Source organism: Streptomyces sp. NBC_01294 (assembly GCF_035917235.1).
Taxonomy (GTDB): domain Bacteria; phylum Actinomycetota; class Actinomycetes; order Streptomycetales; family Streptomycetaceae; genus Streptomyces; species Streptomyces caledonius.
The window spans coordinates 7041123-7098164 of sequence record NZ_CP108423.1 but is presented as its reverse complement, the minus strand read 5'-3'; the positions used below and the strand labels follow the sequence as shown (position 1 = coordinate 7098164).

Genomic DNA, 57042 nt, shown 5'->3' with positions numbered 1-57042 from the left:
GAAGGCGAGGACGTCGAGCAGGCGGGCCGGCCCAACAAGCGCACCTACAGGCTGACGGACGCGGGGCGCGAGGCCGTACTGGCCTGGTTCGAGGACACCGCGGAGGAGCCCCGGGTACGGGACGAGTTCTTCATGAAAATCGCGCTCGCACCGCGGTCGGGCCTGGCCGACCCCGTCGCGCTGATCAACAAGCAGCGGCGCCAGTACCTCAACACCATGCGGGACCTGTCGAAGCTGGCCGCGGCCGAGGACCGCGACAACAAGATCTCCCAACTGCTGATCGAGGGCGCCATGCTGCACCTGCAGGCCGACCTCGACTGGCTGGAACGCTGTCAGGAGGAGCTGGAATGAGCGACGACGCCACCACCACCGCTCCTGCCGTGCCCATCGTGCGCGCCGAGGGCCTGACCAAGACGCACCACGGCGAGGGCGCTCCGGTGCACGCCGTGCGCGGGGTGGACCTGTCCGTCCAGCCGGGCGAGTTCGTCGCGGTCACCGGGCCGTCGGGGGCCGGCAAGTCCACGCTGCTGCATCTGATCGGCGGCCTCCAGCGGCCCGACAGCGGGAAGCTGTGGCTCGGCGGGGAGCGGGTGGACGCGTACCGCGAGGCCCGCTGGGCGGTCCTGCGGCGCCGCAGCATCGGCGTCGTCTTCCAGTTCTTCAACCTGGTCTCCAACCTGACCGTCGCCGACAACGTCGAGCTGCCCGCCCTGCTCGCCGGCGCCTCCCCCAAGGCCGCCCGCGACTCCCGCGCCGAACTGCTCGCCGAACTCGGCCTGGAAGGCCGCGAGCGGTCGATGCCCGGCGAGCTGTCGGGCGGCGAGCAGCAGCGGGTCGCGCTCGCCCGCGCGCTGGTCAACCACCCCACCCTGCTGCTCGCCGACGAACCGGCCGGCAGCCTCGACAGCAAGGGCACCCGCGAGGTGCTGCGGCTGCTCACCCGGTTCCACCAGCGCGGCCAGACGATCATGATGGTCACCCATGACGCCCGGATGGCCAGTGCCGCCGACCGCGTCATCAGCTTCTTCGACGGGCGCATAGCCGACGACGCGCAGCTCGGCGGCGGGCGCCGCGGTCCGGGCGGCGGCGTCTCCGGCGTACTCGAACTCAAGGAGTGACGGTGCGGGCCACTCTGCGCTGGGCGCAGGCCGACCTCCGCGCACACCGCGGCGAAGCCCTCTTCGTCGTGCTGGCCAGCGCCGGCGTCATCGCCTCGCTCCTGCTGGCCGGCGCGCTGTTCAGCTACGCAGCCAACCCCTGGCAGCGGGTCTTCAACCAGTCCCAGGGCGCGCACATCTGGCTGCACACCCGTGGCGGGGCGGACATGGACGCCCTGTCCGGCGTGGACGGCGTCGCGGCCCTCTCCGGTCCCTACCGCACGGCGGCGACGACGGTCGAGTCGCGTGGCGCGCGGGTCGGGGTGACGCTGCGCGCGGCCGGGGCGGCGCCCCCGGAGACGGGGCGGCCGCTCGTCACCACGGGCGGCTGGCTCGACCGGGCGGACGACGGCGACCGGGACGGCACCGTCGTACTGGAGGACTCGGTCGCGCGGGCGCTCTGGGCGGAGCCGGGTGACACGGTGCGCGTCACCGGACCGGATGGCACCGCGCACATGCTGCGGGTGGGCGGGATCGCCGAGGTGGCCGAGCCCCGCTACCGGCCGGGCGACGGACCCGGGATCGGCTGGGTGCTCCCCGGCACGCTCGACGGGATCGCCCGGGGGGACACCGGGCAGAGCGTCGGGCTGCGCCTGGAGGATCCGGACGACACCGACTTCATCGTCCAGCGCGCGGTGACCCTGCTCGGCGCCGACCGGGTGGCACAGGTCACCAAGTGGCAGCAGGCACGGGCCGAGGCGGGCGGCGACGACCGGCTCCTGGGACAGATGTTCGCCGTCTTCGGGCTCGGTGCGCTGCTCGCGGCGGCGCTGGCCGCGTCGGGAGCGATCGGCGCGCGGGTCCGCGGCCAGCTGAGGGACATCGCCATCCTCAAGGCCGTCGGTTTCACCCCCGGCCAGGTGACCCGCGGCTTCCTCGTACAGCACCTGGCCTTCGCGTTCCTCGGCGTGGCCCTCGGCACGGCGGCGATCGCCCTGCTGGGTGCCCGGATACCGGGGCGGATCGGCGAGGCGGCGGCGGTGTGGCAGGACCTCCCCGGCCATACGGCGCTGATGATCGGCATTCCCTGCGGCGCGGTGCTGCTGATCGCGGCCGCCACCGGGCTCTCGGCCTGGCGGGCCGGACGGGTGCCACCGGTCCCGGTGGCCCGGGCCGCGCTGCCGTCCGCCGCGCCGATGACCGCACTCGGCCGGCGGGCCCTGGGGATGCGGGTTCCTCCGGCCCTGGTCCTGGGGTGGCGTGCGGCCTTCGCGCGACGCGGCCGGACGCTCGTACCGGTGGCCCGGCTCGCCCTGCCGCTGGTGCTCATCACGGTCGCGCTCGTCGCCTGGTCGACGCTGGACCAGTTCCGCAGCCGGCCCGCGCAGATGGGACGGCCCGCGGCTCTGACCGTACGGGCCGAACAGCCCGCCGGGCCGTCGGACGCGGAGCTGGAGCAGACCCTCGCGACGATCCCGGACGTCGCCGCGGTCCATCCGGGCGCGGAGATGGCGGCGCTCGTGCCGGGGCAGACCGGCACCATCACCCTGCGCGGGCTGGGCACGGCCGCCCACCCGTACCCCTCCGCGGTGGTGGAGGGGCGCGCGGTCGGCGGTCCGGACGAGGCGGTCGCCGGGCAGGGGCTGCTGGACCTCCTCGGGGTCCGCGTCGGCGACTGGGTACGGATGACCGTCGGGGGACGACCGCAGATCCTGCACCTCGTCGGCCGCACCATCGAACCCGAATCCGGCGGCCGGGTGATCACGACGACCATCGACGCCCTGCGGGAGCGCGATCCGCAGCTGCGGCCCGCCTTCCACGCCCTGGTGCTGCGCGAGGGGGCCGACCCGCGGGCGGTGAGCGGCACGCTCGCCGTGGCCGCCGGTGGAACGCTGGAGATCCGGGAGACGCCCAATCCGGCCGACCGGCTGGAACCGGCACGCGGAGTGATCGCCGCCCTGATCGCGGTGCTGGCGCTGATCGGGCTGACCGAACTCCTGACGCTGATCAGCACGGGCGTGCGCGACCGGGGCCGGGACCTGCTCGCGCTGAAGGCGATCGGGCTGACGCCCCGGCAGATCGGGGCGATGATCGTGACGGCCGCCGGTCTGACCGCGCTCGTCTCCTCGGTGGTGGGGACGACGGTGGGTGCGGTGGCCGGCAGCTGGCTGGTGGACACCCAGGGCGCGTCGAGCGGGATCGGTGCGGGGATCGCCCGGCTGCCCTCGCTGCCCGTGTTGTCGGCGGTGGTCGTCGGCGCGGTGCTGGGTGCGGTGGCGGCGGCCGCGCTGCCGGCGACCCGGGCGGCGCGGCGGCGCCTGGCGGACTCGCTGAGCGAGACGCTCTGACCGCGGGGAGAGGGGCGGCCTCCGGGGACAGGAGGCCGGCCCCGGGGACACGGGGGTCGGCGGCCCGGCCGGGACGACCCCGCGCGGTGCTCACGGGATCGTCCGGCAGCCCTTCTCAGCCGACGGCGTCGAGCAGGAGTTTCGCGGCCACCGTCGCCCCGTCGGTGCGGATCGTGCCGGCCACGTCGGTGGCGCGTGCCCGGGTCCCGGGGTCCAGGGCCACGTCGAGCGCGGCCGACAGAGAGTCGACGGTCGGGGCCGGACCGTCGTGTGCCGCGCCGATGCCCAGGCCGGCCACCCGGCCCGCCCAGTACGGCTGGTCCGCCGCGCCCTGGGGCACCACCACCTGAGGCGCGCCGGCCCCGGCGGCGGTCGTCGTCGTACCCGCGCTGCCGTGGTGCACGACCGCGGCCACCCGGCGGAACAGTGCCTGGTGGTTGACCTCGCCGACGACGAAGCAGTCGTCGTGGTCGTCGATCAGGTCCAGGTCGGCCCAGCCGCGGAAGACGACCGCGCGGCGGCCCTGCGCGCGGATCGCCTCGATGGTCACGCGGGCGATCTCCTGCGGGGCGCCCATGGGCGTGCTGCCGAAGCCCACGTACACCGGTGCGGTGCCGGCGTCCAGGAACGCCGCCAACGCGTCGGGGAGCGGACGTTCGTCGGCCACGGCCCACGCGCCGGTCTGCACGACGCCGAGGTCCGTCGGCTGCCACGGGGACAGGACCGGGTCGGTGGCCAGCCACGGCCGGTCGGAGAACGCGTAGTCGCGGATGTTGTCCACCGGCGGCAGGCCGGCCGACGCCCGGTGGGTGTTGAGCGCCTCGCCGAACATCGTGTGCGCGATCCGGGCGTCCTCGTCCCACAGCGTCCGGTTGTCGACCGTCTCCGGCGGCACCGGTTGGCCTCGGCGCACCGGCGGCCGGCGGTACGGCGACGGCAGGCTGACCGGCTGGTGGCTCGCGTGCACGGAGCGGATGCCCAGCTTCTCGGCGACCGACCGCGCGCCGGCGGCGACCGGCAGCGGGCCGGTCACCACCAGCGCGTCACATCCCGCGGCCGCCGCGGCGACCGTTTCGAACTGCTCGGTCATCAACTCGGCCGCCCGCTGCGCCAGGCCAACCGCCGACCCCGGCGTCACCGAGCTCACCAGCGCGCGCACCGGCCGGCCCATCCCCACCGTCTCCACGCCGACCTCGGCCAGCCTCTTCGCGAACTCCTCGTCCGGCGGCGCGCACACCCGCACCTGCGCACCCAACTCCTGCAGCCGCACCGCGAGTCCGGCCATCGGTTCGACGCTCCCGCGCGACCCGTACGTCGACAACAGCACACGCATTCCGTACGCCCCCACTTCCGCTGATCACGGCTCAGGTCGGTGATTCTGCGGCATGCCCCGGGTCTTGCCACAAGCCCCCTGCGCGCGCCACGCCCTCTCGGGGCTCAGGACTCCGGGCTCTCGGCTCGGTTCCTGCGGCCGCGGAGACGGGCGAGGAGCGACCGGGGCTTGCGGCCGCTCCCCCCGTCGCCCTGCGATGCGGGCGCCGCCGCCGGGGAGCCGGCCTGGCGCGCGTCCATCGCGGCGGTCATCTCCGAGCGGCGCAGTTCGTCGTCGTCCGGGGTCCGCGCGTCGAACTCGACCACCGCCGTCAGCAGCTTCGCTGCCACGGCCAGGAAGGTGGGCTCCAGCCAGGGGCAGGCCAGTACGAGGCGGCACAGCGAGGCGAGGATCGTCGCGTCGCGCTGCTGCCAGGCCTTGCTCACCGCGATCATGCGGTCGGCGAGGCGGAGCCCGACGTCCTCGCGGACGGCGGGGTCCACCCAGGCGGTGGCGAGGAGCGCGAAGCCCGCGGCCTCGTTGGTCCAGTCCTCGGGGCCGAAGAGCAGGTCGAGCAGCAGGGCCCTGCGCCGGGAGCCTTCCCAGGGTTCGTCCGTACGGTGGTGGGCCAGTCCGAGGCAGGCGAAGGTCTGTACCGCCCGGACCCACATCTCGGGCTGCCTGCCCAGGAGGTACGCGCCCTGGTCGCCCTCGCGCGGCAGCGGCGGATGCACGCAGACGGCCAGCAGGTCCTCGGCGCTCAGATCGGCCAGGCGCACGGCGTGGTCGTACGCGGCCCCCGGCGCGGCCCAGCTCAACGCGGCGACCTGGCGTACGCGTTCGGCGGCCTCGGGCGACGGCGGCGCGACGGCGGGGCGGGCGTCGAGCCCCTCCGCGCCACCGAACTCCCACAGCAGGACGTCGACCTGGTACTGCGGCTCCCGGGGGTCGGGGGCGGCCACGGACTGGTAGCCGATCCGCGAACGCGGGAAGCCCATGCGTACGGCGAGCCGTGTGCTGGGGGCTTCCAGGTTCGAGGAGAGCAGCTCGATCTCGTGGTCGCGGGCGGCGGTGGGGTTGGCGAGCATCTGGTGCAGCACGTTGACGCTCGCCTCGGAGGCGGGGTGCACGTGGCCGAGCCACGGCTCGTCCTGGCAGAACTCGTCCAGGAGTTGGGCCGCGTAGCCGTGGTCGGGGTGGGTGCGCAGGTGGTCGCCGAGCGCCAGCAGGTGCGCCGTGCCGCCGTCGACGGCGTGGCGCAGGGCGAACGCGGCCGGGCCGGCCTTGGGGTGGTCCGGTTCGGCGGCGAGGACGCGTTCGAGCCAGGCGAGGCCGGCGGCGGGCCGGCCGGTCTGCCGGTACAGCTCGGCGACGTCGACGTACAGCTCCCGGTCGGAGGGGTCGCGGGCGATCTCCGCCTCCCACACGGCGAGGGCCTCGTCGGTCCGCCCGGCGGCGCGCAGTGCAGCGCCCAGCACGACGGCCTGCCAGTGGCCCGCTTCGGCGCGCTGGGCCCGCTCGGCCCACGCGACGGCTTCGGCGACGTCGCCGAAGCGGCGGGCCAGCGTGGAGGCCATGGTGTTCAGCAGTACGTGCTCCGGACGGGCGGCGACGCAGGCTCTGACCAGTGCGTAGAAGGGCTGGACGCCGTCGCGCAGCGGGGCCGGCAGGGGTTCGGGCAGGCTGCGGGAGATCCGGGCGATGGCCTGGGCCACGGCGGACGGTGAGAGCCGGCCGGGCAGGGCGGGGTCGGCCAGCCAGGCGACCTCGGCCCAGGGGCGGGCGGGGTCGGCCCCGATCACCGAGGCGAGGAAGCCGACGGCGGGGTCCCACTCGCCTGCGGCGGCGTGGAGTTGGGCGACGCAGGCGACCGCACCGATGGAGCGCTCGTCGTCGGCGAACAGCGCCAGCGCGGCGGTGTGCCCGCCGGCGGCCGCGACGAGTTCGGCGAGCGCCTCGTAGGCGTCGGGGTGCCGGGGGTCCGCGGTGAGCGCGTCGCCCAGGTGCACCGCAGCGTGCGACAGGTCGCCACTGTCGATGGCGAGGCGGGCCACCGCCACTTCGCCTTCGGCTTCGAGCCGCTCGTCCACAGGTCCCTCTCCCCCACGCCGGTCGTGGCTACGAAAATAGCCCGTGCCCCGACGTGTCCCCGCTCCCACCCCCCTGGGCCCTGGGTTGTGCCGTCAAAGTCCGTCTGGCCGGCGGCTGCTTCGACGACACTTCCTAGGTCGCCGGGTGTGCTCCGACGGCCTGCCGGTACGCCACGTGGCCGCCGAGGGCCCCGGTCAGGGCGACCGCCGTCAGCCCTCCCCACGACCACAGCCGGCCTTTCAGCGGGCGTCCGCGCAGGCGCGCCGTGAGGGAGAGCGCGTAGCAGCCGACCGCGACCCCGTTCGAGACGGCGTGCGCCAGGCCGACGCGGGCCTGCTCGGGTGGCAGGTCGGCCCAGTCGGCCCAGCCCGCGATCGCGGCCGGAGCCACACCCACCAGGCCGACGGCCGTCAGGGTCGTGGCCGCGTGCTGCGCCCCCGGGACGACGTCCAGGACCGCGGCCGAGAGCCAGCATCCGATCGGTACCTGCACCAGCACGGGGTGGAGGGGATGGCCCAGCGGCCTGCCCCGGAGCAGATCGCGTACGTCGCCCAGCGGGAGCGACCGGATGCCCCGCTGGAGGACCCGGATCGCCGGGTCGGCCAGCGTGGTCCGTTCGATCCGGTCCAGGGCCGTCAGCCACCGCGCCGATGCGGCCTCCAGCGCGGAGGTGCCCTGCGGGGGTGCGTCGGCGTCGAGAGAGAGTGCGTTCATGCAGGGCGCCTACCCGGCTTCGGGCCTCCGTCCCACGCTGGTGTCGGCCGAATGGGCGGCCGCGCCCGCGCAGCCGCCCGGCCGCGCTGCGCCGACCGCGCCCGGCGGGGTGGAGGAATCCGCATTCCGCTCTGGCGAAACCGGAATCGCAAATCGTATGATGTGAGACATGGAACCGGCCGAGTCCCGTACCAGCTGGACGTTCGTCACCCACCACGCCCGGATCCTCGCCATGATCGTGCGCGACCCGGAGATGCGGCTGCGGGACATGGCCACGGCGTGCGGGCTGACCGAGCGCGCGGCCCAGGCCATCGTGGCCGACCTGGAGAGCGCCGGGTACCTGACCCGGACCCGCCACGGCCGCCGCAACCACTACCGGGTCACACCCGGCACCCTCTTCCGCCACCCCGCCGAGGGACGGCACGAGATCGCCGACCTCCTGAGGCTGCTGGTCGACCTCGGCCCGGACGACGGAGACGGCCGCCCGCCCCGGCCGGAGGGGCGGGAGCACGACCAGGATCAGACACGGCCCTGAAGGGAGAGAGGCCATGATCGCCCCCTTCGACCGCACACCCGCCGCCGCGGGTGCCGACGGCGCCACCGTGCACCGCTCCACCGTCGCCGTGGAGGTCGCGTCCGGAACACACCGGACGCCGGCCCGGGTACGCGGCGAGATCGACCTGGACCACGTGGGCGCCCTGCGTCGGGACCTCGTCGCGGCACTGGACGCCGCCGGGACGGGGCTCGACCTCGACCTGTCCGCCGTCACCTTCTGCGACAGCTCGGGCGTGCACCTCCTCCTGGCCCTGAACACCCTGGCCGCCGATGCCGGCAAGACCCTCGTGGTGACCGCCGTCAGCCGCCGCGTCGCCCGCGTTCTGGAGATCACCGAAGCCGAGCGGCTGCTCACCTTCCGCGAGCCGCCCCCGCGGCGAGCCGGCCCGGACCCCGCAGCGCACGGCGCGACGCCACCCCCGTCCCCCGAACGGAGCAGTGCGGACCCTCGATGACCGTCGGCCGCACCCCTGCGCACCGGGGGCCGGAGGCGGGGGCAGGTTCCCGGTGCGTCCGGGCCCCGGGGTGCGGAGCGGCCGCCGTCCGCCAACCATGGACGACGTACCCATCCGACCCGCTGCCACCAGGAGCACGCCCATGCTGAAGCGCACGCTGCGCAAGGACCGCACCGAGGTCACCTTCGTCCTCCCCGCCGACATCCCGCCCGGTCCGGTCAGCGTGGTGGGCGACTTCAACGACTGGCAGCCCGGCGCCCACCCCCTGAAGCCGCGCAAGGGCGGCGAGCGCTCCGTCACCGTCGAGCTGGCCGGCGAGCGCACCTACTCCTTCCGCTACCTGGCCGCCGGGGACTACTGGTTCAACGACGACACGGCAGGCGACCAGGACGGCCCCAACAGCCGGCTCCACACCTGACCCCTCCCGACACCGCCGAGAGCCCGTCCCGTGGGCCGCTCCCCCGCCGGCGAGGCGGTTGCCATGGCCGAGCCCGGGTAGCCGGTGGGTGAGACGGAGGCTCCGTCGACCGCGGCGGACACCCGGCCGTGACGGCGCCTCCGCCCCCGCAGACAGGGAGGCTTCCATGATCTCGGTGTCCATTTCCCTCATCCCGACAGCGGACGGGCAATTGCTCATACCCGCCACAGAGGTCACCTCCCTGCTGCGCTGCCTGGCGGCCGACTGGCTGGGGTCACCACCCTCCGGGGAGGAGCCGGACATCCCTGCGGCAGTCGACGAGGCGGCGGGCGCGATGAACCAGCTCGCCGATCAGATCGACGCCGAGTGCATCGCCTGCGCGAGCGAACCCGGCGCAGGCAGGCCCGAGTGACCGAGGTGACACCCGTAACACCGCTTGAGGCCGTGGAGGTGGTGAAGGTCGCGCCCTCGCAGGTCTCGTAGGTCTCGTAGGTCTCGCCAGGGCTTGTAGGTGTCGTACGTCTCACAGGTGTCGGCACCCTTCTGGTCGAAGGCGTCGGAACGGCCCGCCGGTTCTCTGCCGGCGGGCCGTTCCGCGTTCCCGCCCCCATGTCTCCGCGAGGGGCCGCGACTCCACTGGAGACGTCTGTCACATCTGCCGGTACCGGCCGTTGGGCCGGCGTCGTGGGCCGACCTCAGCCGACCTCGACTGACCTCGGCCGACCGCACCGTCTCCGAGTTTTCGTGCCTGCCGGCCAAGGCGAACAAATCGGTACAAGTCGCTCATATGTCGCATTCAACTGGTTTGCCTTTATATACCACTTGATGGTGTGTCAGGCACAAACGTGCGAGGCATAATCGGGCCCGGTCGTCTCCGGGAGTGGTGGAGCCATCGGGGCACCGACTCCCCTCGGCGGAATTCCGCACCGGACCGACCCTCAAGGCGTTGCAGATGTCCCTGGCCAGCCGCCGCACCCGCCTCGCGGCCCTGCTCGCCGCGCTCACCGTCGGCGCCGCCGGAGTGACGACCTGGGCCTACGGGTACGGAAGCGCGCAGGAGCCGGCGGCCCCCGGGGCGGTTCTCCGCCCGAGTGTGACCGAGGGCACCGTCCTCCAGGTCGTCGCGCATCCCGACGACGACCTCTTCTTCATGAACCCCGACGTGAGCCGCTCCATATCCAAGGGCGTCAGGGTCGCCACCGTCTACCTGACCGCCGGTGAGTCCGACGGCAGGAACGAGGCCCACAGCCCGCACCTGACGGACCCCGAGCAGCCCGCCGACCACGCCGCCTACGCGGAGGCCCGGCAGAACGGCATACGGGCCGCCTACGCGCAGATGGCCACCGGCGACCGCACCAGCGCCTGGCAGCGCAAGTCCATACCCACCGTCGGCGGGGGGAGCGCCGAGGTGGACGTCCTCGTCGCCAGGCCCGAGGTCAACCTGGTGTGGATGCAGCTGCGCGAGGCCCGCAGCATCTCCGGCGACAATCCGGACAGCCTCCGCGGCCTGTGGGACGGCAGGGTGTCCTCCCTGGGTGCCCAGCTGGCCTCCGGGACTCCGGTCAAGCCCTGGTTCTCGTACACCAAGGAACAGGCCGTGGACGCCATCGCGGAGGTCTTCGCGATGTACCGGCCGACCACGATCCGGACGCAGGACCCGACGCCCGGCCGGTCGCACGGCGGCGGTGGCTTCCTCGACCACCAGGACCACATGTACGGCGCCCGCTTCGTGCAGGCGGCGGCCGAACGCTACGCGAAGTCCGCGGACCGGCCGCACTTCTCGATCCAGAACTACGTGAGCTACCCCAACAGCTCCCTGCCCCCGACGCTCGACCCGCAGGCGGCCGAGGAGAAGCTCGGGTACCTCAAGACCTACGCCTGGCTCGACCACCAGGACTGGTGCGGCAGCCCCGCCGGCTGCGGCGACCGCAAGACCGCGACCCGGCCCGCGGGCGCCGGATGGAGCCAGACCATCCGCTACAGCCGGGGCGACGGCACCTCGTGGCTGGCCGAGGGCGCCTCCGGCCGGCTGTCGGCCTTCGCCGTCCTGGACGGCCGGATGGCGTACTGGTCGCGCAGCGGCCCCAAGGCCCCGTGGCAGGGACCCCGGCTCCTCCCCGGCGCCGGGTTCGACACGGGTGCGACGGCGGTCCGGCTCCCCGACGGCAGGATCGCGGTCTTCGGCACCCGCACCACCCTGGGCTCCGCGCCCCAGGAGTACGGACGCGACCTCGCGTACGCCGTCCAGGCCGCACCCGACGGCGCCTTCGGCCCGTGGCAGTCGCTGGGCACCCCGGACACGGACGACGTATCCGGCACCTCGGCGATCAGTGCACCGTCCGTCGCCGTGGACGGCACGGGCCGGATGACCGTGTACGTACGCGATTCCGCGCGCACCCTGCGCGCCCGCGCACAGGCGGCTCCGGACGGCGCCTTCGGCGCGTGGCAGTCCCTGGGCGGCGCCGGTCTGCTGGGCGAGCCGGTCACCGCGACCGACGGTGCCGGGCGGCGCCACGTGTACGCGGCCACGGCCCGGACCGTGCTGGCGTGGGTCCAGCCGGCACCGGGCGCCCCGCTCGGCGGCCCCTTCCCGACCGGGCTGCCGGCCACCACCGGCCCGCTCTCCGCGAGCCCGCAGGACGACGGCGTCCGCCTGTACTTCCGCCGCCCCGGCACGGGCACCGTCCGTACGAGCCTGGCCACCGCGGGCGGGGCCTCGCCGGTGTTCTCCCCGGTCACGGAGGCGGGTGGCGACGGCGGTTACGGCGCCGTCGGCGTCGCGGGCCGGCTGCTCGCGGGTCGCGCGGGCGCGGGCACGATCGGTGTGTCGGGCCCGGACAGCGGGCCGTCCTGGTACGAGTCCCAGATGCTCTTCACGGGCGCGCCGGCCGCCGTGGCCGAGCCCGACGGCACGGCCGTCGCCGCGGCCCTCGGCCTGGACGCCGGTCTGCACGTCACGACGGCTCCCCCGGCCGGATCCGAGCCGCTCGGCAGCCGCCCGCCCTCCTCCCCGTGGCACCTGGCGATCCCGCCCTCGACGACCGCACAGGCCGGCCGCGCCGGCTCCGGGTGGCAGCGCTGACCTGTGCGGGTGACGATGGCGGCCGGACCGCGTCGGTGCCCGGCCGAGGCCGGCTCCCGACCACCTGACCGCCGGCGATCGGGGCTCCCATGACCGCTTGCACCACCCGGCGCGGGGGCGCGGGACGGGGAACGGTCCGCGCCGCGGCCTGCGTGGCCGTGCTGATGACCGTCGCCACCGGGTGCAGGAACGACACCGCACCGGCCTGGGGGTACCCGGAGCTCGGAGCGACCCTGGGATCGCTGTCCCGGACCCTCGAAGAAGGCTGTGCCGGGGCGGCTCCCGAGCACTGCGCCGGCCACCTCGACCGGCTCGACGCCCTCGCGGCGCGGGCCTTCGCCGAGGTCCTCGACCACCGGCTGCTGGACGACGCGTACGTCCGGGCCAGGACCGGGGTGCACCGCGCAAGGGAGCTCCGCCTCGCCGCCTCGGCCCGGGCCCGGTCGCTCCGTGATCCGCACCACCCGCCGCTCGCGCGGGCGGTCGCGGCCGAACGGCTCGCCTACCGGCACCTCCTCACCGCGCTGGAGCGGGTCCGCACCGCTCCCCCGCCGGGTGACGGGACGCGGGCGGTCTGAGACCTGGAGACCTGGAGATCTGGGGACGTTCAGATCTGCGGACCTTCGGACCTGCCCGGGCCCACGGAACGGACCCTCACGGCATCAGGGGCGGGGTGGGGAGCTCCGTGCCGTCGAGTGCCACGAGGGACAGGACGGCGATCGAGCCCGTCCACGCGAGGGGAGCGACCGAGGAGGGCCGGCCGGCCTTGTCCACCTTCTCCGGCAGCTCGCCGAGCGAGTTCCGCTTGGCGAGGACCCAGTCCATGACCTTGCCGGCCTTGGCCTGCTGCCCCGTGGCGGCCCAGGCGAGCGCGAAGAACGTCGTACTGGGCGTCCACGCGGTCGCGCCCCAGGGCGCCGCGGAGTCGTTCCCGGGGGTCAGCCCCCCGTTGGGCAGGAGCAGCGCCCGGTAGGTGGAGTCCAGTGCCTCGGGCAGGCCGGCGGGGGCCGCGTTGAAGGGGGGCGCCATGAAGGCCACCGCGCTGTCGCGCCCGTGCCGCCCGTCGACGGTGCGCTGGTAGCCCAGGGGATCGAACCGCGCGGAGATCCCGGCGGAGAGCCGCCGCGCGGCCCGCGCCCAGCGCGCCGCGTCGTGCGGCCGGTTCGTCTCCCGGGCAAGGTCCGCGGAGGCGTTGAGTCCGGCGAGCAGCGGCGCGGCCGTACCGATGTTCGAGGTGGACGTCATCAGCTCCCAGTAGTCGGGGGAGGCCGGGGGCAGCCCGTCTGCCCGCAGGGTGCGGGCCGCGTGGTCGGCCGCCTTGCGGATCATCGGGTAGAGGGGGACCAGCCGGGCCCGGCGGGTGGACGCGGGGGCCGCCTGGTACCACTGCCAGGTGGCCCAGGGGACCCAGCCGTTGGCGTCGAGCTGCCAGCGCCTGCCGTCGGGCGGGCTGGATCCGTCGAGCTCCGTCCGCGCCTCCCAGGTGCCGTCCTTGCGCTGGGTCGCGGCGCTGTAGCGCAGGATCCGGTAGGCCTCGGCGTCATGGCCGGTGTGCGCGAACGCGGCGGAGGCGAAGCTGGAGTCGCGCGGCCAGGAGTACTTCCAGCCGGTGCTCCACCCCGCCGCCATGGCGCCGTTGGGCCGCAGCAGGGCCCGCATGGCCAGCAGGGCCCGCTCGGCCGCCGCGCGCTGGGCCGGCGACCTGCCGGGGATGCGTCCGGAGGCCAGCCAGGCGCGGCTCTGCGCGATCTGCCTCCGCGCCGGCGGATGGTCGGGGGCGACCACGGCCGCCGCGGTCCCGGCGGCGGGCAGGTACATCCACCGGCCGGTCGCCAGCCGCAGGACGTTGCTCCCCTCGACGTACCGGGCGCCCTTGGCCACGGACGACGGAACCCCTTCGGCGGCGGTCGTGTTGGACAGGACACCGACGGTGGGGGCGGCGACCATCGACTGGGGCGCGTAGTGGCGCGCGGCCTCACCACGGCTCTGCTGGCCCGCGGGCCGCACGGGCACCGGCCGCACCGCGCCGGTGTGCCGCCCGGCCTGCTGGCCCGCGGTGCACAGGGGAACGGCGACGACCGCCAGGACCGCCGTGACGACCGCCCAACGGCCGAGCAGGGTACGGGGCATCGCCACTCCCTCCGCAGGGCCTGCGGAGGCGCGGACCTGGACTCCCCATCCTGGGAGAGCCGTGCGGAGGCTGCCACGGCACGCCCGCCGCCCGGGTGAGCGAGGGGCCCGAGGAGCCGGCGGTTCCGTACCGGCATCCGTACCCGGCCTGGCGCAACCCGGGATGCCGGTGGCGGCGAACCGTGCCCATCATGGGTGTTCGCGGGCCGTGCGGTCCGCGCAGGCGGCGGGCGCACCGGCCGCCCCTCAGGCCGGGCCCCGCTGCGAAGGGCTGGTGAATGAGCACTGCTGCGATCGAGGGCGAGGGCGTCCTGACCCCTTCCTCCGCGGTGGACCGGGAGACCGGCCGCCGCCCCCTCCTGCGCTGGCTGATCCCGGTGGTCGGGGCGACGCTCGTCGCGGCGGCCGGAGCGCTGATCGCCGTCGGATGCTTCCTCGGGCTGTACGTGCGGCCCACGTCCGACGACTGGTGCGCCGCGTGGAAGGCCCGTGACCTGGGGATCCTCGGCATCACGTCCGACTTCTACACGACCCAGAACGGCAGGATCGCCAACGCCTTCCTGAGCGGGGTCGTCTACGGCGACGGACTGGCCGGGACGAAGGTCCTGCCGACGGTCATCGCCGTCTCCTTCACCGCCGGGCTGGTCCTGCTGGGGCGCGACTTCGTCCGGTTCCTCGGCGGCAGACCAAGGGTGCTGGTGCTGCTCGCCTGCGCCCTGGTCGTGCAGGCACTGCTCTACTTCGCGGGCACCCGCAGCTATCAGGCGCTGCTGTGGGCACCCGCCACGATCTCCCACACCCTTCCGAGCGTGATCGGCCTGTGGGCCCTCCTGCTGGCCGTCCGGACCGTGCGCCGGCCCCGTACCGCCGAACGCGTGGCCGGCTTCGCATCGGCGTTCCTCATCGCCTTCGCGCTCGGCACCCTGAGCGAGCCGTTCGCGCTCGTCAGCGGGCTGCTCGCCGCCGGGGTCGGGCTGCTCTCCGTGCCCCGCCTGCGCCTGGCCCGGAACTGGCGTCCGTTCACCTGGTGCGTGCTCTGGTGCTCCGGGCTCGTGTGCGGTCTGGCGGTGCTCTACACCTCCCCGGGCGCCCGGTGGCGCCGGGCCCAGCAGCCGGAGAAGGAGTCCCTGCTCTCCGCGGACGAACTCCGGGTCACCTGGGAGGACTGGCTCCGCATGTGGGACTCCGTCACCGGCCAGTGGGCGTACCTCGGGGCCGCCGCCGCCGGCGTCCTCCTGGGCCTGGCCTGCGGGCTCCGCGGGCACGCGCCCGGGAAGCGGGAGCCGCGGCGGACCGTTCCGCGCAGCGTGCTGACCGCCCTGCTGCTGCTCCCGGTGCCCGTGGTGGTGCTGGGGTCGTTCGCGGTGGTGGTGGGCCTGCGCAGCGGCTACGGCCCGACCGGGTGGACGTACGCCCGTACGTGGACGAGCTTCCTCGTACCGATGGAGCTGGCGCTCTGCGGCTACGGCGCACTGCTGGGCACGTGGGGCGGCCGGTGGCTCTCGGCCCGCCGCACCGCCGACGCGCTGATGGTGACCGGAACCGTGGCGGCGGGCTGCCTGGCGCTGGCCTCGGTGGCCGTGCTCGTCCCGAACGTCCAGCGGCTCACGACCTCCACGGTCGCCCGTTCCGTGGCCTGGGACTCCCAGAACGCCCGCATACGGACCGAGGCGGCGCGGGGCGCCACGGACGTGGGCTACCGGCCCCTGCACATCGGCGCTCTCGCCGAGCCCTTCTTCACGCGGGACTACGAGCGGGACTGGGTCGCCGCCTGCGTGTCGCAGTGGTACGGCGTCGACCGGATCCACCGTCCTTGAGAGGGCCGCCGGACCTGCGCCCGCGCCCTCCGCGCGCGCAATCGGCGCGGCTGGGCCATCCTGTCTGAATGCGCCGCCCAACACCCCGGCCGCGCGGCACGGCGACGTACGTGGAGGCGATCTCCGCATGACCGAAGGCTCGATTCCCTACATGTCCGCGGCGCGGGTCACCGTACTCGGCGTACAGCCCGGTGACCCGCCGTTCCGCATCGTGGAGATCGACGGCGAGATGGTCAGCACCGCCACGTCCATGACGGACGTGATCCTGACCGCCGCGTCCGAAGGCATCACGATCCACGACCTGGACGACCCGGGCGAGGTCCGGTGGGTCGGCGGCGGGAGGTTCCACTGGGGGACGCACTGACGGGCGGACTAGGCGAGCTCGATCGCGACGATGCCGTACGCGATGAAGACCGCCGCCGAGAGCACCAGCAGTCCGAGGCGGGCTGCCGAGAGCCACAGCGCGAGGGCGCGGGCGCTCTCGGTTCCGGCCCGTGAGACCGCACGCGCCGTCACGGCCAGGGACGAGAGCAGCACGAGGGCGGCGATGAAGAAGGCCAGGGCCGTGGGCGATGTGGGCTCGGTGTCCGGACCATAGTCCTCCGTGATCCCGGGCAGCAGGAGGCCGACGGTGCACAGCGCGAGGGCCGCCAGCAGGGTGGCCAGAAAATCGAACGCGAGCATGATGGCCCAGCCGACGGGCAGCCCTCGGACGGGCTGCGGCATCTGGTTCGCCGACATGTACTTCTCCGTGAGACGTGGGGATGCGGGGTGTGGGGGTGTGGGGGTACGGGGGTGTGGGATCCGGCGCGCGGCCGGCTTCGTGTTCTCCCTCGCCGGCGCCATCATTTTCCTGGTGCGGGTGTGGATCACCAACCCGACGGATGGTCCTCGCCTTCCCGGGTAGTCGCGCGGTGAGAGCGGGGTACCGGACGGCCGGCCCGCGCGGCGGTGAAGGAGCAAGCCGTGGAGAAGACTCCCACCCCGGTCCTGGCCGGGGCCGCCCACGCCGCGGCGCGCGCGAAGCGCACCCCCCTGTTGGTGGCCGGCGCCGCCGTGATCATGTTCGTACCGGTGCGTCGCAGCGGGGGGCAGCGGTGAACGGGGCCAAGGTCGCGTACAGGCCGGTCGGGCTGGCCCTCGGCGCCGTCAGCGGCATGATCGCGGGGGCCGCGTTCAAGCAGGCCTGGAAGATGATCGAAGGCGAGGGCGACGCTCCCAGCGCCACGGACGAGGACCGGTCCTGGCGGGAGGTCCTGATCGCTGCCGCCCTGCAGGGCGCGATCTTCGCCGTGGTCAAGGCCGCGGTCGACCGGTCGGGCGCCGTCGCCGCCAGGCGCGTGACGGGCACCTGGCCGGGCTGACCCCCGTAGCCCGCCCCCGCTTGTCCGGGCCGGCCCGCCCCGCCCGCCGTCCCCGGGGAAGCACGAGGGCGCCGGCCCCCCTCGGCCGCACCTGGCCGGTGAACGAGGGTGGCGCGTCGGCAGCATCTCCGACGCGCATCAGGCGCATCCGCGCGATCCGCCGGATCGCGCGGGCGTAGGCTTCGCTCAGCATGAACGCGGCAGGGGGCGGGGTCACATGACGACGGAGACGGCACAGAGGTGGGGGGCGACCCTCGATTCGGTCGTGGTGTACGCGCAGGGCGCGCTCTGCCGCCGCCTGGCGCGCGGCATCGTGCCCCCTGACGGCCGGGTGCGGGTGGCGGGGCTGCCCCGCTCGCTGGATCCCGGCTCGCTGCGGGCCCGTGTGCTGGGCGCCGCCGGCGTGCGCGTCACCGAGGCCCGGGTGGAGGTCGAGGCCGAGCCGCTCGGCACGGGCACGCCCGACGCGTTGCGGCGCGAGGTCGAGCGGCTGAGCGACGCGTACGCGGCGGCGCAGGGCCGCCGGGACCGGCAGCTGAGCCGGATCGAGGAGGTCAGGGCGCTCCACCCGGTCCCGCCCGAACGCAACCCCGAGGACCCGCACCGCCGCACCCCGGTCGACGCGTGGCTGGAGCTCGCCGACTTCGTCGACGAGCGGCTGAAGAGACTGCACACCCGCCTCGTCGAGCTGGAGGAGGCGCTGCGCGACGTCGGGCACGAGCTCGCCGTCGCCGCCGACCGGCTCGCCCGCGCCTCCACCGACGCACCGTCAGCGCACGTGGAGACCACGGTCTGCGCGGTCCTGACCCTCGACGGCGCCGGTGACACCGAGGTGGAACTGGAGCTGGAGTACGGGGTGCCGGGCGCCGTCTGGGTGCCGACGTACCGGCTCACTCACCGTCAGGGCGACGGCAGCGGCCGTCTGGTGCTGCGCGCCTCGGTCGCGCAGCGGACCGGCGAGGACTGGACCGGTGTGCGCATCGCCCTGGCCACCGCCGATCTGCGGCGCCGCACCGACCTGCCGAAGCTCCGCTCGATCCGCATCGGACGCCGTCAGCCCGCCCCCGCGCCGTCCGGCTGGCGCGAGCCTCCGGCGGGGCTCGCCGACCTGTTCGCCGGGTACCAGGCGGCCGGCCCCCGTCCTGCCGCGACCGCCGCGCCTGCCGCCGTCGGGACCGGATCCGCTCCGCCGGCTGCCGCGGGCGGCCCCGCCTCCGGTCCCGTTCCGCCACTGCCCCCTCCCCCGCCGCCCCCGCCGCCCCCGCAGCAGGGCTACGGCGGTCCGCCGACGGCGTTCCCGATGCCCGGCGGCGTCGACGGCTTCTCCCCCGACCCGTACGGCGGCGCGATGCCGGCCTTCGCGCCGCAGGCTCCCGCTGCACCGGCCGCCGCGGCACCGGCTGCCAGGCGGCGGAGCGGCGGCGGCTCCTTCGCCGGGGCCCCCGCCCCCATGGCGCCTGCGGCTCCCGGCCGGGCCGCGCCGCCGCCCCCTCCAGCACCGGTGACCGGTCCGCCGCGGCCGAGCGGTGCCGAGCTCGACTACGCCGCGCTCGTCCTGTGCGGCCCCGACGAGCAGGCCGCCCGCAGGGGCCGGCTGTTCCCCGGCTCCGCTTCCGACCCGGTGGCGGCCGAGTACCGCCGCCGCGCCGAGGCGGTGGCCTCGCTGCCGCTGCCCGGACAGGCCGTGCGGCCGCGCGACTCGGCGGGTTCCTTCGACCACCGCTTCGATGCCGCCGCCCGCGCCGACGTGCCCTCGGACGGCACCTGGCACACCGTCACCGTCGCCGAGATCCCGGTCGGCCTGCGCACCGAGTACCTCTGCGTGCCGTCCGCGGAGCAGACCGTGTACGCGACACTGGTGCTCTCCAACGCCACCGACCAGGCCCTGCTGGCCGGCCCGGTGGAGGTCGTCGTCGACGACGGCTTCCTGCTGACCGCCGCACTGCCCACGCTCGCTCCCGGCGGGGTCCGCCGGGTGGGGCTCGGGCCGGCCGAGGGCATCCGGGTCACCCGGCGCACGAACCTGCGCGAGTCGACGTCGGGCCTGCGCAACAACATCACCGTGCTCGACCACCGCGTCCACGTGGAGCTGGCGAACCGGCTCGCGCGGCCCGTCACCGTCGAGGTCCGCGAGCGGGTGCCGGTCTCCTCCGAACCGGACGTCCGCATCGAGGAACGGGCCGACTGGACGGCGCCCGAGGAAGGCACCGGACCCGAGCACCTCGCCCCGGGCACCCGCGTCTGGCGGCTCGACCTGCCCGCAGGCGCCACCGCCGCCCTCGAAGGCGGCTACGAGATCCGCATCCCGACCGGCAAGGCCCTGGTCGGCGGCAACCGCAGGAGCTGACGCACCCCATGTCCACGGCCCCGAAGCCGATCGCCCTTCCCGTCACCGCCGTCACCTGCCTCGAGGACCGCGCCCACGTCGAGCGCGCCGTCGTGCTCGACCTGGAGGCGGGGGTCCAGCGGCTGCGTCTCGGGCCGGTCAGCGCGCTGGCCGTCGACCGGACCCTCCATGCCGAGCTGACCGCCGCGTTCCCCGCGACCGTGCTCGACGTGCGGATCGTCCGCAGCTGGACGCCGCGCGGGCCGCTGCCGTCCCCCGACGAGGACTCCGCGCTGCGCCACCGCGTACACGCCCTCGAAGAGGAGCGGCTGGCCCTGGGGCGGCAGCGCGACCGGGTGCAGGCCCGCCTCGGTCTGCTCGGCCGCCTCGCCGCCGATCTGCTGCGGGAGATCGGCGAGGGCGCCGGCTCCGGGGAGACCGAACGGACCCGCTGGGCCAGCGAACTGGACCGGGTGGACGGCGAACGCGACGCGCACGGCGAGCAACTGCGCACCGTGGACGCCCGCCTGGCCGCCCTCGCCGCCGAACTCCGGGAAGTCCAGCAGGCCGTGCACCTCTCCGAGGAGGAACCCGCCGAGCTGGTCGGCCACATCGAGCTGACGGTGGAGGCCGCGGCCGCCGGGCCGGCCGAGCTGCGCCTGAGCCACCTCACCGCGTGCGCGCTGTGGCGGCCCGCCTACCGGGCCGTGCTCGACGGGGACGCCCTGACGCTGGAGACCGAGGCGATGGTCTGGCAGCGCACCGGCGAGGACTGGTCGGACGTACGGCTGACCTTGTCCACCGCCCGCTCGGCGCTGGCCACCGATCCGCCACGGCTCGGCGAGGACCGGCTGACGCTGGGGGACCGCACCGCGGCGGAGCGCCGCACCGTCGACGTCGAGCTGCGCGAGGAGGAGATCGGGGCGCTCGGCCCGGCCCCGGTGCTCGGTCTGCCGGGGGTGGACGACGGCGGCGAGGCCCGCGTCCTGAGCTCCCCCGCGCCGGTCTCCGTGCCCGGGGACGGCCGCGCCCACCGCGTGCCGATCTCCGTCTTCACCACGGCCGCGAGCAGCGAGTACGCCTGCTCGCCCGAGGTGTCTCCCGTGGTCACCCAGGTGGTGCGGTGCGACAACCGGTCCGGCCACGCGCTGCTCGCCGGGCCGGTGGACCTGGTCCGGGGCAGCGGGTTCAGCGGCCGCGGCACGCTGGACTTCACCGCCCCGGGCGCCCCCGTCGAACTCGCCTTCGGCAGCTGCGACGACCACGCGGTGGTCCGGGAGACCGAGGAGTCCCGCGATTCCGCCGGGATCATGCAGCGGACCGTGGTCACCCGCACGGTCCGGCTGCACCTGTCCCGGTTCTCCGCCCCCGGGGAGCACGGCGACCGGATGGTCGCCCTCCGGGAGCGGATCCCGGTCTCCGAGGTCTCGGCGGTGGACGTACGGCTCCGGAAGGACGCCTCCTCCCCGGCGCCCGAGGGGGTCGACCCCGAAGGCATCGTCCGCTGGGACATCGCCCTCCCGCCCGGCGGCCGGCGCACGGTCACCCTGGTCTACGAGCTGTCGGCGAGCGCCAAGGTCGCCGGGCTCTGAGACGGCGTGGGAGATCTCGGTGGGGACGGCGCCCGCATGCCGCAAGACCGGTTGACCGTGGTGAACGACGAGATCGTGATCTCCAGGGAACGCGCCGTCGAGCTCATCGAGGCCTTCCTGGCCAGAGAGCTGCCGACGTGGCCCTGGTGGGGGCCTGCCCCCACCCCGGACATCTACCACGTGCAGGAACGCACGGTCGGCTGGCTCGTCTTCTGGCGCTCGGCGGAGCAGGCCCGCGCGCGTGAGGTGCGCGGCAGCTTCGTCGGCGGCCACTTCCTGGTGGACCGGCACGACGGGAGCATCCACTGCGTACACGCCGTCTGGTCGGAGGACGAGGGCTGGGAGGAGCAGTACCTCCTGCAGACCAAGGGCATCAGGCCGCCTGATCCCCTGGCCCGCGCCGTTCGCGCGCTCGTCCGCTCCGCCGGCGCCGTGGCCGCGATGAGCCACCTGCGCCGGGAGGCCCCGCGGCTGAGCCTGCGGGAGGCCAAGGACTACGTCACGGCGGTTCGGGACGGTGCCGAACCACCGGAAGAGCTCGCGAGCCTTACGCGGAAGGAGCCGAAGTGGCCGCCTCTGCCCATCGAAACGCTGGCTGGTCCGGTCCAGTAGGGGGCTGACCGAGGGTTCGAGGCCGAGACCGTGTCGCGGTACCGCGGTACCGGGTTATCACGATCATCGGAAGATGTCACCGATGCCGCCTCTTTTTCGCACGTCGCAGAGGCCGGTGAATTCGCCGTGATCGGGCCGGACGGAAATGTCTCCGGACTTCGACTGCCGGTTATGCGGCGGCGCCCTGCGTGTTCTCGTCGCAGTGCGGTCTGCGGTGCGCGACCATACGGACGCCGATACGAGCTCGATGATCGGCATTGTTCGTGAGGATGGGTCACACCGAGACAGAAAGAAGGACGGACGTGTCCGGCAGCGAAAGCGAGAACCCAGCAATCCCCTCCCCGGCCCCCGCGCCGACCCGCCCCAGGACGAACCGGGACTGGTGGCCGGATCAGCTGGACCTCCAGGTTCTCCACCAGCACTCGCCCCAGTCCAATCCGATGGGCGCGGACTTCGACTACGCGGAGGAATTCGCGGCCCTGGACGTCGACGCGCTGAAGCGGGACGTCTTCGAGGTGATGACGGCGTCGCAGGACTGGTGGCCCGCCGACTACGGCCACTACGGGCCGCTCTTCATCCGGATGAGCTGGCACGCCGCGGGAACGTACCGCATCGCCGACGGCCGGGGCGGTGGCGGCGCCGGCGCCCAGCGCTTCGCCCCCCTCAACAGCTGGCCGGACAATGCGAGCCTCGACAAGGCGCGCCGTTTGCTGTGGCCGGTCAAGCAGAAGTACGGCCGGAAGATCTCATGGGCCGACCTCCTGGTATTCGCCGGCAACTGCGCCATGGAATCAATGGGGTTCAAGACGTTCGGATTCGGCTTCGGCAGAGATGACATCTGGGAACCCGAGGAAATCTTCTGGGGGCCAGAGGACACCTGGCTCGGAGATGCGCGCTACAGCGGCGACAGAGAACTCACCGGTCCTTTCGGCGCCGTGCAGATGGGACTGATCTACGTCAATCCGGAAGGGCCCAACGGCAACCCGGACCCGATCGCCGCCGCCCGCGACATTCGCGAGACGTTCGCGCGCATGGCGATGAATGACGAGGAGACGGTCGCGCTCATCGTCGGCGGCCACACGTTCGGGAAGTGCCACGGCGCGGTCGATCCCGAGTACGTCGGTCCGGAGCCCGAGGCCGGCCCGATCGAGCAGCAGGGTCTCGGCTGGCGGAACTCGCACGGCAGCGGCACCGGCATCAACGCGATCACCAGTGGGCTGGAGGGAGCCTGGACCTCCGAGCCGACGAAGTGGGACAGCGGCTTCCTGGACAACCTGTACCGCTACGACTGGGAGCTGACGAGGAGCCCGGCCGGTGCGCAGCAGTGGACCCCCAAGGATCCGTCGGCCCAGGGCACGGTGCCCGATGCCCACGACCCGTCGAAGCGGCACGCCCCCATCATGCTGACGACGGACCTCTCGCTGAAGCTGGATCCGGTCTACGGGCCGATCTCGAAGAGCTTCCACGAGAACCCGGACAAGCTCGCGGATGCGTTCGCCAAGGCCTGGTACAAGCTGCTGCACCGCGACATGGGACCCCTCTCGCGTTACCTCGGCCCGTGGATCCCCGAGCCGCAGCTGTGGCAGGACCCCGTCCCCGCGGTCGATCACGAACTGGTCGGGGACGCGGAGATCGCCGACCTCAAGCGCAGGATCCTGGCCTCGGGCCTGTCCGTCTCCTCCCTGGTCACCACCGCCTGGGCGGCGGCGGCGAGCTTCCGGGGCACCGACATGCGGGGCGGGGCCAACGGGGCGCGCATTCGGCTGGCGCCGCAGAAGGACTGGGAGGTCAATGCCCTGCCCGAGGTGACCGAGGCCCTGCGGACCCTTGAGGGGATCCAGCAGGACTTCAACTCCTCGCAGGCCGGCGGGAAGAAGGTGTCGCTCGCCGACCTGATCGTGCTGGGCGGGTGCGCGGCCGTGGAACAGGCCGCGAAGAACGCCGGGCACGACATCACGGTGCCGTTCGCGCCGGGGCGCACGGACGCCTCGCAGGAGCAGACCGACGTCGAGTCGTTCGCCGTACTCGAACCCAGGGCGGACGGGTTCCGCAACTACCTGCAGGCGGGCGAGAAGTTGTCGCCGGAGACCCTCCTGCTGGACCGTGCCAACCTGCTGACGCTGACCGCACCCGAGATGACGGTGCTGATCGGCGGCATGCGGGCCCTGAACACCGGCTTCAAGCGGTCCCCGCACGGCGTGTTCACCGAGCGGCCGGAGGCACTGACCAACGACTTCTTCGTCAACCTGCTCGACATGGGGACGCAGTGGAAGGCGTCGACGTCGGACGAGAACGTCTTCGAGGGCCGGGACCCCTCCACGGGTCAGGTCAAGTGGACGGCCACCGCCGTCGACCTCGTCTTCGGCTCGCACTCCCAGCTCCGGGCCGTCTCGGAGGTCTACGGGTCCAAGGACGCGGGCGAGACGTTCGTGCGGGACTTCGTGGCGGCGTGGGACAAGGTGATGACCCTCGACAGGTTCGACCTCGCCTGATCCCCCTGCCCCGGTCGGCCACCCCAGGCCGGCCGGGCCGTCACCAGGTGCGCGAGGGGCTCTCGACGGTCACGGGCAGGATTCCTCGATCTTCACCGTGCCGAAGTCGAGCTTGGTGTCCGTGGCGGCCTTCGTTCCGGCGGCCGGCGTCTGGGTACAGACCTTCCAGTTGCGGTCCAGGACCTGGTTTCGGTTCTTGCCGAGGGAGTCGTGCGAGGTGAGCAGGTAGAAGCCCTGTGCCTGGGCGCCGTCTTGGGCGGTCTGGAGCACTTGGCCGACGAAGTCGGGGACCGCCACGGTGGCCGCTGCCGAGGTGGCTGCGGCCGGGGGCGGGGTCGTCCTCGGAGCCGCGGCGGGGGCGGACGGCGCCGCGGACGCCGGAGTGACGGGCTTGTCGTCGGGCTCGGGTGCGCTGGTCACCGGGCCGCACCCGGTGAGGGCGAGCAGTCCGGCAGCGGCAAGGAGAGCGATGGCGTGGTGTGTGCGCATCGCGCCATGCTCCCCGCCTTCGTGATGCCGCGTGGGCCCTGTGACGGCCTGTGACGTATCTGTGACGCATGGATGCCCCGGCCGGGTTGAGCGCCACGGTGGGGCCCGTGGCACGTCCCCGGCCGGCGTCGGTGGCTCAGGACAGGAGTGCCGTGGCCTCGCGGCGGGCGTCGGCGAGCCAGGCCGCGCGTTCTGCGTCGGTCGAGTCGGTGACCGTGCGGAAGACGACGCGGCGTACGTCGGTCACGCCCACGTACGGCAGGACGCAGGCCGACCAGATCCTCTGCAGCGGGTCGCCGAACTCGCTCTCCTCGCGGTCCGCGGGAGTGTCGGAGGTGTTCAGGACGAGGGCCCGGCCGGCCTTCAGGAGCCCCGCAGGCTCGCCGTCCGCGGTGCCCAGTTTGTAGGCGACGCCCGGCGCGAGGACGCGCTGCACCCAGCCCGCGAGGACGGCGGGCGGCATGCCCCACCAGTTCGGGTGGACGAACACCATGGCATCGAGGGTCGCCACCTCGGTCCGGTGGAGCGCCACCTGTGCGTCGGGGGCCCGTGACGCCGACCGGACCGTCTCCGTCTCCACCGCGGACAGCAGCGGCGCGAATCCTTCCGCGTACAGATCGTGCGCGACCACGTCGCACCCTCGTCCGCGCAGCTCCTCCACGACCGCGTCGAACACGGCGTGGTTGAAGCTCCCCGACCTCGGGTGTGCGAGATACACCCCTATGCGCATGGTTCGTCCCAGCCCGTGAGTTCGAAGTGATGTTCCAGCGGCGCCAACCCTACGCAGGCGCGGCGGAAAGGCGCCGACGGACGTCCGGCGCGGGGGCCGCTACTCCCACTCGTCCCACGGCGGTTCGTCCAGGTCGAAGGGCGGCTCTTCGTCGTACGCCGGCGCAGGCCGGGCCGCCGGCACGGGCGCCGCGAGGGCCGGGGCGGGCGGGCCCGGCTGGGCCGCGGGTGCGGGTGCGGGTGCGGGTGCGGTGGACTCGGGGGCGGTCGACTCGGCGGCGGTGGTGGGAGGTTCGGTGCCGTCGCACTCCGCCAGGGTGTCGAGGACGCCCTGCCCGTACTTGGTGAGCTTGGCCTCGCCGACTCCGCCGACCGTGGCCAACTCCTCCACCGTGGCGGGGAGTCGTGTCGCGATCTCCCGCAGCGTCGCGTCGTGGAAGACGACGTACGCCGGTACCCCCTGCTCGCGCGCCGTCGCGGCCCGCCAGGCACGGAGGGCCAGGAAGACCGGTTCGGCCCCGGCCGGCAGGTCGACCGGGACGCGGGCGCCCTTCCCGGAACGTGCCCCGGACTCCTTGCGGGGCGCGGCGGCCGCCTTCTCCTTGCGCATGGAGACGCTGCGGCGCCCTCCCAGCACCTCGCCGCTGTCCTCGGTCAGCACGAGCGTCCCGTAGTCGCCCTCCACCGCCAGCAGTCGCTGCGCCAGCAGCTGGCGCACGACACCGCGCCACTCAGCGGTGCTCAGATCCGCCCCGATGCCGAAGACCGAGAGCCCGTCGTGGTCGAACTGGATGACCTTGGCCGTCTTCTTGCCCTGCAGGATGTCGATGATCTGGCCGGCGCCGAACTTCTGGCGCCTTTCCTTCGCCAGCCTCCACACCGTGGACAGCAGTTTCTGCGCCGCGACCGTCCCGTCCCAGGACTCGGCCGGCGTCAGACACGTGTCGCAGTTGCCGCAGGGCCCGCCCGACTGCCCGAAGTACTCCAGCAGACGCCAGCGGCGGCAGTCGACCGTCTCGCACAGCGCGAGCATGGCGTCCAGGTGCATGCCGAGCGAGCGGCGGTGCGCCTCGTCGCCCTCGGAGCCGTCGATGAGCTTGCGCTGCTGGACCACGTCCTGCAGGCCGTACGCCAGCCACGCCGTGGCCGGCTCGCCGTCGCGCCCGGCGCGGCCGGTCTCCTGGTAGTAGCCCTCGACCGACTTCGGCAGGTCGAGGTGGGCCACGAAGCGCACGTCCGGCTTGTCGATGCCCATGCCGAAGGCGATCGTGGCCACCACCACGACGCCGTCCTCCCGCAGGAAGCGCGCCTGGTTCGCCGCACGCGCGCGGGAGTCCATGCCGGCGTGGTACGCCACGGCGTCGATGCCGTGCCCCACCAGGAAGGCCGCGGTCTTCTCCACCGAGGCGCGCGAGAGGCAGTAGACGACTCCGGCGTCCCCGTCGTGCTCGGTGCGGATCAGTTCCAGCAGCTGCTTGGTCGGGTTGTTCTTCTCGACGATGCGGTACTGGATGTTCGGCCGGTCGAAGCTGGCGACGAAGTGCCGCGCGTCCTCCAGACCGAGCCGCGCCACGATCTCGGCGTGGGTGGCCTCGGTGGCGGTCGCGGTCAGCGCGATCCGCGGCACCTTCGGCCAGCGCTCGTGCAGCATGGACAGCGCCAGATAGTCGGGCCGGAAGTCGTGACCCCACTGGGCGACGCAGTGCGCCTCGTCGATCGCGAAGAGGGACACCTTGCCCCGGTCGAGCAGCCGCTGGGTGCTCTCGGTGCGCAGCCGCTCGGGGGCCAGGTAGAGGAGGTCCAGCTCGTCGGCGAGGAAGGCCTGCTCGACGGCCTGCCGCTCGTACGGGTCCTGGGTCGAGTTGAGGAATCCGGCCCGCACCCCGAGTGCGGTGAGCGCGTTCACCTGGTCCTGCATCAGCGCGATGAGCGGCGAGATCACGACACCCGTGCCGTCTCTGACGAGCGCCGGGATCTGGTAGCAGAGCGACTTGCCGCCGCCGGTCGGCATGAGCACGAGCGCGTCACCGCCGTCGACGACCTGCTCGATGATCTCCTGCTGCTCGCCGCGGAAAGAGCTGTATCCGAAGACGCGGTGCAGCATCTGCACGGCATCCGAGATCTCGGGGGACGCGTCCGAAAGGGCCATTCACGAAGCGTAACGGCACCCGCCGACACCCCGGCTCCGTCCACCCGAACCTGTGGACAACTCCACAGCGCCCCTGCACCGGCTTCCGGATCCGCCTCCGCTCCGGATCCGGTCCCGGTCCGGGTCCGGGTCCTGCCGCGTCGGCCCTGTCAAGTGACGAACAACCGGGGCTACGGCCTCCGCCCTCCTCCCGGCACGGTGGAAGCCGACCGTCCTGCGCAAGAGCAGGGCCCCGACGCCTTCAGGATCGGAGGCACCCGTGTCCCGTCGTACAGGGGTCTTCGTGACCCGCCGCCCCCGCCTCGTCCTCCTCGGCGCCCTCGCGTTCCTCGTGCTGTCCGTCGTGTTCGGCGCGGAGGCGACCGGCCGGCTCAAATCGGAGGGGTACGACGATCCGCGATCGGAGTCCAGCCGCGCCGCCGTCATCGCGGCCGGGGGCCCGGGCGCGTCCCCCGACCTGGTCATCGTCGCGCAGGCCCGCAGCGGGTCCGTCGACGACCCGGCGGCCCGGAGCGCGGGCGAGGCCCTGACCGGACGCCTCGCCGCGCAGCCGCAGGTCAGCTCCGTGACCTCGCACTGGACCGGCGGTGCGGCGGAGCTGCCCAGCCGGGACGGTCACGCAGCCATGCTCGTCGCGCACGTGGACGGCGAGGGCGAACAGCTCGGGGCCCGGGTCAAACGGCTCGGCCGGGAGCTGACCGCCTCGACCGGTTCCGACACCTCGGCCCTGACGGTGCACGTCGGGGGGAGGGCGCTCGTCGACGCCGAGCTCCAGGACATCTCGGAGTCCGATCTGATGCGGGCCGAGTCCGTCGTCCTGCCGGGCACCCTGATCCTGCTCGTCTTCGTGTTCGGCAGTGTCGTGGCCGCTTCCCTGCCCCTGCTGATCGGGGTGCCGGCCGTCGCCGGGACGATGCTGGTCCTGAGCGCTCTGGGCCTCTACCCGGCCGTACCCGAGGAACTGGCCCGGCTGCGCTTCTTCATCACCTGCAGCCACACGCCCGACCAGATCCGCCGGGCCGTGACCGCGCTGGAACAGCAGCTGCGGCACCCGGACCTGGCACGCGCCGCCTGAGCCCGCCGCCATGGACACCGTCTTCCGTATCCTCGCGCCGGGCCCGGTCCACCGATGGGGCGGAGCCGCCCTCGTCGTGCCCGGCGCGCCGACCTCCACCGGCCCTGGCGGGCGCCTGGGCGCTGAAGGAAGCCGCGGTCAAGGCCGGCCGGAGCAGCGTCTTCGGGGCCGCTCCGCGCCGGATCGCGATCCTGGGCCTGCACCCGCCCGTGCTCGGCGGGCGGCGCCGCGCGATGGTGTGGCGGACGGACGGTGCGGTCCTCGCCCTCGTCCTCGCGTACCCGGCCGCGCCACCGGGCCTCCCGGCGGGGCGTGCGGCCCTCTCCCCGGGTCCGGCCGCCCGGGAGCCCCCGTGGCGGCACTGCGTTGGTGCTCCTTGCCCGGCCGGATGATGCTTGTCAGTGGAGCCCCTGGCCGTGCGGGTTGCCGTGGGACGCGGCGAAGGAACTAGCGAGGGCGAGATGAGCGGCGATGGAGCAACTTCCCACATCTCCTGGTGAGCGGCCGGAGGACACGAGCTCCTCCCGCGGGGCGGCCTACACGGCCACGGCCACCATCAGCGAGCAGGGCATCGTGACCGAGTGGAGTGAGGAAGCCAGTCGGCTGCTCGGCTACGTGCCCGCCGAGGTCGTGGGTCTGCCCGCCGCCCATCTGCTCGCGGACAGCGCCGGCGATGCCGCGCGGCGGATCCCGCCCGACCAGCACCGGTGGAGAGGCACGGTGGCGCTGCGGCACCGGGACGGGCGGCGGCTGGAAGTGGGACTGCTCGCGCACCGCTGGACGTCCACCGGCGGGACCGCCAAGTGGTTCGTGGTGTCCGCCGTGGCGGGTGGGCCCCGCGTTGCCTGGGACGAACCCCTGAAGGACTGGGCGTTCACCCAGTCCCCCTGCTCCCTGGCGATCTTCGATGCGGACCTGCGGCTGGTGCGGGCGAACGCGGGCATGGAGGGCACGCTGTCCCTCTCGGAGACCGAGATGCGCGGGCTGCGCCTCTCGGAGATCGCGCCGGATCCCGTGAGCGACGAGACCGAGCGCAAGATGCGACTGGTGCTGGAGAACGGTGAGCCGCAGTCGGTTGATTCGTTCGTCCGCCCCACGGGTGCGGGCACCGAGCACGGCGGGGCGACCTCGCTGGCCCCTTTGCGCGACACGGACGGCCGGGTGCGCGCCGTGTACCTGACCACGCACGACAGGGCCGGGACCGAGGACGGTCTGCAGCGGATGCTCCTGCCGGACGTCACCAACGCCCGCATCGGCACCACCCAGGACAGCACCCGCACCGCACAGGAGCTGCTCGACGCCGCCGTCCCCGGGCTCGCCGACTTCGCGTTCGTCGACCTGCTGGAGCCTCCGCCGCGCCCCGACGAGCCGTCCCCCGCCCCGGTGACGGGGCCGGTCACCGTGCGCCGCACCGCCGTGCGCTCCGTCCTCGAAGGGAGCCCGGAGTCCCGGGTCACGGTCGGAACGACGACCGTCCATCCGCCGCTGTCGCCTCCCGTCGAGTGCCTCGCCGCGGGCCGCGGGGCCGTGTACGGGAGCGCCGACCCGGCCCTCGCCCGATGGGTCGGGCAGGATCCCGGGGCCGCCTGGATCACCGAGTACGGGACCCACTCGATCATGGTGGTGCCGATGCGTGCGGGGGGTACCACGCTCGGCGTGGCCGTCTTCAGCCGTCACCAGCGCCGGGAGCCGTTCCATCCCGAGGACCTGTGGCTGGCCGAGGAGCTCACGACCAAGGCGGCCGTCAGCATCCACTCGGCGCACCGGGCCGGCCGCGAGCACACCAGCACGATGACGCTGCAGCGCAGCCTGCTCCCGCACACCCTGCCCGTCCAGTCGGCGCTCGACATCGCCTCCCGCTACCTGCCCGCCGGTGGCGGGGCCGGCGTGGGCGGCGACTGGTTCGACGTGATCCCGCTGTCCGGCGCCCGGGTGGCCCTGGTCGTGGGCGACGTCGTCGGCCACGGCATCCGTGCCACCGCCACGATGGGCCGGCTGCGCACCGCGGTACGCACGCTGGCCGACGTCGACCTGCCGCCCGACGAGCTGCTCACCCACCTCGACGACCTGATCATCCACCTGTCCGCCGACGAGGCCGACCAGGGAGCCGCCGGGGAGGCGGCCGGGGGCATCGGCACCACGTGCCTGTACGTGGTGTACGACCCGGTCACGCGCCGCTGCACCGTCGCCCGGGCCGGTCACCTCCCGCCCGCCGTGGTCTCCCCGGAAGGCTCCGTGTACCTCCTCGACGTCCCGGCAGGCCCGCCACTGGGCCTGGGGGGCCTGCCCTTCGAGACCGTCGAGGTCGAGCTCCCCGAGGGCAGCGTCCTCGCCCTGTACACCGACGGGCTGCTCCAGCCCCGCGAGCACGACATCGACGAAGCCCTGGACAGCATGTTCGCGGCCCTCGTCCGTCCCGCCTCCACGCTGGACACGGTCTGCGACCGGGTCCTGACCGCTCTGCTGACCCACCCTCCCGAGGACGACGTCGCCCTCCTCGTCGCACGGACCCGGGCCCTGCATTCCGACCAGGTCGTCGTCTGGGACCTGAACTCCGATCCCTCCGTCGTCAGCCACGCCCGCCGGTACACCACGGACCAGCTGACGGCCTGGGGGCTCGACGAGGCCGCCTTCGTCACGGAGCTCCTGGTCAGCGAACTGGTCACCAATGCCATCCGGTACGGCGAGCCGCCCATCCAGCTCCGGCTGATCCACGAGAACACCACCCTGATCTGCGAAGTCTCCGACGCGAGCAGTACCGCCCCGCACATGCGGCGCGCCCGGACCTTCGACGAGGGAGGGCGGGGCCTGCTGCTGGTCGCCCAGCTGGCCCAGCGCTGGGGCACCCGGCACGCCCCCATCGGCAAGACCATCTGGGCCGAGCAGTCCCTCATCGGATTCTGAGGACGCGACGGGCCGTGTGACACGCCTGTGACGGGGCAGACGGCCCGCCAGATGGGGCTCTCCAAGCACACGGTCGACGCCTGTCTCCACCGCATCCGGGCCAAGCCGGGCATCAACACCACGGCGGAACTGACCCGACTGGCCGTCGCCCTGGGACTGCGACGCGCAGCAACGTGCTCTACGGCTCGCCGGACGGGCCGCGGAAGACCGGCAGGGCCCAGGCCGGCGGCTCCGCCGGCGGAGCCAGGGGCCTGCCGCCGCCGCTGCCGGTGGCGGCGCGCAGGGCCGCCACGAATTCCAGGCAGGAGTCGTAACGGTCCTCGGGCACCTTCGCCAGAGCCTTGCCCAGAACCTCGTCGACGGCGGGAACGATCCCCGGCCGCCGCTCGCTCAGGGGAGGCGGCGGGTCGTACTGGTGCGCCCACAGCAGCGCCGCGTCCTCTTCCCGCACGAAGGGCGGACCGCCGGCCAGGGTTTCGTACACGACGCAGGCGAGGCTGTAGAGATCGCACCGGCCGTCGACCGGCCGGCCGGAGATCTGTTCCGGCGCCATGTAGTCGAGCGTGCCGACGAACTCTCCGTCCGTGGTGAACCCGGTGAGCGCCAGGGCCTTCTTCGTCAGCCCGAAGTCCGTGAGGTAGATGTGCTCGGGGTGGTCGCTGTCGGTGCCGGCGGCGACCAGGATGTTGCCGGGCTTGACGTCGCGGTGCACCAGATCGTGCTCGTGGGCCGCGTCGAGGGCCGAGGCCACCTGGGCGGCGATGCGCAGGGCGGTCGCGACGGGGAGCGGGCCCTCGCGGTCCAGCAGGGCCCGCAGGTCCAGGCCGGAGACGTAGCGCATGGCGATGTAGAGGACGCCGTCCGTCTCCCCGGCTTCGAAGATCGGCACGATGTGCGGGTGGTCGATGGAGGCGGCGACCCGCGACTCGTGCGTGAAACGGCGGCGGAAGGTGTCGTCGCGGGCGCGCTCCGGGGCGATCAGCTTGAGCGCGACCGTACGGTCCAGGCGCAGGTCCTTCGCGCAGTAGACGACGGCCATGCCGCCGCGTCCGAGCATGCTCTCGACCCGGTAGCCCGCGATCTGCTTCCCGATCAGGCCCGACGGCCTGCCCGCGTACACGCTCAGGTTCGATGCCGAGCTCATCAGGCGCCCCTCGGACGACATTGCTCAACGGTCGCGCCGCTCGACGCGACGGTGTCGGCTCGGACGCGTACTGGACGCGACGGGCCGCTCCTCCTACCGAAAGTCTATCCAGTGATCCACACGCGTGCCCGTTCGAGATGGGCACGGAGGCGGGCGCGGCGGGCCGGCCCGGTGCTCCCGGCCGCGTACGGGCCCGCGGCCCCACCGGTCGAGCCCCACCGGTCGAGCCCCGCGGTCGAGCCGGCGTGCCCGTCCGCGGCGAGCGCCGTAGCGTGAGTCCCGTGCGCCACACCACCGCGGCCGCGGCCGTGACGGCAGCCTTGTGCGCGGCCGCACTGGCCTGTTCCACCCAGGCGGACCCGCCGCGCTACCAGGCCGCGCGGCCCGACCCGCCGCCCCGCCTGTCCGCGCGGGTCACGCCCGTGCCGCCGGAGAAGCTGGGCGCCTCCTACCGGGCGGGCTGCCCGGTGCCGCCGGAGCGGCTCAGGCTGATCCGGATGAACCACGTGGGGTTCGACGGCCGGATCCACGTCGGCGAGATGGTCGCCCACGAGGACGCGGTCCGCCCTCTCCTGCACGTCTTCGAGCAAGCCTTCGAGGCGCGCTTCCCGATCCGCCGGATGCGGGTGATGGCCGAGTACCGGGACGACTCCGAGGCCATGGCCGACGACAACACCTCCGCCTTCAACTGCCGACCCGTCACCGGCGATCCCCGGCAGCTGTCGCAGCACGCGTGGGGGGACGCGGTGGACATCAACCCCGTCGAGAACCCCTACGTCGACGTCCACGGCGTCGTCCACCCGCCGAACGGGCACCCCCACCTCGTACGGTCCCTCTCCCGCCCGGGCCAGATCCACTCGGGCGACGCCCTCACCGCGGCGTTCCGCGAGGTGGGCTGGTACTGGGGCGGGCGCTGGGCCAACCGGGACTACCAGCACTTCTCCGCCAACGGCGAGTGAGTGCTCCGCGCTGCGCGGCGTCAGTCCCGGCCGAACCAGGCATCCGCGAGGGAGCCCGGTGTCGCGTCCGCCGGCACACCCAGTTCCCGCATGTACCACGGCAGGTTGCTGTACACGTGCAGCAGTGTGCAGGCGAGCAGTTCGGCCGGCTCGAAGCCGCGGCCGTACGACGCGAGGAGCCTGCCCAGCAGCCCGGGGTCGGCGCGGGTGACGAACAGTCCGGCACCGGCGAAGTCGTAGGCCCGGTGGCCGATCATGGCCGGCTCGAAGTCGAAGAATCCGGTCAGGCGCCAGCCGTCGGGATCCACCAGGAGGTGCTGCTGCATCACCTCGGTGTGCAGCAGGACCCGCTGGGGCTCGCGCGGCAGCGGGACGGAGGCGAGGAAGTCGGGAATCTGCTCCGGCCATGCGTCGGGCAGCCCGTGCCTCCGCTGCCGTTCCACCGCGCCCGCCCGCTGACGGTCGACGAAGGCGCCCCAGTCTCCGGGGCCGAGGACGTCGGCGAGGGGTTCGGGGTCGAGCGAGTGCAGCACCGCCAGCGCGTCGCCGACCTCGGAGGCGAGCCGTTCCCGGTCGGCCCGTGGTATCCGCGGCCAGGCGTGCGCCAGGCCCTCGCCGCGGAGCCTGGACATCAGGACGTAGCGCCAGCCGTTCTCGTACGTACCGGACTCCCGGACCTGCGGCGTCGCCACCGGCAGCCGGCCCTGGAGGTGGGCGAGGACCCGCCCCTCGGCGACGCCGTCCCGGGCCGCGGCGGCCGGGAACAGCTTCAGGACGTGGTCGTCACCGACCGCGTAGACGGGTTGGGAGCCCTCCGGGAACCGGCCGAGGAGCGCTGCGCCCAGGCCCAGGCGGCGGCACAGGTCCTCCGCGCCCGGCCGCATGATCGTTTCGTCGGGGAGACAGCGGCCCATTCCTCGTCCGTCTCCACCACAGGCAACATGATCGGGACCGTGGGGGGGCGTGACCGCGCCTCACAACAGGGTTTCCCCACCGCCGCACACCGGTCCCGGTGGGCGCGCGACCCGTGGCCGCCGGGGACCGCGGATGGTGCGCCGACGGCATGTTTGCGCCTGCGGAAAGCGGTGAGACTCCCTGTGCGCCGCGTGCCGTTACGACCGCCGCGGCGCACCAACGGCCACAGCCCCGCGAGGTCCCATCGCGGCCAGGCCCCACAGCCCTCGTGCACACATCGCACGACCGCCACCGGGCCGGAGGCGACTGTGGAGATGGGAGACCCTCATGATCGTTCTCGGAGTCATCCTGCTGATCATCGGATGGCTGCTCGGCGTCTCGATCCTGTGGACGCTGGGCATCGTCCTCGTCGTCATCGGCGTCGTGTTGTGGATCCTCGGGGCCGTCGGGCACCAGGTCGGTGGACGGCGCCACTACTACTAGCGCCGCCGCCGAGTCCATCTCCTCACGACGACGGAGCCCTCCGCCTGCGGACACGTCCACGTGCCGCAGGCGCGGGCTCGCTACCCCGGTCCTCTGCCGGCCGCGGCGCTCAATTTGCTCAATTCGCTCACTGCCTCCGCCGCCTCCCTGCGAACCTCGGGGTGGGGATGGTCGAGGAACCGCTCGATGATCGGCAGCGCCGCCCGGTCGTACGTGTCGCAGAGGATGCCCAGGACGTAGCCCAGGAGCACCGGTTCAAAACGGTCCACGCCGTCGGCCAGCGGCTCCACCACCCGGTAGGGAAGCTGGTAGGGCGTCGAGGCTGTGAAGATCGCGTGCAGTGCGGACTCCCGCAACGTATGGCCCTCGTCGGAGAGCGCGACCTGGACGAGACGCTCGACGGCTCGCTCGGCATCGTCCTGCGTCAGGCGGCCCGTCTCCAGGACATCGCTGATGACCTCGAGGCAGTGGTCCCGACGGCGGGTATCGGCGGCCGTCAGCTCCTGCCAGGCCGATTCGATCACTGCCGTCAGGCGCTGGTACACGTCCATGGCCAGAGCATAGGAGACGGCCGTCGGCCCGGTCTCGTGGATAAACGCGTTTCCCTTCGGTGCCGATCGGCCCTTACGCGCGGCCGGGCGTCGGATCTGCGGGTCGACGGCCGAGTGCGACCGCGGCGAGGTCGGACGGCAGTTGGCGCACGAATGCCGCCACCGCCTCGGGCGCCGTGGCGAAGTGGGCGACGCCCTCGCTCTCGAAGGACGTGTCGATCGTGTACCGGTCGATGTCATGAGCGACCAGCGTGGGTCCCACGACGGACAGGTGGGGGCGCGTCGTGGTCGAGAAGCGCAGCGCCCAGTGACTGGTGAACGGGTAGAGCCCCCGCAGCACCGGTTCGGCGTGGGCCGCCTCGACCAGCGCCTGGTACGCGGGCCGCCACGCGTACTCCAACTCGCCGGCCTCCGTGCGCAGGCGCTGCCACTCGCTCTGCGTCAGGCGTACGGGGTCGAGGTCGGGCACCTCGAAGCGGCCGGTCAGGTGCACGAACGGGGCGGCCCGGCGGATGTCGCTCAGCGCCGTCCCGTCGTGCCATGCCCGCGCGGCCTCGGCGACCTCCGCCAGGTCGTCCGTCGTGCCGTCGACGAGTGCCATGCCCTCGAACGAGTCGGTGCCACGGATCGACCACTGCCGCTCGTGGCGCCACGCGCTGATCTGCAGGGGCTCGCGGTGCGGCGCCGTGCAGCCGACCGTGGCCCCCAGCAGCGGAGCGAGTTCCGGGCTGGAGAGGGGGACGGAGGCGAGACGGCCCTGCGCCACGGCCCGGAGCGCCGCGCTGAGGCTGCCGTGGGCCTTGATGTCGGGATACAGGATGGCTGGATCGGGATGTGTGACCACAGGACCTGATTGTGCCCGACCCGCCCTCGGTGGAGATCACGTGCTTGCGGCGGAAGGGGACGTGGCGGCGGGCTTCCGGGCAGCCGCCTGCGAACGGGCGGGGGCAGCCGGTGAGGGCTCGTGCGGACCACCACCATTTGGCTGCGGGCGGGACCGGCCTTCGGTGGGGGGTGCGGGTGGGGAATATGCGGGGCGGACGCCCATGTGCGGGTGGCACGCATCGAGTTGAGTGGGCAGTGCCGATCGGCCGGTACGCAACCCGCACCAGCCGCGCTCACCGCGCGCTCGACCGTCGAGGAGGTGATCCCGATGAGCGTCCTGAAGTTGCCGCACACGGAGGCCCGCACCCCGCAGAGTGCCGCCGCCACCGTCAGCGTGACCAGCGGCAACAGCAACCGCTGTAGGTCTCCAATCGGCCCGGGCCACCCGGATTGACCCGCCGGATCCGTGCGGGGGCTCGGCGCTCCCCCGTACGGATCCGGCGCCGCCGCCGCGCTCTCCTAGGGCACCAGGTCGCGAGCGGCGGTGGCGAACGCCGTCCGGTTCGGGTGGCCGGTCTTCTGGAGGAGGCTCGCCACGTGCTTCTCGACGGTGCGCAGCGAGATGTGCAGCCGCCCGGCGATGTCCCTGTTGCTGATCCGTTCGGCGACTAGCCGGGCCACTTCGAACTCGCGGACGGTGATCCCGGACCGGCGCAGATCCGGCGGCACCTGCTCCGTGCCCGTACGCCGTTGCCGGACCGACGCGCCCATCCCGCGCAGCAGGGCCCGGCCGGCGGCGGCGACCGCCTGGAGGCCGGCGCCGTGGAAGTACTCCTCCGCCTCGCGCAGCCACTCGACCGGCGCGCCCCAGCCGTCGTCGTACGCCGATTGCGCGACCAGGCGCAGACACAGCCGGCGCGCCATGGGGTACAGCTCGGCCGCCTCCAGCGCCTTGTCCGCCGCGGCCGCCGCCTCGTCGCGGCGGCCCTCGCGGCCGAGCAGCACGGCGTGCGCCAGGCCGACGAACTGGTGGTTCCAGCGGGTGCCGCTGACGCTCGCCTCCGCGATGTCGGCGTAGTGCCGCCGGCCCATGCGTCCGGCGAGCACGCCGAGCAGCAGGATGACGCCGTGCTTGCCGAACTCTCCGATCGCGGGGTTTTCCGCGTCGTAGGCGAGTGCCTGGGCGAACTCCTGCCCCGCCGCGTCGTGTTGCTCCTCCAGCAGCGAGCAGAACGCGCGCGCGAGTCCGTACGACATGGCGCGCACGCCCGGCGCGGCGTCGAGGAGGGGGCCGAGCCGCTCCAGCGCCCCCTGCATCTCGGCGCGCCGGCCCTGGTGGGCGTACCGTACGGCCTCGGCGAGCTGCAGCATGGCCAGCGGCCGGCCCAGTCCCAGCCGTGACGCGTCGGCGACGCCCTCGCGGATCAGGTCGCGTGCCTCCTCGAAATCGCAGCGCTGGATCCGGTCCAGTGCGAGGACGAAGCCGGTTTCGTGCGCCAGCGGCAGCAGGCCCATGCCGAGGGCCTCCTGCCGGACCTCCTCGACACGCGTCGGCCGGCCGTCGTGGCTCGCCGCGACGACGGCCAGGTGCACCTCGGCGGCCATGCGCAGGACCGGGAGCCGGTGCGTGAGGGCGATCGCGCGGGCCCGCCGGAAGTGGGCCGTCGCCGTCGGCTCGTCCTGTTCCCGGGCCAGCTGCCCGAGCAGCAGGAGGGCCTTGCAGGCCACGTCCGGCAGGTCGACGCGCTCGGCGGCGTCCAACGCCCGGTGGGCGAACCGGGCGGCGGTGCGCAGCCGGTCGGGGGCGAGCCGGCTCAGCTCCACGTGCACCGCGGCGACGTCCACGACGGCGGCCTGGGCATCGGCCGGGTGGCCCGCGAGCAGGGAGCGGGCGATGTCGAGGTGCCACAGGCCTTCCGCGGGGCAGCCCATCAGGGTGGCGATGTCGCTCAGCCGTGCGTGCAGCCCGGCGCGTCGCCGGGCGGGCATGCCGTGCTCGCCGCCGCCCCCGCCCAGGGAGTCCAGGACGGCGGCCGGCTCCGGTAACCGGTCGAACCGCGCCGCGCAGGCGACGGCGTCCAGCAGCTGTTCCAGCACCGTGGCGTGCAGTTCGGGTGCGGTACCGGGTTCGACGAGGCGGTGGGCGCGGGACAGCAGCGCCACCGCCCGTTCCACCGTGCCCTCGCGCATCGAGCGCTGCGCCGCCTCGCAGTACAGGCGGATGGCCTCCCGGGTGTCGTCGGCGTGCTCGTACAGCTGGGCGGCGTGCGCGCACCAGGCTCCGGGCAGTCCGGGGTGGAGGTCGGTCAGCGCGCGGGCCGCGCGCCGTGCGTGTCCGGCGCGCTCCCCCGGTCCGAGGTCGTCCAGCAGGGCGTCGGCCGCCAGCTGGTAGCGGAAGGCGTACCACTGCGGGCCCGACCCGTCCGGGGTGATCAGGTACGAGGCGACCGCGGCGCGCAGGACGGCGGACAGCTCGGCGTGGTCGCGGCCCATCGCGTGTTCCAGCACCGGCAGCGGGAAGCGCCGGCCGAAGAGGGCCGCCATGCTCAGGAACTCCACGCCGAGCGGGCCGAGCCGGCGGGCCTGGCGCCGGACGGTGTCCGCGACGGTGGAGGGGACGGACGGCGTCCGCGTGTCGTGGAGGGCGGTGCGGCCGGTGTGGTCGTGGACGAGCTCCCTGACGACGAACGGGATGCCGGAGCTGCCGTCCACGGCGCGGTGGACGAGCTCCGGGCAGACTTCCGCGGGTGCGATGCCCAGTTCGGCCGCGACGAGGAGGTGCACGTCGGAGCGGCCGAGGGGATGCAGGTCGAGCACGGTCGCGGCCCCGCGCTGACGTGCCCGCGCGGCAAGTTCGGTCGCCGCGCAGGGGGCGCGACCCGCGATGAGCAGGAGGACGGCCGGCTGGTGGCCGATGTTGTCCAGGAGGTACTCGACGACCGCCAGTGTCCCGGCGTCGGCGTCGTGCAGATCGTCGAGGACGAGCAGGCAGCCGCGCTCCCCGGCGACGGCGGTGAGCAGGCGCAGCATCGTCTCGGCGACCATGAGGTGCGATGCGGCGCGGGCGCCCGGATCCCGGGTGTCGCCGAGCAGCCGGGTCAGGACGGGCCCGCAGTGGCCCAGCCCGTCCGGGTCCGGCAGCAGGCCGGCGCGGGCCAGCAGGAGCAGGGCTTCGACCAGGGGCCGGTAGGGGACGGGCGGTCCGACCGCGCCGGCCCGTCCGCGGACGGTGACCATGTCCGCAGCGGCGGCCGCGGAGAGGGCCTCGGCGGCGAGCCGGGTCTTGCCGACGCCGGGTTCGCCGGTGACGAACAGCGCTCCGCCCCGCCCGGACCGGGCGGCGGCCAGGGTGGTCGTGATCTGCTCCATCTCGGCGCCGCGTCCGACGAGTTCGCCTCGTCCGAGGTGGGGTCCGCTGTGCGGGCCCGTGGCGCTGCAGTCGTCGTCCGGTAGCTCCGGCCAGAATACGGACACCGGCTCGTCCCCTTCCCGGCGGCCCTTCGAAGGCGCCGCCGGGATGACGATAGGGAGGGCTCGGGTGCCGCCTGTAGCCGTCCGTTTGGGGGGCTTGCGCCTGAGGCCGATCTTCCGGATCTTGCCGGGCGCTCGCGGCAAGGCGGTCCGGGGAGACGCCCCGAGAGGTCACCCCCCGTCGAGGCTGTCCTCCCGTACCCGCCGGGCCAGATCGAGTTTCGTGTACGTGGGGCGGCCGGCCTGCTGGTACTTGGCCTTGACCCGGTCCAGGTAGTCCTTGGCCGTGTGGACGGTGATGCCCGCGCGCCGGGCGGCGGACTTGAGGGTCATTCCGGATGCGTAGTCGAGCAGGATCTGGCGTTCCCGGGGGGAGAGCCGGGGGCGGGCGGGGCTGTCGTCGTGCGCGCAGGCGAAGGCGAGTTCCGCGGAGTGGGCGCTGCGGCCCGCCGCGAGGTCCTGGATGGCGGCGACGAGCGTCGGCAGGTCGTGGTCCTTGGTCAGGTAGCCGTCGGCGCCGGCGCGGATCGCCTCGATGATCCGGGAGCGGTCCGGCACCGTGCTGATCATCAGGACGCGGCTGCCGGTCCGCACCAGCCGCCGGATGTTGTCGGCGGGGGCGGAGCCGTCCCGCAGCACGAGGTCGAGGAGGACGATGTCGGGCGGGACGTACGCCGCCCCGCCGCCGCCCGTGTGGGGATGGTGCGGGTCCGGCGTATCGAGCGGATGGTGCGGGTCCGGCGCACGCGCGTCGAGGAGTTCCCCGACGGTGGCCGCGGTCGCCGTGAGCCGCAGCTCCGGCACCCCGCCCAGCCAGGCCCGCAGTCCGTCGAGGAGCATCCGGTCGTCGTCGACCACCGCGACGGTGATCACCCGGGCCATCTCAGCTCCACCCGTACTCCCTCGCCCGGGGCGGTGTCCACCGTCGCCCGGCCCCCCACCTCGGCCATCCTGCCGTGGACCGAACCGCGCAGCCCGAGGCCGGGCTCGCACCGCTCGGGGTCGAATCCGGGCCCCCGGTCGACCACGGTGACCACGGCTCCCCCGGGTCGGTCCGGGTCGCCGGTCGCGGTGACGTAGGCGTGCCCGGTGCCAGCGTGCCGCCGTACGTTGTTCAGGGCCTCGCGCACGGCGTCGCCCAGCGCGGCGGCGACCTCGGGCGGCACCTGCGGCAGGGCGTGGTATTGGGCGGTGACCCGCAGTTGGAGGCTCTCGACGGATCGGACCGCCTCCTCCAGGGCCGTGCCGATCTCCCGGTGGTGGACCTCGTCGGCGGTCTGCTGGATCAGCCGGCGCAGGTACGCGGCCTCGCGGGAGCACCGTTCCCGCACCTCGGGGGCGTTGGCGTCGACCGCCCCGGACGCCAGGGTGGTCAGCGTGGCGAGGACGGTGTCGTGCAGCGCCCGGTGGTGCTCCAGCCGCTCGGCGTAGCGCGCCTTGTGCGCTTCGGCGGCCAGCGCGCGGGAGTTGGCGTCGTCGAGGAGGCGTCCCTGCCGGAGCAGGTACCACCTGAAGACCCAGGTCATCACGGCCGACGACACCAGTGAGTTGACATGGCCGAGGACGACGGAGGAGTTCGCGCCCACCATCTGGTAGCCGATGACGTGGGTCACCACCAGGAGGGCGACCACGGCGACGGCGTGGAGCCGTTCGAGGGCGATGGCCGCGGCGGCGCTCGCCGACCCGCCGAGCAGCATCGCCCATGCGATCGTGGGCGGTTCGCGCACGCCGCCCCAGACGCAGAGGGCCAGGGGCAGCACGCACCCGGTCACGAGGACGTCCGCCCAGATGTGCCGCGGGTCGAACCGGCCGCGCCGCAGGGCCGCGCCGTACGTCAGCACGCTCAGTCCCAGGGCCGCGGCGAGCCCCACGAACTGCAGGGGCTGTGAAAGACGGTGGGCGACGGCGAGGACGCCGACCGCCAGATGGCTCCCCCGGTAGAGCAGGGTCGCCACGATCACGAAGGACTGGGCGCGCTGCAGCCCCGACCCCACCCCGGTCGCCTGCCGCGGTATTCGTGTGCGGCGTACCTGTAAGGATTGAAATCCCAAGACCACCCCTCCCCTGCCGTCGGCACCGCGGGATCCCGGAGTCGTCCCCGGCGGAACGGGGTGGGCCGCGCGGCGGCCCGCAACTGCCAGTGTCATCAGGCATTTTGCCCTAGCAGCTACACGCCAAATAGGCGCCTGTCGGCCTGCTCGCGCTTGGCCGAGGGTCGCTCCCCCCACGGTCGGCCGGAAACGCCTTCGACGCCGACGACGGCCCTGCTCCCGGCTCTTGACCCTCACGTGGCGTCAGGCTGCATAGTCGGCGTCGTGGAAGATCACTGGACCGTGGGACGCGTGGCCGAGCTGGCCGGCGTGAGCGTCCGCACGCTGCATCACTATGACGGGATCGGGCTCGTGCGGCCGTCGGCGCGGACCGCGGCCGGGTACCGGGCCTACTCGGCGGGCGACGTGGAGCGGCTGCGGGAGGTGCTGGCCTACCGGCGGCTGGGCTTCGGTCTGCGGGAGGTCGTGGAACTGGTCGGTGACCCGTCCACCGACGCGGTCGCGCACCTGCGCCGGCTGCGGGGCCTGCTGCTGGAGCGGCGTGATCGCGCCGACGCCATGGCGGCGGCCATCGACAGGGAACTTGAGGCACGGGCGAAGGGACTGAAGGTGACACCGGAGGAGCAACTGGAGATGCTCGGTGCACGGCTGTACGACGCGATCGGCGGCGCGTACACCGCGACACGGCGTACCGAGCCGCGGATCGCCGCGCAGATCATCGACGCGCTCGGGGACGCGCGGACGGTGCTGAACGTCGGGGCCGGCACCGGCTCCTACGAGCCTGCTGATCGCGACGTGACCGCGGTGGAGCCGTCGGCGGTCATGCGGGGTCAGCGGCCTGCCGGCTCGGCGCCGTGCGTGGCAGCCGCCGCGGAGAGCCTGCCGTTCGATGACCACTCCTTCGACGTCGCGATGGCCGTCTCCACCGTTCACCACTGGGGGGACCCGATCGCGGGGCTGCGCGAGATGCGGCGCGTGGCCCGCCGCGTGGTGGTGCTGACGTTCGACACCGACGAGCCCGGCTGGCAGGACCGGTTCTGGCTTACCCGCGACTACCTTCCCGAATTCGCCGCCGTCCTCGCCGGCTTTCCCTCGCTTGCCGGGATGGCCGACGCGATCGGCGCGCGCACTGAGCCGGTGCCCGTCCCGTGGGACTGCGCTGACGGGCTGTTCGAGGCGTACTGGCGCCGACCGGGGGCGTATCTGGAGGATCACGTGCGCCGTGCGATGTCCGTGTGGACGAGGGTCGGGCCGGAGGCCGAGCAGCGGGCGGTACGAAGCCTCGGCGCCGACCTCGCCTCCGGCCGGTGGGCCGAACGCAACAGCGACCTCGCCTACCTCGACGCGGCAGATCTCGGCCTCCGCCTGCTCATCGCTTGAATGGACGCCGGCCGCGGTCCTTCACCCGGCGCCCGGCCAGGTGAACGGTGACGGCGTCGGTGAAGGCGGTGGCGTTGTGGCAGCTTCGGGAGAACAGGGCCACGACCGCCGTGACCGGCCCGCGTCGCCGGACCCCCTTCCCAGGCACGTGCGACCGGAGGGTCCGGGTGGCCGGATCACGTTGCGTGGTGGGGGCGTTGGGACGGATGTTGCCCACGGCACGTCGTCGGCGGCGGGTACGGTTCCGGCATGGACGTTTCAGCAACTGGTTCGACTGCCGACCACGTGTCCCCGCCGGCAGTGATCAAGGACATCGCACGTCAACAGCTGGCGGAGCTGGGCGCCGGCGGGCTGTCCCTGGATGCCGTGGCGCGCGACAGCGGACTGACGGTCACCGACGTCGTGTCCGCCTTCCCGCACCGTGACGACCTGCTGACCGCGCTGGTCATCGACGCCTACAACGCGTCCGGCGCCGCGATGGAGCAGGCCGACGCGGCCGCCGCGGCCGCGGGTGCGCCGGCGGGTGAGCGGCTCCTCGCGGTCACGCGTGCGCTGCGGCAGTGGTCCTTCGACAACACCGCCGAGTTCACGCTGATATACGGCTCGCCCGTGCCCGGCTACCACGCCCCGCAGGACACGGTGCTGCCCGCCTCGCGCACTCCCGGGGTGCTCGGCGGCATCGTGCGGGCGGCCCTCGAAAAGGGTGAACTCACCCCGCCGCGGCAGCCGGTGCCGGGCCCGCCGCTGCTGCTGCCGGCGGCCGTGCAGCTGTACGGAGGCGCGCCCGAGGCTCCGTTCTCGGACATCCTCGAACGCGGCATGGTCCTGTGGAGCAGTCTGATCGGCCTCCTGGTGTTCCAGGTCTTCAGCCGTACCCACGACAGCGTCCGGGACGAGTCCGCGTTCTTCGACTACGCGATCGCCGTCGCCGCCGAGGGCATCGGACTCGTGGTCCCCACAGGCGGGACCACCGGCTGAACCGGCCGCCGCACGCGCGGCGCCCGCGGGGATCCGGGGTGGTCCCCCGCCGTCATCCGACGGTCATCCGTCGTTCGCGCCACCAGTCCAGGGTCGCCTTGACCTGCTCGTCGACCGGTGTGGCGCGGAAGGCCAAGGCCGCTTCGCAGGCGCTGGAATCGACGACGAAGGGACGGTCGAACTGGTAGCGGACCTCCTTCAGTTCGCGGAGCAGCGGGGAGAAGAGCGAGCCGACGCCCACCACGGCCGGCGGGATCCTGCGCACCGCGACCGGACCCGTGCCGGCCTGGGCGGCCAGCCGGCCGACCATCTCCCGGACGGACAGCGGGCGCTCCGTCGGGACGTGCCAGGGGCGTCCCCAGGCCCGTTCCGCGCCCGCGGCCTCGACCAGCGCCCTGGCCACGTCGGGGAGGTAGGTCCAGCTGTGCGGGGCGTCCGGGTCGCCCAGGGTGGAGACGGACTTGCCGCGCAGCAGGCGCGGCACGACCCGCGCGGCCAGGTGCCCGCCGTCCGTGACGCCGGGCCCGAAGAAGTCCGAGGCCCGCAGCTCGACGGCCCTGATCCGGCCCTGCTCGTGCAGCTGCCGCGCCTGCTCCCAGACCGCGGCGCGCACCCGCCCCTTGGGGCCGGTCGCCGCGAGCGGCAGCGCCTCGGTCAGGGGGCCGTCCACCGGTCCGTACCCGTAGAGGTTCCCCAGCATGACCAGTACGGCCCCGGTGGCCTCGGCCGCGGCGCAGAGGGACCCGGCCAGCGGCGGCCATGCGCTCGCCCAGTGCTGGTAGGGCGGCGCGGCGCAGCCGTGGATCGCGGCAGCGCCCCGCGCGGCTTCGGTCAGCCGCTCGCTGTCCGCCGCGTCGCACGCGACGTGCTCGATTCCGGGTTCCGGCGTTCCGCCCGACCGGGTGACGACCCTGACCGCATGGCCCTGTTCGGCGAGCAGCCGAGCAGTGGCGGCGCCCGCGGGACCGAAACCTACGACGATGTGAAGGCTCACATACGCACATTAGCCCGAACTCCGGGCGGCGCGGGCGGTCGCGGGCGGCCGCGCGCGCCCCGACGTGCTCACAACATGACGTGTTTGACCTGGGTGTAGTCCAGCAGACCGGACAGCGAGAGGTCGCTGCCGTAGCCGGAGTGCTTGACCCCGCCGTGCGGCATCTCGGAGACGGTGGTGCCGTGGGTGTTCACCCACACGATGCCGGTGTGGAGGGCGCGGGTGGCCCGCATGGCCCGGTCGTGGTCGGTGGTCCAGACGCTCGCGGCCAGTCCGAAGCGCACTCCGTCGGCGAGCCGCAGGGCCTCGGCCTCGTCGGCGAAGGGCTGGACGGTCACGACGGGGCCGAAGACCTCCTCCTGCACGATCTCGTCGTCCTGGCGGACTCCGGCGACCACGGTGGGCGCGTGGAAGAAGCCGGGGCGCGGGAGCCGACTGCCGCCGGTGACGATCTCGGCGTGGGCCGGCAGGCGGTCCAGCAGGGCCTGCACCGAGGCCAGTTGGTACGCGTTGTTGAGTGGGCCGAAGTCGGCCCCGGGCTCGTCCGGGGGGCCGGTGCGGAGCTTTCCCGCCTCGGCGGCGAAGGCCGCGAGGAAGGCGTCGTGGATCCGGTGGTGGACCAGGAGCCGGGTGGGCGCGGTGCAGTCCTGGCCGGCGTTGTAGTAGGCGACCGCGGCGAGGGCCGCGGCGGTGGCGTCCACGTCCACGTCCTCGTGGACCAGGACGGGAGCGTTGCCGCCGAGCTCCAGGTGGACGCGTTTGAGGCCGGCCGCGGCGGCCGCCGCGATCTCCTGCCCGGCGCGCACGCTGCCGGTGACGGCGATCAGGGCGACGTCCGGGTGCGCGGTGAGGGCCCGGCCGGTGTCCCGGTCTCCGCAGACCACGTTCAGTACGCCGGGCGGCAGGTGGGCGGCCGCGAGCCGGGCCAGCAGCACGGCGGAGGACGGAGTGGTGTCGGCGGGCTTGAGCACCGTGGTGTTCCCGGCGGCGATCGCCGGGGCGATCTTCCACGCGGCCATCATCAGCGGGTAGTTCCAGGGGGTGATCTGGGCGCAGACGCCCACCGGTTCGCGGCGCAGCAGGGAGGTGCGGCCCTCGGTGTACTCGGCCGCGGCGGCGCCCGGGAGGTTGCGTGCGGAGCCGGCGAAGTAGCGCACGGTGTCGACGATCGCGGGCAGCTCCTCCGTCCTGAACTGGCCGGGCGGCTTGCCGGTGTCCGCGGTCTCGGCGGCCACGAAGGCGTCCGCGTGCGCCTCGATGGTGTCGGCGAGGGCGAGCAGGGCCCGCTGCCGGGCGGCCGGGGTCGTCGTGGACCAGTGTCCGTACGCCGCGGCCGCCGCGGCGCAGGCGGCGTCCGTGTCGGCGGGGCCGGAGCGCGGGGCGTGGCCGTGCACCCGGCCGGTGGCGGGGTCGACGAGTTCCATGGTCTCGCCCGAGGCGGCGGGGCGGTCCGCTCCCCCGATGTGGTTGCGCAGGGTCTCAGCCACGGCGCAGCGCCTCCTCTGCGGCGTCGCGTCCGGTGCGTACGGCGCCCTCCATGTAGCCGGCCACCCACTGGTCTGATCCGCAGACGTAGAAGGGCGGCTCGTGGGTGCCGTGCCGGGGGCCGACGGCCATGACGTCGCCGGGGGTCCACTGGGTGACGTACCCCTGGGTCCAGGGGTCGGTCCCCCACAGGCGGAGGTACGTGGCGAGGGGGCGGTGCCCCCGGTCGCCGTAGAGGCGCGCGACGTCGGCCAGCAGCTCGGCGGTGCGCAGCGGGGCGGGCATGCCGAGCAGGACTCCGTAGCGTTCGGGCGGGACGAGCGCGGAGAGGATCCCTTCGCTCTGCGGCCAGGTGCTGCCGAGGACCCCCTCGCATTCGGAGAGGCCGCTGAGGCCGCGGTCGCGCCAGAAGGGCCTGTCGTACGCGGCGGTGAACTTGGCGGCGAGGGCGTGGCGTTGGCGGTGCAGGGAGGCGAGGCGTTCGTCGCTGACACCGGTGACGGCGACCGAGCGGAGCGGGCCGACGGGGAGGGCGCTGACCACGGCGGAGGCGGTCAGCGTCTCGCCGCCCGCCAGGCGTACGGAGCAGTGGCCGGGCCGTACCGCGACCGCCTCGACGGGTGAGCCCGTACGGATCCGCCCGCCGAGTGCCTCGGCCATGCGCAGGGCCACGGTCGCCGATCCCTCGGCCACCCGCAGGCCCTCCCAGGCGTCGTACTCGTAGTGGCCGGTGCCGGGTACGGCGGCGTGCTTGCGGAGGGCCGCGAGCAGGGAGGTCCGTTCGCAGGAGCCGTCGGCGAGGGCGAGTTGGCCGATCTCCCACAGGCGTACGACGGCCTGGCCGGCGCCCTGGGAGCGGAGCCAGTCACCGACGGACAGCCCGTCGAGGGCGGTGGCCTCGGGGTGGGACCAGGGGTCGGCCGGGTCGACGGTCCCGGCGAGCGCGGTGAAGGCGGCGGTGACCTTGGCGTGACAAGCGTCGTCGCCGGGCCCGAACCAGTGGGGCGGGTTCCCCGCGGAGACGCCTTCGGCGGTGGCGCGGACGAGGGCGCCGGGCTCGGCGACGTAGCTGGGGACCAGGGTGAGGCCCAGCTCCGCGGCCAGGGCGGTGTAGGCGGTGTGGGCCCGGCCCACCACCTCCCCGCCGAGCTGGACCAGCCGGCCGTCGGGGAGCGCGGTCTGTTCGACGCGGCCGCCGACCCGGTCGCGGGCCTCGACGACGAGGACGTCGGCCCCGCCTGCGGCCAGGTCGCGCGCGGCGGCGAGACCGGACAGGCCGGCGCCGAGCACGATGACGTCGTGGTTCATGGGTGTTCCTTCGGTGGGTTCCGGACGGCGGCGCGGGTGCGGGGGCGCCGGTGCGGGCGCTGGTGCGGGTGCGGGTGCGGGTGCGGGGTCAGTCGAGGACCAGGCAGTGTTCGGGCTTCCAGCCGATCTCGACCTGCTCGCCGCCGCTCCAGCGGTCCTCCATGCGGGAGCGGACGGTGTTCTGCTCCAGCACGGACACCGTGACGCCGGGGGCCAGTTCGATCAGGTAGGTGGTGGTCGGTCCGCAGTAGACGGTCTCCCGGACGACTCCGCTCACCTGCGCCATGCCCGGTTCGAAGTCGGAGAGCCAGATCTTCTCGGGGCGGATCGAGAGGCTGACCCGGCTGCCGTCGGGGACGTCGGACCGGGGGCCGACGGGCAGGGCGGGGCCCTGGTCGAGGACGACCCGGCCGGCCCGGTAGGTGCCGGGGACGAGGTTGGAGGTGCCCATGAAGGAGGCGGTGAAGCTGCTCGTCGGGCGCTCGTACACGTCCTCCGGCGTTCCGCACTGCTCGATGCGGCCCTCGTTCATGACGGCGATCCGGTCCGACATCGTCAGCGCCTCGTCCTGGTCGTGGGTGACGAAGACGAAGGTGATGCCGACCTCGCGCTGGATCTGCTTGAGCTCGACCTGCATCCGGCGGCGGAGCTTGAGGTCGAGGGCGGCCAGCGGCTCGTCCAGCAGCAGCACCTGGGGCCGGTTGACCAGGGCGCGGGCGAGGGCGACGCGCTGGCGCTGGCCGCCGGAGAGCGTGGGCGGCTTGCGGGCGGCCAGTCCCCCGAGCTGGACGAGGTCGAGCATGTCGGCGACCCGCTCGCGGATCTCGGCGCGGGGGACGCCCTTGCGCTTGAGGCCGAAGGCCACGTTGTCGGCCAGCGAGAGGTGGTCGAAGAGGGCGTAGCTCTGGAAGACGGTGTTGACGTTGCGCTTGTTGGGCGGCAGGCCCGTGACGTCCTCGCCGTCGAGCAGGACGCTGCCTTCCGTGGGGTCGGCGAAGCCGCCGGTCATCCGCAGCAGGGTGGTCTTGCCGCAGCCGGAGGGGCCGAGCAGGGAGAAGAACTCGCCCGGGGCGATGTCGAGGGTGACGTCGCGGACGGCGTAGGCGTCGGAGTTGGGGTACTGCTTGCCGACCCGGTCGAGCCGGACGGCGGGGTGCGCGGGCGGGTGCTGCATGGGGTCACTTCCCGGAGAGCAGGTCGAGGCCGCCGCGCCGGCCGAACAGGCGCGGGATGGCGAGCGCGAGGACGATGAGTCCGATGGAGCCGGCCAGCATCAGGGTGCCGACGGCGTTGATGGTGGGCTGGACGCCGAACCTGATCGCCGAGTAGATGCGGACGGACAGCGGCTGCGGATCGACGCCCGTGGTGAAGTACGCGAGGACGAAGTCGTCGAAGACCAGGGCGAAGATCAGCACGCCGGCCGCGAGGATGCTCGGCAGCAGCGCGGGCAGGGTCACCAGGCGCAGGGCCTGCCGGCGGGTGGCGCCGAGGTCCATCGCGGCCTCCTCGACCTCCGGGTTGAGGGCGGCGATGCGCGAGCGCAGGATGACCGTCACGTAGGAGATGGAGAAGGTGATCTCGGCGAGCATCACGGTGGTGGTGGACAGGGTGATGCCGAGGCCCTTGAAGAGCAGCATCGCCGCGACGCCGGTGACGATCTCGGGAGTGATCAGCGGGACGAGCATGACCAGGCCCGCGAAGGATCCGAGGCGGCCCCGGTTGCGGACGACGCCCAGGGCCAGGGCCACGCCGAGGACGAGCGAGCCGGCCATGGCGGCCAGGGACACCTGCAGGCTCATGCCGAGCGAGTCGATCAGTACGTCGTCGCGCAGGAACGCCTGGTACCAGCGGAGGCTGACGCCCTCGAAGACGGTCAGGGACTTCTGCGCGTTGAAGGAGAACAGGACGACGACGCCGACGGGGAGGTAGAGCAGGGCGAAGAAGACCGCGGTGACGGCGATGGCGAAACGGGGCCGGCGCTCGGCTCCGCGGCGGCGGCGCGGGCGGGGTTGGGGGTGGGATGGGGAGTGGGGGTGGCGACGTGACTGGAGGCGCGGGAGTCGGAAGCGGGGGCGCGGCAGTCGGCCGGCCGGCCGGGGCCGCTCCGCGCCGGAGGGCCCGGGCGCAGGGCCTGCGGTCGTACTGCTCTGCTGTTGCAGGTCCGCGCGGGGCTCCGGGCGCAGGGTCATCGGGCCGCCTCCGCCTCGTCCTTGCGGGTGCGCCGCAGGTAGCCGAGCATCCCCAGCAGCAGGACCGCCATCAGCAGCATGGTCAGGGCCGAGCCGAGCGGCCAGTTCTGGCCCTGGAAGAACTTGTCCTGAATCAGGTTGCCGATCATGATCTGGTCGGGGCCTCCCATGAGCTGGGCGCTGACGAAGTCGCCCATGGCGGGCAGGAACACGAGGACGCAGCCGGCGGCCGCGCCCTGCCGGGTGGCGGGGACGGTGACGAAGAAGAAGGTGCGCAGGGGGCCGCCGTAGAGGTCGCGTCCCGCCTCGATGAGGGAGGTGTCCATGCGCTCCATGGCCGCGTACAGCGGGATGATCATGAAGACGATGAAGCCGTAGACGAGCCCGGCGATGACACCCGGGCCGGTCTGCAGGATCTTGGTGCCTTCGTCGGCAATGCCGAGCGTGCGCAGGGCCTTCAGCAGCGGCCCGTCGTCGGAGAGGACGACGGACCAGCCGTACATCCGCACCAGGTAGTTGGCGAAGAACGGTACGACGATCGCGGCGATCAGCACGTTCTTGAAGCGTCCGCCGCGCAGGGCGATGGCGTAGGCGACGGGGTAGGCCACGGCCAGGCAGATGAGGCAGGTGATCAGCGCGTAGCCGAGGGAGCGCAGCAGGACGGTGCGGTAGGCCGGGTCCGCCAGTGCGGCGAAGTTGTCGAAGTTGAGCCCGAAGCGCGGGTTGCCCAGTGGGTCGGTGGTACCGAACGCGAGGGTGGCCACCAGGAGGAGGGAGGCGAGGAGGAAGCCGGTCATCCAGAGGGTGCCGGGGAGCATGAGCCAGGTCCACAGCCGCGCTCCCGACGCGGCATGTCCCCGGCGCGGACGGGCCGCCCGGGATCGATCGCGTCCTGCCATGTCAGCCGGCCTTCACATCGGTCCAGGCGGCGTCGCGGTGTCGTTCGCCCTCCGCGGTGCCGTTGCGGAAGTAGCGGTCGTCCCTGAGGTCGTCCGCGGTCACCAGGCACTGGGGGAACGGCTCCACGAGCGCCGTGTAGGTGTCCTCGCTGCCGCGGACCGGCATCGGATAGCCGATGTACTCGACGTTCTTCTTCACGTTCTCCGGACGGAGCATGTAGTCGATGAAGAGCATCGCGGTACCGGGGTGCTGCGCGTTGGCGGGTATGGCGTAGCAGTCGGAGTTGACCGGAGCGCCCTCCCGGGCCACTTCGAAGCCGAAGACGGCGGGGTCCTCCGCCTGGGCGAGCATGGCGGCCATGTCCCCGCTCCACGCCTGGGTCATGTCGGCGTTTCCGTTGAGCAGGTTGTTGTAACTGTCGCTGGAGAAGCCGCGCAGCCGGGGGCGCAGCGAGCGCAGGGTCTCGGTGACACGGGCGAGGTCGCCCGGATCGCCCGTGGTGACGTCGAGACCGAGCTTGAGCGCGCCCATGCCGAGGACCTCGTCGCGGTCGTCGAGGACGAAGACCTTGCCCTTGGCCTGGGCGTTCCACAGGTCGTCCCAGGAGCCGGTCAGGTCGCCGAGCCGGTCCCTGCGCCAGCCGATGCCGGTCTTGTACATGGTGAAGGGGACGGTGTGCCGGGACCCGGGGTCGTACCAGGGGTCGGCAAAGTAGTCGTAACCGCCGAACACGGACTCGGCGTTCTTCAGGCGGGTGTGGTCGATCGCGCGCAGCCGGCCTCCGGCGGCGAGCCGCTGCGACCACTTCGCGGTGGGGAAGATGATGTCGTAGCGGTTTCCGGCGTTGAGCTTGGCGGCCATGCCTTCCATGGAGTCGAAGTTCGACTGGACGACCTTGACGCCGTACTCCTTCTCGAAGCCTTCGAAGACGGCCGGGGCGACGAAGTCGGCCCAGTTGAAGTAGACGAGGTCGCCGTCGACCTTGACGTCGATGGGCGGCTGCGCGGCCGCTTGGCCGGCCGGGTCGTCATCGGATGCGAATCCGCAGCCGGCGGCCGCGAGGCCGAGGGCGGTGGCGGTGCCGGCGCGGAGGAACGAGCGCCTGGACAGGGGGATTGCCTCGGGGGACATCGGGGTCCTCTCCGTAGGAGCCGCGGGGGGGGGAAGGGAGGGGGGAAAGAGGGCGGAGCGAGGAGGGCGGGGACGACGGAAGCGGACGGTGGGGGGCGGGCCGCGGCCGTGTCGCCGTGCGGTCGTGCGGTTCGTGCGGTTCATGCGGTCGTGCGGTTCATGCGGTTCATGCGGTTCATGCGGTTCGTGCGCTGCTGCCTACGTGCCGGTGCGGACGGATGGCTCGTCAGCGGGAGAAAACGCCACGGGCCGGCCGCCCCTGCGGGAGCGGTTCAGCTCTGCGCCGTGTCGAGGTCGGCCCGGATCCGGCCGGCGAACCAGCCGACCGCCGACTCCCGACGGGAGAGGGGGCCGGGCTCGAAGCCCGGGGTGGAGAGCCCCTTCTGCACGCGGGCGACCAGTTCGGCGTCCTCGTCGTTGGTGATCCAGCCGATGTGGATGTTCAGGCGCCGGGCGAGCCGGGTGCGCAGGCCCGTACCGCGCCGGGTGTAGAACGCCCCGGGTACGGCCACGCGGTCCACCGCCGTCGGGATCGCGGTCCAGGCCAGCACGTGGTCGGGGTAGAAGTCGATGAGGGTGTTCGGGTAGATCACCGCGTACCGCCAGACCCGCCGGTCGGCCTCGGTGAGGCCGGGCATGGGAGCGGCGATGCGCTGGTAGAGGCGTTCGGCCCAGTTCGAGGACGGCTTGTCCCGCAGGGGCGAGGCGAACAGTGCGTAGGACTCCTCGATGTCGCAGGTGTAGCCCTGGTAGTCGAGCAGGCGCATCAGTCCGGGATGGGCCACCGGGACGTGGTAGCCCTCCAGGTAGTTGTCGACCGCCACCTTCCAGTTGGCCTCCTGCACTTCGGCGCCGGCCAGGTCGTGGATGCGGCTGCGGCCGACCGGCACCAGGTCGGCCCCGGCGTAGTGCCCGACCGCTTCGGCGAGCCCGGCGCACTGCTTGGCGAGCGGTACGGCGTCCGGGTCGAGGTTGACGAAGACGAAGCCGAGGAAGGATTCGACGCGGGCCGGGAACAGGCCGAGCCCGGGCTTGTCGAGGCAGGGGATCTGCCGGGCCTCCGGGGCGCCGACCAGGCTCCCGTCGAGGCGGTAGGTCCAGCCGTGGTACGGGCAGCGGATCGCCTTGCCGGCCGGTTCGGGCGTGGTGACCAGGCGGGTTCCGCGGTGCCGGCAGACGTTGAGGTGGGCGGCCAGGGAGCCGTCCTCGGTGCGGACGACCAGTACCTCGCGGTCGGCGACCGTGGCGGCGAGCCGGGCTCCCGGATTCGGCAGGTCGGACTCGTGGCAGACGACCTGCCAGGACTTGGCGAAGACCTGCCGCATCTCGGCGGCGGCCGTGTCGGGATCGGTGTAGTAGCGGGCTGACAGCGCGGGCCCGGGGGCGTCCCGGACCGGCTGGTCGGTGGCGGTTTCAGGGGCTCTGGAGTGCATCGGGTGACTCCTCCGTGCCGGCTGTGCGGCGGTCGGTGTCGGCGATGGATGTCGAGACGACCCAGCGACGGGCAGCCGGCCGGGACGGACGCCGGGGCCTTGCTGACCGATTGGACAGTCAGATTGCTGGCTAATTTCCGCTGGGTCAAGACTTGTACGCTGACCGATCGGTCAGCTAGCGTCATTCTCGTCGCTGCACCGACGTTTCTCCAGTTCTGGGCCTTTTGTCGGGCCGATGCAGCCCCGCCGCCCGGGCACCCCGTCCGGGCCCGCACCCCTCGATCCCTTGCCGCGCGCCACCGGAGTCCCCCGGCGGCGAGCCCCGGGCATCCCCTCCCCCGCCCTCGGCTCCCGTCACCGGCCCGGCCGGTCACGGCATCCCACCCCTCCCGGAGGCACGCATGAGCGGTCGTCGGCGTCTGGACTGGCTCGGGCTCACCCCCGAGCCCGAGCGGGAACTGCCCGCGGCGGTCGCCGCCCTGCGCGCCTCGTCGCACGGGTCGGCCGAGTCGGCCACCTCAGCTGATCCGGCTGGGCTGGCCGATCCGGCCGATCCAGCCGACCCGGCCGAGCTGGCGGCCGCCGAGCGGGGCCGCGTGGAGCGCCTGATCCTGCGCGGCAGCCGCCGCAGCTGGCTCCGCTACCTGGCCGAGGTCACCGAGCTGGTGACCGCCGCGGCCGCCGGGCCGGAACGGGGCGACCGCGCGGCCGCCCTGCTCGCCGGCGAGGTGGTCCTCGACCACCACCGCATGCTCATCGGCCTCCCCGGAACGGAGTACGGCCGTACCGCCGACGACCGTGCCGCGCTCGAAAGCGCGGTACGGACCCTGCGGACCCCCACCCCGACCACCCCGACCACCCCGACCACCCCGACCACCTCGACCACCTCGACCGCCCCAAGCACCCCAGACACCCCAAGCGCCCCGGACACCCCGACCACCCGGGCCGCCCCGACCACCACCCGCACCGTCCGGACCGCTCCGACCCCCCGCACCGCCGGGACCGCCCGGCCAGGAGACAGCCGATGACCACGATCCGATTCCCGACGGCGCAGCCGCTGCCGGACTCCGTGCTCGGAGCGGCGCCCCACCTCGCGGAAAGCGCCGAGGCGTACCGCGCCACCGGCGGCTACGCCGGCACCACCCGCCCGGACGACCTCCTGCACCACCTCGCCGCATCCGGGCTGCGCGGTCGCGGCGGGGCCGGCTTCCCGGTCGCCGTCAAGCTGCGCGCCGTCCGCGACCGCGGCGGCGCCCCGGTGGTGGTGGCGAACGGCGAGGAGGGCGAGCCGGGCTCGGTCAAGGACCGCTGGCTGCTGCGCGCCCGGCCCCACCTCGTCCTCGACGGCCTCGCCCGCGCCGCCGCGGTCACCGGCGCCGTACGCGGCTACGTCTACCTCTCGGACCCGGTGGCGGGCGACCGCATCCGCCGGGCCCTCGCCGAACTGCAGCCGCACCTGCCCGTGGAGGTCGTCGAGACCGCCCACACCTACGTCGCCGGTGAGGAGAGCGCGGTCGTCCGCCGGATCGACGGCGGACCGGCCCTGCCCACCGCCAAGCCGCCCCGCCCCTTCGAGCGGGGGGTCGGCGGCGCGCCGACCCTGGTCTCCAACGTCGAGACCCTCGCCCGTATCGCCCTCACCGCATCACACCCCGATCTGCGGCAGCGGATCGCCCGCTCCACCCTGGTGACGCTGTCCGGCGGGAGCGCGGCTCCCGTCCTGACCGAAGTCCCCTACGGAGTCCCCCTGCGCACCCTGGCGGCGGTCCTCGGCACCCCCGACACGGCCGGGGCCCTCATGGGCGGGCTGTTCGGCGGACTCGTCGACGCCCGCGTCCTGGACCTCCCCCTCGACCCCGACGCACTCGCGTCGGCGGGCACCGCGCTGGGCTGCGGAGCGATCCGCTTCCTCGCCGCCGGATCCTGCCCGGTCACGGCCGCCGCCGACGCGGTCGGCCACCTCGCGGCCGAGAGCGCACGTCAGTGCGGTGTCTGCGTGTCGGGTACGGCGGCGGTCCGTGACGCCGTGTACGCGCTCGCCGCGGGCACGGCCGGGCCCGACGTCCCGGCCCACCTGGACCGGTGGTCGCGGGGCCTGCCCGGGCGCGGCGCGTGCGGGCTGCTCGACGCCGCCGCGGGCACCGCCGGCAGCCTCCTGCGCACCTTCCCCGAGCTCGTCCGGTCCCACCTCGGCGGGCCCTGTCCCACCTGCGCCGCCGCCCCGCCCTCGGGGGGTTCCGGACGCCTTGCCGTGGCCGTACCGGACGTCGCCGACGCGCCCCCGCCCCGTACCCGTACCCCGTTGCCCGTGCTGAGAGGAACACCGTGAAACTCCTGCTGGATTCCACCCGCTGCCAGGGTTACGGGCTGTGCCAGGAACACGCACCCGCCCTGGTCGAACTCGACGAGTGGGGCTACGCGAAGGTCATCGCCGTCGCCGTCCCGCCCGGCACCGAGGAATCGGCGCGCGCCTGCGCCGAAAGCTGCCCCAACTCCGCACTCCGAGTGGAGAAGTGACATGGGACGCGATCTGACCGCTCTCTTCGACCCCGGTTCCGTCGCCGTCGTCGGCGCCAGCGACGACCCGGCCAAGTACGGGCACGCGGTGGCCTCCCAGGCGCTGCGCGCCGACGGGCGGCGCCCGGTGCACCTGGTGAACCGGCGCGGCGGCACCGTCCTCGGCCGGCCTGCCGCCCCGTCCCTCGCCGCGATCGGCGAACCCGTCGAGCTCGTGGTGATCTCCGTCCCCGGCGACGGTTTCGAGGCCGCCGTCGAGGACGCCCTGGCCTGCGGGGCGAAGGCGATCGTCGGGATCACCGCCGGCTTCGCCGAGGCCGGGCCGGCGGGACTCGCCCGGCAACGCGCGGTCGTCGCCCGCGTCCAGGAGGCCGGAGCCGTCCTCGTCGGGCCCAACTGCCTGGGCATCGCCGACAACACGACCGAGCTCTACCTCGCCTCGGACCGCTTCGCACCCGGCGGTGTCGCCCTGCTGAGCCAAAGCGGCAACCTCGCCCTCGAACTCCAGCTCCGCGGAGCCCCGCACGGCCTGGGCTTCTCCCGGTTCGTCTCGCTCGGCAACCAGGCGGACGTCACC

Annotated in this window: 50 protein-coding genes and 1 pseudogene (2 of these 51 running past the window's edge); 28 read left to right on the top strand and 23 right to left on the bottom strand. The window is 73.7% G+C overall.

What is annotated here, in order from left to right:
- The 3 genes in view from OG534_RS32120 to OG534_RS32110 are tightly spaced (at most 2 nt apart) and all read left to right on the top strand, a layout consistent with a single transcriptional unit that may run on beyond the window.
- On the top strand, positions 1 to 351 hold the 3' portion of the coding sequence (locus tag OG534_RS32120; RefSeq protein WP_326592711.1) for a PadR family transcriptional regulator. It extends 156 nt beyond the left edge of the window; only the last 351 of its 507 coding nucleotides appear in the window; the start codon falls outside the window, past its left edge; the stop codon is at positions 349 to 351.
- Entirely contained in the window at positions 348 to 1118 is a 771-nt protein-coding gene (locus OG534_RS32115) for an ABC transporter ATP-binding protein (RefSeq protein WP_326592709.1), read from the top strand. The genes OG534_RS32120 and OG534_RS32115 overlap by 4 nt, the downstream gene beginning before the upstream one ends.
- A gap of 2 nt (positions 1119 to 1120) precedes the next feature.
- Positions 1121 to 3445, top strand: a complete 2325-nt coding sequence (locus OG534_RS32110) for an ABC transporter permease (RefSeq protein ID WP_326592708.1) — start codon at positions 1121 to 1123, stop codon at positions 3443 to 3445.
- 115 nt (positions 3446 to 3560) lie between these two features.
- Here the strand turns inward: OG534_RS32110 and OG534_RS32105 are convergent, their stop codons facing one another.
- The 3 genes from OG534_RS32105 to OG534_RS32095 all read right to left on the bottom strand — a co-directional run bounded on the left by OG534_RS32105 (position 3561) and on the right by OG534_RS32095 (position 7562).
- Entirely contained in the window at positions 3561 to 4778 is a 1218-nt protein-coding gene (locus OG534_RS32105; RefSeq protein WP_326592706.1) for a glycosyltransferase, read from the bottom strand.
- Positions 4779 to 4882: 104 nt separating this feature from the next.
- Positions 4883 to 6847 (bottom strand): tetratricopeptide repeat protein, encoded by a 1965-nt coding sequence (locus OG534_RS32100; protein WP_326592705.1) that lies wholly within the window; start codon positions 6845 to 6847, stop codon positions 4883 to 4885.
- 133 nt (positions 6848 to 6980) lie between these two features.
- Entirely contained in the window at positions 6981 to 7562 is a 582-nt protein-coding gene (locus tag OG534_RS32095) for a DUF2231 domain-containing protein (RefSeq protein WP_326592704.1), read from the bottom strand.
- A gap of 169 nt (positions 7563 to 7731) precedes the next feature.
- Here OG534_RS32095 and OG534_RS32090 point away from each other — a divergent pair, with 169 nt between their 5' ends.
- The 6 genes from OG534_RS32090 (at position 7732) to OG534_RS32065 (ending at position 12650) form a co-directional block, all read left to right on the top strand.
- Positions 7732 to 8097 carry a helix-turn-helix transcriptional regulator gene (locus OG534_RS32090; RefSeq protein ID WP_326592703.1) on the top strand — a complete coding sequence of 122 codons (366 nt, stop codon included), beginning with the start codon at positions 7732 to 7734 and terminating at the stop codon, positions 8095 to 8097.
- 13 nt (positions 8098 to 8110) lie between these two features.
- A complete protein-coding gene (locus OG534_RS32085; protein WP_326592702.1) occupies positions 8111 to 8572 on the top strand; it encodes an STAS domain-containing protein in 462 nt (153 codons plus the stop codon).
- A gap of 142 nt (positions 8573 to 8714) precedes the next feature.
- Complete coding sequence (locus OG534_RS32080) at positions 8715 to 8990, top strand: isoamylase early set domain-containing protein (RefSeq protein WP_326592701.1); 276 nt, start codon at positions 8715 to 8717, stop codon at positions 8988 to 8990.
- Positions 8991 to 9165: 175 nt separating this feature from the next.
- Complete coding sequence (locus OG534_RS32075; RefSeq protein ID WP_442807175.1) at positions 9166 to 9402, top strand: DUF6213 family protein; 237 nt, start codon at positions 9166 to 9168, stop codon at positions 9400 to 9402.
- A 540-nt stretch (positions 9403 to 9942) separates the two neighbouring features.
- Entirely contained in the window at positions 9943 to 12072 is a 2130-nt protein-coding gene (locus OG534_RS32070; RefSeq protein ID WP_326592699.1) for a PIG-L family deacetylase, read from the top strand.
- Between the two features lie 89 nt (positions 12073 to 12161).
- Positions 12162 to 12650 carry a hypothetical protein gene (locus tag OG534_RS32065; RefSeq protein WP_326592698.1) on the top strand — a complete coding sequence of 163 codons (489 nt, stop codon included), beginning with the start codon at positions 12162 to 12164 and terminating at the stop codon, positions 12648 to 12650.
- 76 nt (positions 12651 to 12726) lie between these two features.
- On the opposite strand, the gene OG534_RS32060 is transcribed toward OG534_RS32065, so the two are convergent.
- Positions 12727 to 14202: a hypothetical protein gene (locus OG534_RS32060; RefSeq protein ID WP_326592697.1), complete on the bottom strand. Its 1476-nt coding sequence runs from the start codon at positions 14200 to 14202 to the stop codon at positions 12727 to 12729.
- A gap of 278 nt (positions 14203 to 14480) precedes the next feature.
- Here OG534_RS32060 and OG534_RS32055 point away from each other — a divergent pair, with 278 nt between their 5' ends.
- Positions 14481 to 16019, top strand: a complete 1539-nt coding sequence (locus OG534_RS32055) for a DUF6056 family protein (protein ID WP_326592696.1) — start codon at positions 14481 to 14483, stop codon at positions 16017 to 16019.
- A gap of 127 nt (positions 16020 to 16146) precedes the next feature.
- A complete protein-coding gene (locus OG534_RS32050) occupies positions 16147 to 16383 on the top strand; it encodes a hypothetical protein (RefSeq protein ID WP_326592695.1) in 237 nt (78 codons plus the stop codon).
- Between the two features lie 8 nt (positions 16384 to 16391).
- Here OG534_RS32050 and OG534_RS32045 read toward each other — a convergent pair whose 3' ends face one another.
- Entirely contained in the window at positions 16392 to 16760 is a 369-nt protein-coding gene (locus OG534_RS32045; RefSeq protein ID WP_326592693.1) for a hypothetical protein, read from the bottom strand.
- Positions 16761 to 16985: 225 nt separating this feature from the next.
- Here OG534_RS32045 and OG534_RS32040 point away from each other — a divergent pair, with 225 nt between their 5' ends.
- From OG534_RS32040 to katG, 6 genes are all read left to right on the top strand, one after another.
- Positions 16986 to 17120, top strand: coding sequence for a hypothetical protein (locus OG534_RS32040; RefSeq protein ID WP_326592692.1), 135 nt, complete (start codon positions 16986 to 16988; stop codon positions 17118 to 17120).
- Positions 17117 to 17383, top strand: coding sequence for a DUF4235 domain-containing protein (locus tag OG534_RS32035; protein ID WP_326592690.1), 267 nt, complete (start codon positions 17117 to 17119; stop codon positions 17381 to 17383). The genes OG534_RS32040 and OG534_RS32035 overlap by 4 nt, the downstream gene beginning before the upstream one ends.
- 217 nt (positions 17384 to 17600) lie before the next feature.
- Positions 17601 to 19730 carry a DUF4139 domain-containing protein gene (locus OG534_RS32030; protein ID WP_326592688.1) on the top strand — a complete coding sequence of 710 codons (2130 nt, stop codon included), beginning with the start codon at positions 17601 to 17603 and terminating at the stop codon, positions 19728 to 19730.
- Between the two features lie 8 nt (positions 19731 to 19738).
- Entirely contained in the window at positions 19739 to 21301 is a 1563-nt protein-coding gene (locus OG534_RS32025; protein WP_326592687.1) for a mucoidy inhibitor MuiA family protein, read from the top strand.
- Between the two features lie 36 nt (positions 21302 to 21337).
- On the top strand, positions 21338 to 21913 hold the full coding sequence (locus tag OG534_RS32020) for a hypothetical protein (protein WP_326592686.1): 576 nt from the start codon (positions 21338 to 21340) through the stop codon (positions 21911 to 21913).
- Between the two features lie 302 nt (positions 21914 to 22215).
- A complete protein-coding gene (katG, locus tag OG534_RS32015; protein WP_326592685.1) occupies positions 22216 to 24405 on the top strand; it encodes a catalase/peroxidase HPI in 2190 nt (729 codons plus the stop codon).
- A 69-nt stretch (positions 24406 to 24474) separates the two neighbouring features.
- Here the strand turns inward: katG and OG534_RS32010 are convergent, their stop codons facing one another.
- The 3 genes from OG534_RS32010 to recQ all read right to left on the bottom strand — a co-directional run bounded on the left by OG534_RS32010 (position 24475) and on the right by recQ (position 27772).
- Entirely contained in the window at positions 24475 to 24894 is a 420-nt protein-coding gene (locus OG534_RS32010; protein WP_326592683.1) for a hypothetical protein, read from the bottom strand.
- A gap of 136 nt (positions 24895 to 25030) precedes the next feature.
- Positions 25031 to 25624, bottom strand: a complete 594-nt coding sequence (locus OG534_RS32005) for an NAD(P)H-dependent oxidoreductase (protein WP_326592682.1) — start codon at positions 25622 to 25624, stop codon at positions 25031 to 25033.
- 99 nt (positions 25625 to 25723) lie between these two features.
- The gene (gene recQ, locus OG534_RS32000; RefSeq protein ID WP_326592680.1) at positions 25724 to 27772 is read right to left on the bottom strand and encodes a DNA helicase RecQ; all 2049 of its coding nucleotides are present in this window, start codon (positions 27770 to 27772) and stop codon (positions 25724 to 25726) included.
- Positions 27773 to 28031: 259 nt separating this feature from the next.
- Here recQ and OG534_RS31995 point away from each other — a divergent pair, with 259 nt between their 5' ends.
- Positions 28032 to 28847, top strand: coding sequence for an MMPL family transporter (locus tag OG534_RS31995; protein ID WP_326592678.1), 816 nt, complete (start codon positions 28032 to 28034; stop codon positions 28845 to 28847).
- 471 nt (positions 28848 to 29318) lie between these two features.
- On the top strand, positions 29319 to 31751 hold the full coding sequence (locus OG534_RS31990) for a SpoIIE family protein phosphatase (RefSeq protein WP_326592677.1): 2433 nt from the start codon (positions 29319 to 29321) through the stop codon (positions 31749 to 31751).
- A gap of 178 nt (positions 31752 to 31929) precedes the next feature.
- Here the strand turns inward: OG534_RS31990 and OG534_RS31985 are convergent, their stop codons facing one another.
- Positions 31930 to 32895: a serine/threonine-protein kinase gene (locus tag OG534_RS31985; protein ID WP_326592675.1), complete on the bottom strand. Its 966-nt coding sequence runs from the start codon at positions 32893 to 32895 to the stop codon at positions 31930 to 31932.
- Between the two features lie 281 nt (positions 32896 to 33176).
- On the opposite strand from OG534_RS31985, the gene OG534_RS31980 reads away from it, so the two are divergent.
- Positions 33177 to 33854: a M15 family metallopeptidase gene (locus tag OG534_RS31980; protein ID WP_326592673.1), complete on the top strand. Its 678-nt coding sequence runs from the start codon at positions 33177 to 33179 to the stop codon at positions 33852 to 33854.
- A 20-nt stretch (positions 33855 to 33874) separates the two neighbouring features.
- Here the strand turns inward: OG534_RS31980 and OG534_RS31975 are convergent.
- Positions 33875 to 34797: pseudogene (locus tag OG534_RS31975) on the bottom strand (phosphotransferase family protein).
- Positions 34798 to 35096: 299 nt separating this feature from the next.
- Between OG534_RS31975 and OG534_RS31970 the strand changes: the two are divergent.
- A complete protein-coding gene (locus tag OG534_RS31970; RefSeq protein ID WP_326592671.1) occupies positions 35097 to 35252 on the top strand; it encodes a DUF6131 family protein in 156 nt (51 codons plus the stop codon).
- A gap of 80 nt (positions 35253 to 35332) precedes the next feature.
- Here the strand turns inward: OG534_RS31970 and OG534_RS31965 are convergent, their stop codons facing one another.
- A complete protein-coding gene (locus OG534_RS31965; RefSeq protein ID WP_326592670.1) occupies positions 35333 to 35803 on the bottom strand; it encodes a HEAT repeat domain-containing protein in 471 nt (156 codons plus the stop codon).
- 73 nt (positions 35804 to 35876) lie between these two features.
- A complete protein-coding gene (locus tag OG534_RS31960; RefSeq protein WP_326592669.1) occupies positions 35877 to 36647 on the bottom strand; it encodes a DUF6193 family natural product biosynthesis protein in 771 nt (256 codons plus the stop codon).
- A 210-nt stretch (positions 36648 to 36857) separates the two neighbouring features.
- Here OG534_RS31960 and OG534_RS31955 point away from each other — a divergent pair, with 210 nt between their 5' ends.
- The gene (locus OG534_RS31955) at positions 36858 to 37082 is read left to right on the top strand and encodes a hypothetical protein (RefSeq protein ID WP_326592668.1); all 225 of its coding nucleotides are present in this window, start codon (positions 36858 to 36860) and stop codon (positions 37080 to 37082) included.
- A gap of 65 nt (positions 37083 to 37147) precedes the next feature.
- Here OG534_RS31955 and OG534_RS31950 read toward each other — a convergent pair whose 3' ends face one another.
- The 3 genes from OG534_RS31950 to OG534_RS31940 form a co-directional block, all read right to left on the bottom strand.
- Positions 37148 to 40102 (bottom strand): helix-turn-helix transcriptional regulator, encoded by a 2955-nt coding sequence (locus OG534_RS31950; protein WP_326592667.1) that lies wholly within the window; start codon positions 40100 to 40102, stop codon positions 37148 to 37150.
- Positions 40103 to 40270: 168 nt separating this feature from the next.
- Complete coding sequence (locus tag OG534_RS31945; protein WP_326592666.1) at positions 40271 to 40981, bottom strand: response regulator transcription factor; 711 nt, start codon at positions 40979 to 40981, stop codon at positions 40271 to 40273.
- On the bottom strand, positions 40969 to 42093 hold the full coding sequence (locus tag OG534_RS31940; RefSeq protein WP_326592664.1) for a sensor histidine kinase: 1125 nt from the start codon (positions 42091 to 42093) through the stop codon (positions 40969 to 40971). Before OG534_RS31940 ends, OG534_RS31945 begins: the two co-directional genes overlap by 13 nt.
- A 339-nt stretch (positions 42094 to 42432) precedes the next feature.
- Between OG534_RS31940 and OG534_RS31935 the strand changes: the two genes are divergently transcribed.
- Both OG534_RS31935 and OG534_RS31930 read left to right on the top strand, forming a co-directional pair.
- Positions 42433 to 43530: a MerR family transcriptional regulator gene (locus tag OG534_RS31935; protein ID WP_326593972.1), complete on the top strand. Its 1098-nt coding sequence runs from the start codon at positions 42433 to 42435 to the stop codon at positions 43528 to 43530.
- A gap of 249 nt (positions 43531 to 43779) precedes the next feature.
- Complete coding sequence (locus OG534_RS31930; protein ID WP_326592663.1) at positions 43780 to 44508, top strand: TetR/AcrR family transcriptional regulator; 729 nt, start codon at positions 43780 to 43782, stop codon at positions 44506 to 44508.
- Positions 44509 to 44560: 52 nt separating this feature from the next.
- Here the strand turns inward: OG534_RS31930 and OG534_RS31925 are convergent, their stop codons facing one another.
- The 8 genes from OG534_RS31925 to OG534_RS31890 all read right to left on the bottom strand — a co-directional run bounded on the left by OG534_RS31925 (position 44561) and on the right by OG534_RS31890 (position 53948).
- Positions 44561 to 45502, bottom strand: coding sequence for an NAD-dependent epimerase/dehydratase family protein (locus OG534_RS31925; protein ID WP_326592662.1), 942 nt, complete (start codon positions 45500 to 45502; stop codon positions 44561 to 44563).
- 68 nt (positions 45503 to 45570) lie between these two features.
- On the bottom strand, positions 45571 to 46989 hold the full coding sequence (locus tag OG534_RS31920) for an aminobutyraldehyde dehydrogenase (protein WP_326592661.1): 1419 nt from the start codon (positions 46987 to 46989) through the stop codon (positions 45571 to 45573).
- Complete coding sequence (locus OG534_RS31915; RefSeq protein WP_326592659.1) at positions 46982 to 48295, bottom strand: flavin monoamine oxidase family protein; 1314 nt, start codon at positions 48293 to 48295, stop codon at positions 46982 to 46984. Before OG534_RS31915 ends, OG534_RS31920 begins: the two co-directional genes overlap by 8 nt.
- An 88-nt stretch (positions 48296 to 48383) precedes the next feature.
- Complete coding sequence (locus OG534_RS31910; protein WP_326592658.1) at positions 48384 to 49469, bottom strand: ABC transporter ATP-binding protein; 1086 nt, start codon at positions 49467 to 49469, stop codon at positions 48384 to 48386.
- A 4-nt stretch (positions 49470 to 49473) separates the two neighbouring features.
- Positions 49474 to 50484, bottom strand: coding sequence for an ABC transporter permease (locus tag OG534_RS31905; RefSeq protein WP_326592656.1), 1011 nt, complete (start codon positions 50482 to 50484; stop codon positions 49474 to 49476).
- Positions 50481 to 51302 (bottom strand): ABC transporter permease, encoded by an 822-nt coding sequence (locus OG534_RS31900; RefSeq protein ID WP_326592655.1) that lies wholly within the window; start codon positions 51300 to 51302, stop codon positions 50481 to 50483. Before OG534_RS31900 ends, OG534_RS31905 begins: the two co-directional genes overlap by 4 nt.
- Positions 51303 to 51384: 82 nt before the next feature.
- On the bottom strand, positions 51385 to 52515 hold the full coding sequence (locus OG534_RS31895; protein ID WP_326592653.1) for a polyamine ABC transporter substrate-binding protein: 1131 nt from the start codon (positions 52513 to 52515) through the stop codon (positions 51385 to 51387).
- A 272-nt stretch (positions 52516 to 52787) separates the two neighbouring features.
- Positions 52788 to 53948 (bottom strand): aromatic ring-hydroxylating oxygenase subunit alpha, encoded by a 1161-nt coding sequence (locus OG534_RS31890; RefSeq protein ID WP_326592651.1) that lies wholly within the window; start codon positions 53946 to 53948, stop codon positions 52788 to 52790.
- 401 nt (positions 53949 to 54349) lie between these two features.
- Between OG534_RS31890 and OG534_RS31885 the strand changes: the two genes are divergently transcribed.
- The 4 genes in view from OG534_RS31885 to OG534_RS31870 are tightly spaced (at most 1 nt apart) and all read left to right on the top strand, a layout consistent with a single transcriptional unit that may run on beyond the window.
- Positions 54350 to 54976 (top strand): hypothetical protein, encoded by a 627-nt coding sequence (locus tag OG534_RS31885; protein WP_326592649.1) that lies wholly within the window; start codon positions 54350 to 54352, stop codon positions 54974 to 54976.
- A complete protein-coding gene (locus OG534_RS31880; protein ID WP_326592647.1) occupies positions 54973 to 56277 on the top strand; it encodes an NADH-ubiquinone oxidoreductase-F iron-sulfur binding region domain-containing protein in 1305 nt (434 codons plus the stop codon). The genes OG534_RS31885 and OG534_RS31880 overlap by 4 nt, the downstream gene beginning before the upstream one ends.
- Positions 56274 to 56465: a ferredoxin gene (locus OG534_RS31875; protein WP_326592645.1), complete on the top strand. Its 192-nt coding sequence runs from the start codon at positions 56274 to 56276 to the stop codon at positions 56463 to 56465. Before OG534_RS31880 ends, OG534_RS31875 begins: the two co-directional genes overlap by 4 nt.
- A 1-nt stretch (position 56466) precedes the next feature.
- Positions 56467 to 57042: the start of an acetate--CoA ligase family protein gene (locus tag OG534_RS31870; protein WP_326592644.1), read on the top strand. The gene runs 1500 nt beyond the window's last position; the window shows 576 of its 2076 coding nt (coding positions 1–576); its start codon is at positions 56467 to 56469; the stop codon falls past the right edge of the window.

Bases quoted from the DNA above. Each gene is read 5' to 3' on its own strand.
- OG534_RS32080 (WP_326592701.1), top strand. From the start codon at position 8,715: ATGCTGAAGCGCACGCTGCGCAAGGACCGCACCGAGGTCACCTTCGTC.
- OG534_RS32060 (WP_326592697.1), bottom strand. From the start codon at position 14,202: ATGCCCCGTACCCTGCTCGGCCGTTGGGCGGTCGTCACGGCGGTCCTG.
- OG534_RS31885 (WP_326592649.1), top strand. From the start codon at position 54,350: ATGAGCGGTCGTCGGCGTCTGGACTGGCTCGGGCTCACCCCCGAGCCC.
- OG534_RS31910 (WP_326592658.1), bottom strand. From the start codon at position 49,469: ATGCAGCACCCGCCCGCGCACCCCGCCGTCCGGCTCGACCGGGTCGGC.
- OG534_RS31880 (WP_326592647.1), top strand. From the start codon at position 54,973: ATGACCACGATCCGATTCCCGACGGCGCAGCCGCTGCCGGACTCCGTG.
- OG534_RS32020 (WP_326592686.1), top strand. From the start codon at position 21,338: ATGCCGCAAGACCGGTTGACCGTGGTGAACGACGAGATCGTGATCTCC.
- OG534_RS31985 (WP_326592675.1), bottom strand. From the start codon at position 32,895: ATGAGCTCGGCATCGAACCTGAGCGTGTACGCGGGCAGGCCGTCGGGC.
- OG534_RS32030 (WP_326592688.1), top strand. From the start codon at position 17,601: ATGACGACGGAGACGGCACAGAGGTGGGGGGCGACCCTCGATTCGGTC.
- OG534_RS32090 (WP_326592703.1), top strand. From the start codon at position 7,732: ATGGAACCGGCCGAGTCCCGTACCAGCTGGACGTTCGTCACCCACCAC.
- OG534_RS32065 (WP_326592698.1), top strand. From the start codon at position 12,162: ATGACCGCTTGCACCACCCGGCGCGGGGGCGCGGGACGGGGAACGGTC.
- OG534_RS32025 (WP_326592687.1), top strand. From the start codon at position 19,739: ATGTCCACGGCCCCGAAGCCGATCGCCCTTCCCGTCACCGCCGTCACC.
- OG534_RS31930 (WP_326592663.1), top strand. From the start codon at position 43,780: ATGGACGTTTCAGCAACTGGTTCGACTGCCGACCACGTGTCCCCGCCG.
- OG534_RS32115 (WP_326592709.1), top strand. From the start codon at position 348: ATGAGCGACGACGCCACCACCACCGCTCCTGCCGTGCCCATCGTGCGC.
- OG534_RS31900 (WP_326592655.1), bottom strand. From the start codon at position 51,302: ATGCTCCCCGGCACCCTCTGGATGACCGGCTTCCTCCTCGCCTCCCTC.
- OG534_RS31945 (WP_326592666.1), bottom strand. From the start codon at position 40,981: ATGGCCCGGGTGATCACCGTCGCGGTGGTCGACGACGACCGGATGCTC.
- OG534_RS32095 (WP_326592704.1), bottom strand. From the start codon at position 7,562: ATGAACGCACTCTCTCTCGACGCCGACGCACCCCCGCAGGGCACCTCC.
- OG534_RS31905 (WP_326592656.1), bottom strand. From the start codon at position 50,484: ATGACCCTGCGCCCGGAGCCCCGCGCGGACCTGCAACAGCAGAGCAGT.
- OG534_RS32005 (WP_326592682.1), bottom strand. From the start codon at position 25,624: ATGCGCATAGGGGTGTATCTCGCACACCCGAGGTCGGGGAGCTTCAAC.
- OG534_RS32010 (WP_326592683.1), bottom strand. From the start codon at position 24,894: ATGCGCACACACCACGCCATCGCTCTCCTTGCCGCTGCCGGACTGCTC.
- OG534_RS32105 (WP_326592706.1), bottom strand. From the start codon at position 4,778: ATGCGTGTGCTGTTGTCGACGTACGGGTCGCGCGGGAGCGTCGAACCG.
- OG534_RS31965 (WP_326592670.1), bottom strand. From the start codon at position 35,803: ATGGACGTGTACCAGCGCCTGACGGCAGTGATCGAATCGGCCTGGCAG.
- OG534_RS32070 (WP_326592699.1), top strand. From the start codon at position 9,943: ATGTCCCTGGCCAGCCGCCGCACCCGCCTCGCGGCCCTGCTCGCCGCG.
- OG534_RS32045 (WP_326592693.1), bottom strand. From the start codon at position 16,760: ATGTCGGCGAACCAGATGCCGCAGCCCGTCCGAGGGCTGCCCGTCGGC.
- OG534_RS31990 (WP_326592677.1), top strand. From the start codon at position 29,319: ATGGAGCAACTTCCCACATCTCCTGGTGAGCGGCCGGAGGACACGAGC.
- OG534_RS31970 (WP_326592671.1), top strand. From the start codon at position 35,097: ATGATCGTTCTCGGAGTCATCCTGCTGATCATCGGATGGCTGCTCGGC.
- OG534_RS32055 (WP_326592696.1), top strand. From the start codon at position 14,481: ATGAGCACTGCTGCGATCGAGGGCGAGGGCGTCCTGACCCCTTCCTCC.
- OG534_RS31915 (WP_326592659.1), bottom strand. From the start codon at position 48,295: ATGAACCACGACGTCATCGTGCTCGGCGCCGGCCTGTCCGGTCTCGCC.
- OG534_RS31895 (WP_326592653.1), bottom strand. From the start codon at position 52,515: ATGTCCCCCGAGGCAATCCCCCTGTCCAGGCGCTCGTTCCTCCGCGCC.
- OG534_RS32050 (WP_326592695.1), top strand. From the start codon at position 16,147: ATGACCGAAGGCTCGATTCCCTACATGTCCGCGGCGCGGGTCACCGTA.
- OG534_RS31890 (WP_326592651.1), bottom strand. From the start codon at position 53,948: ATGCACTCCAGAGCCCCTGAAACCGCCACCGACCAGCCGGTCCGGGAC.
- recQ (WP_326592680.1), bottom strand. From the start codon at position 27,772: ATGGCCCTTTCGGACGCGTCCCCCGAGATCTCGGATGCCGTGCAGATG.
- OG534_RS32085 (WP_326592702.1), top strand. From the start codon at position 8,111: ATGATCGCCCCCTTCGACCGCACACCCGCCGCCGCGGGTGCCGACGGC.